The sequence below is a fragment of the Arthrobacter sp. Y3223065 genome (assembly GCF_059090885.1).
In genome coordinates, this window is sequence record NZ_JBNHGC010000003.1 from 618,934 (window position 1) to 676,604 (window position 57,671).

Below are 57,671 nucleotides of genomic sequence, written 5' to 3' on the forward strand. Positions count from 1 at the left end.
GGGACATGGATCTACCCGGGGGTGCGGCGCACGACGTCAAGGTCCCGTTCATCGTGATGGAGTACGTCCGGGGCCGGACGCTGCGTGAATTCATCAAGGCCCGCGAGCTGAGCATCGAGGATTCGGTCCGCTATGCCCTCGGCGTCCTGGCCGCGCTCGAATACAGCCACCGCTCGGGCATCGTGCACCGCGACATAAAGCCGGCCAACGTCATGGTCACGCCGGACGGCAGCGTGAAGGTGATGGACTTCGGCATCGCACGGGCGCTGGCCGATTCGGCAGCGACGATGACGCAGACCCAGGCCGTCCTGGGGACCGCGCAGTACCTTTCCCCCGAGCAGGCCCGGGGCGAAGCCGTGGATGCGCGCAGCGACCTGTACTCGGCCGCCTGCCTGCTCTACGAAATGCTTGCCGGCCGTCCGCCCTTCATCGGTGACAGCCCGGTCTCCGTGGCCTACCAGCATGTCCGCGAACTCCCCGAACCGGCCAGCCGCTTCAACCCGGACGTCACTCCTGCGCTGGATTCCGTGCTGGAACATGCGCTCCAAAAGGACAAAGCCGACCGGTTCCAGACGGCCGCGGCATTCTCGGACGCGCTGCGTGCGGCCCTGGCCGGGACTTCGCACCAGGCGGTCGGGACGGCAACGGAAGCGTTTCCCGCACTGGCTCCCGCCACGGAACTGATCACGCAGCAGGCCCAGGCCGTGTCTGACGAATCCCCGGAACTATCCCGCACCGCCTACCCACCCGACGACGACGCCGGACCGGACACCGCCTCCTATGACCGCGGGCATCTTCCCACAGCCTTGGCCGTGGGCACCGAAGAGGACATCGAACCCGAACGCCGGGCCAAGCGCCGGGCCTGGATTGTCACGCTGATCATTGCCCTGCTGCTGGTGCTGGTGGGCGGGGGCTACTACGTCTACAACATGCTGGTGCAGAACGCCGTCCCGGATACGGTTGCCGTTCCAGCCGTGGCGGGGATGGACCAGAACGCCGCTACCAACGCCGTCTGGGCAGCGGACCTCCAGCCACGGGTTGAACAGGAGTTCAGCGACGACGTCGAAGCGGGCATGGCAACCCGAACCGATCCGGACGTCGGAGAACAGCTGGAACCGGGCAGCCAAGTCGTGGTCTACATCTCCCAAGGCAGCGAATTCGCCACTATTCCCAAGGACCTGGCCGGCCGCACCGAAGCCGAGGTACGGGACAAGCTCCGGAACCTGGGTCTGGAGCCGGGGGAAAACGTTCCGGCGAACAGCGCCACCCTGCCGCGCGGGAATGTGGTGACCACCAAGCCCGCTCCCGGCGAGAAGGTCAAGACCGGCTCCACGGTGGACCTGGTCATCTCGAACGGCATGGTGCGCGTTCCCGACCTGATGAACAAGACTCTCGAAGAAGCCGGCACGATGCTGGAAGACGCGGCCGTCGCCCTGCCCTACCGGGTGCAAGAGGTCGACAACGAGGTGGTCGCGCCCGGCACCGTCGTCGGCCAGAGCGTTAAAGCGGGAACGGATGTCGAACAGGGTACCGAGATTGTCCTGACGGTCACCGTTGAACCGCCTGCACCTGAGCCCTCGGAGACCGCGACGTCCGACCCGGAGAATTCCAACAAAGGAAATGGCTCCGGCAGCGGGAACAACTCGGGCAACGGCAGCGGGAACGGCCGCGGCAATGGGAACGGCAACGGCAACGGCAACGACTGAGCCCAACCGGTAGAGGGGACCGGCCCTCCGGGGCGGTCCCGTCCCGGAGGGCTCAGTGGGTGATGAGTGGGCTGAGCGTGGCAGCGCGTTCGGCCGTGCCCTCCGCACCGAGGGACTCCAGCCAGTTGCCGAGCATCAGGTAGCCGCCTTCGGTCAGCACCGATTCGGGATGGAACTGCACGCCCCATAGGGGCGCGCTCCGGTGCGCCAGCCCCATCACGACTCCGCTGTCGGTCTCCGCGGTAATCTCCAGCTCGGCAGGGATGGTGCTGCGCACGGCTGCCAACGAGTGGTAGCGGGTGGCCGTGAACGGGTTCGGCACACCCACGAAGGCGTTCTGGTCGCCGTGCGTCACGTGGGAGGTCTTCCCGTGCATCAATTCCGGAGCGTGGGTGACGGTGGCACCATAGGCCTCGGCCAGCGCCTGGTGGCCCAGGCACACGCCGAACATGGGCTTCGCTTCCCGGCCGCACCAACGGATCAGCTCGATGCAGATGCCCGCCTCAGCCGGCGTTCCCGGGCCGGGGGAGACCAACACGCCGTCGCGGGCTGCGGCCAGTTCCACCGCCTCCTCGAGGGTGACGTCGTCGTTGCGGACCACAGTCGTTTCCGCGCCGAGTTCCTGGAGGTAACCGACCAGGGTGTAGACGAAGCTGTCATAGTTGTCGACGACGAGGATGCGCGGATTCTTGCTCATGTGACGGTCGTGCCAATCGTGGAGTTGTTCCGGGACAGGAGGCTGCGGGAGCCGGCCGGCGCCCCGTCAGGGGACCAGGAGCCAAGCGGCAATTCAGCAGCACTCACTCCATGATCGGTCCCGCGCGGTGATCCCGGCAAATGCGCGGCGGCGAACGTCACATACATTGGCTAGACTAAACAGCTAGACGGCCGGCGGCGGCGGACTCGCATGGAGATTGCGGCCCCGGTCAGGCAGTGCCAACCACCCCTTGATGCCCCGGAGGATCTGTGCCCGAGTCGAAGCGCCGCAAGAGGACCGAACGGCGTCCCGAGGAATTGACCGCCAAGGGCAATAAGCCCAACGCCGTCTGGTTCAAACCGGTCATGTTCGGCCTCATGATTATTGGCCTGTTGTGGATCATCGTTTTCTACATCACGCAGGGGGCATGGCCGCTGCCGGCAGCAGGGTCGTGGAACATCATGATCGGTTTCGGTATCGCCATCGCCGGCTTCCTGATGACGACCAGGTGGCGCTCGTAGGCAGTCATGCTGGTCGATAACGGCATCTACGTCGACGGCGTCCGTGCCGCCACGCCCAAAACCCTGGAGCAGACGTTCAGCGAACTGCACCGGTACGCGGGCATGGCCTGGATTGGCCTCTACCGGCCGAGCGAGCCGGAGCTGGCCGCTGTGGCAGCGGAGTTCGACCTGCACCACTTGGCGGTGGAGGACGCCTTGCGGGGCCACCAGCGCGCCAAGCTGGAACAATACGGCCGCACGCTCTTCACCGTACTCCGTCCCGCGCGCTACATCGACGAGACGGAGAAAGTGGAGTTCGGCGAACTGCACGTCTTCATGGGGCGGGACTTCCTGATCACCGTCCGGCACGCGGAGTCGCCGGATTTGGCGCACGTCCGGCAACGGATGGAGGCCGTGCCCGATTTGCTGGCAACCGGACCGCAGGCGGCGCTCTACGCGGTCCTGGACCAGGTCGTCGATGAGTACGAACCGGTGGTGTACGGCCTGGAGAACGACATCGACGAGATCGAAAACCAGCTCTTCGGCGGCGATCCAGACGTTTCACGACGGATCTACGAACTGTTGCGCGAGGTCATCGAGTTCCAGCGTGCCCTGCAGCCGCTGCAGGGCATGATCACCGTCCTCGAACGAGGCACCGACGATCCTGCCCTGGACCTTGAGGTGGCCCGCGGCCTGCGTGACGTCGAGGACCATGTGATCCGGCTGAACGAGCGCGTCGACGCCTTCCGGGCCGTCCTGCAGAACGCCCTGAGCCTCAGCTCCACCCTTCAGGCGCAGAAACTTACCGAAACCAGCGTTGCACAGAACGAACAGGTCAAGCGCATCTCGTCGTGGGCCGCCATACTTTTCGCCCCCACTTTGGTGGCCTCGGTCTACGGGATGAACTTCACCGTGATGCCGGAGCTTGACTGGCCGCTGGGCTACCCGATGTCGCTGGTCCTGATGTTCCTGACCGCCCTCGGGCTTTACTGGTTCTTCCGGCGCAACAGGTGGCTCTGAAGCCTGCCCGACGGGGCAGATGGGGCAGGAGCCCGCCCCCTGGACACGGGAACGGGCTCCTGGCAGGACGGCGGCCGCCGGACGGTCAGCCGGCGTCTGCCGCGGCCATCACGGCAGCGGTAACGGCCGGGGCGACCCGGGGGTCCAGCGGGCTGGGAATGATGTAGTCGGCCGCGAGGTCTTCCCCGACGATACCGGCGATTGCCTCCGCCGCCGCGACCTTCATGGCGGAGGTGATGCGGCGGGCACCGGCGTCCAGTGCGCCACGGAAGATTCCCGGGAAAGCCAGGACATTGTTGATCTGGTTGGGGAAATCGCTGCGGCCGGTGGCCACGACCTTCGCGAACTTCGCGGCCGTATCCGGATGTACTTCCGGATCCGGGTTGGACAGCGCGAAAATGATGGCGTCGTCGGACATCTTCTCCAAGGTCTCTTCCGGGATCGTGCCGGAGGAAACCCCGATCAACACGTCTGCCCCGTCGAGCGCCTGCGCGCTGCCGCCGGTCACTCCGCGCGGGTTGGTGCGGGCGGCATAGGCGGCCTTGACCCCGGTCAAATCGCCGCGATCGCTGTGGATGATGCCGCGCGAATCCAGCAGCGTCACGTCGGCAACCCCGGCGGCCAGCAGGATTTCGGCGACGGCGATGCCCGCCGCCCCCGCCCCGGAGATAACCACCTTCAGCGACGCCAGCTCGCGGTTGACCACCTGGGCGGCATTTGTCAGCGCAGCAAGGGCTACGACGGCGGTGCCGTGCTGGTCATCGTGCATGACCGGCATGTCCAGGGCTTCGATGAGACGGGCTTCGAGCTCAAAGCAGCGCGGCGCCGAAATATCTTCGAGGTTGACGGCGCCGAAGCTCGAGCGCAGCCGCACCAGGGTCTCGATGATCTCGTCGACGTCGGTGGTCTCGAGTACCAGCGGAATGGAGTCCAGGCCGGCAAACTGCTTGAAGAGGGCAGCCTTCCCCTCCATCACCGGGAGCGAGGCAGCCGCGCCGATGTTACCCAATCCCAGCACCGCGGTGCCATCGGAGACCACTGCCACCAAGCGCGAGGCCCACGTGTATTTCCCGGCCATTTCCGGATCCGCGTTGATGGCACGGCTGACCTGGGCCACCCCCGGTGTATAGGCGATGGAAAGGTCGCGCTTGGTCTCCAGCGGGGCGGTGAGGCCGATCTGCAGCTTGCCGCCCTCGTGGGCGCTGAAGATCTCCTCGCGGGTGAGGTCGATTCGTGCGGAGTTGCCAGTTTCGGTAGTCACGTAGTTTCCTTCTGTTGTTCCTTCCCTTCACGGGAGGGCGCATGAGTGGCCCGGCCTGGGACAGGCCCGACAGGAAGCAGGTCCTCCGAGAGGCCGCGGCCGGCCGTTCTCGAGGCCATCGGGCGCGGCGCATTCGTTCCGACTATCGCCTGGGTTCCGGGACGGCCGCGCGGGCCCCGTGGCTGGTCGAGCGAGGGGACCGATTTTTAGGCTACCTGACGGTCGGGCCGCAGGGTCTGCATATGTCTTCGGTCGGCCGATTGTTTCGCATTTCCACTGTAGTGCTTGCCTGCCTGCAGGGGCTGCAGCCTTAGTTGTCCACGTTTTCACAGTTGTAGACCGAAGTTATCCACAGACGTGCATAACTTTGGGGATTACTCCCTCCTCAGCCATTTGTCGACTGTCATCGCGTTATCCACACCTGTGGAATTACATGTGTGTAACTTATCCTCACTGTGCATAACTGTTGTGGATAACATCGTTTCACCCGGGATGTGGAATCAGATCTTTCCACAGTTCGCCCACAGGATGGGGACAGCGTGCGGTTGAATCCGTACAGGGGGACAAGAGGAAGGGCGGGCAGGTACTGCGTCCACGTAGGACGCTGTTCCTGCCCGCCCTTGGCGGAAGCCTTCCTGGGTTACGTCAGCGCCCTCAGGGCGGTGACCGCGACCAGCACCAGCAAGATGGCGCCGAGCCCCGTGAACTGGACCATGCTCCGCTTCTTCCCCCTCGGCGCGTAGGCCAGCACCACGGCGGACAAGGCGCCGACCAGCAGTCCACCCAAGTGCGCCTGCCAGGCGATGCCGGAGACAACGAAGCCGAGCACCGCGTTGATGCCGATCAGCACCAACAGCGATTTGACCTCGCCGCCGCGTTGGCGTTGCACGATGAACAGTGCGCCGAACAGACCGAAGATCGCCCCGGAGGCGCCAACCACGGGGATGTTGGGGGCGGAAAGCAGGAGCACGCCGACCGAACCGCCGAAGCCGGAAAGCAGGTACAGCGCCAGGAACCTCAGCCGCCCCAGCAAGGGCTCCAGGTGCCGGCCCAAGATCCACAATGCGTAGAGGTTAAAGGCAATGTGCAGGAGGAAGTTCGGCGAGTGCAGGAAAGCCGAGGTGATCATCCGCCACGGTTCCGGCGCGTAGATCGGGGTCGGAAGGGTGTAGACCGGCGCGTATAGGAACTCTTCGGTAAAGCCGGGAACAACCCACTGCAGCAAATAGGCAGCGGCGCAGATGCCGATCAGGGTCAGCGTGACCATGGGCCGGCCGACCGCCGCGGCTCCGCCATAGACGGTACGGACAGTCGGCAGGCTGCGCGCCGCTTCGTTGACGCAGTCAACGCATTGGACGCCGACCGACGCCGTGCGCTGGCATTCCGGACACGCCGGGCGACCGCAGCGCTGGCAGCGCACATAGGAGACGCGGTCCGGATGCCGCGGACAGACGGGGACATCGGTCTGCGGCGGTTCGGCCGGCATTCCGTAGGACATTAAGGCGCTCCTGCTGGGAAAAAGGTCCCCGCCCGGGTTCCGGGCGGGGACAATAGGCAACTTAGAGCTGCTCGACAGTGATGTTCTTGATGACCACGTCTTCCAGCGGCTTGTCCCGCTGGTCTGTAGCCACCGCGTTGAGGGAGTCGACGACGGCACGCGAGGCTTCGTCGGTGACGTCGCCGAAGATCGTGTGCTTGCCCTGCAGCCAAGTGGTGGGAACGGTCGTAATGAAGAACTGCGATCCGTTGGTGCCGCGGCCCCCCTGGATGCCGGCGTTGGCCATGGCCAGCTTGTAGGGCTCGTTGAAGTTCAGTTCAGGGTTAATCTCGTCGTCGAACTGGTAGCCCGGGCCGCCGATGCCCTGGCCCAGCGGGTCGCCGCCCTGGAGCATGAAGTCCTTGATGATGCGATGGAAGATGACGCCGTCGTAGAGCGGGGCGTTCGTCTCTTCGCCGGTCTGCGGGTGCTTCCAGGTGATCTCGCCGGTGGCCAGCCCGACGAAATTCTTGACGGTTTTCGGGGCGTGGTTGCCGAACAGGTTCACCACGATGTCGCCGTGGTTGGTGTGGATAGTGGCTTTAGCTGTAGCGATAGCAGTCATGGCACCATTCTTCCACGGCGATTCCCGTCGGTTCCCGCCAGCGGCCGGTTCCGCGATGAGTGAAAATCCCGCGCGTTTCACCAACGGCATAGCCGTCTGCAAGTGCAGGAAGTAGGCTGATGAACGACCGTCACCATTTCCGGGAGGTAGTAGTGAAGAAGACCAAACGAATAGCCCACGACGCAGAAGGCAATGTTTTTGTCCTCGTGGGAACAGCCAAGGACTGGGCCTCTCCCAAGATGGCAGCCGCGCGGAACTGGGTTATCCCGCGGATCGAAAAGGGGATTGAGACCACTTCACCGCGCATCCAGGGGGGATTGCAGAAGGCCGCCAAGGATCTTTCCCACTCAGTAGTCACTGTCACGCCGAGGATCCAGGGTGGATTGGACAGCCTCGCGCCGAAGATTTCCCACGTTGTGGATGAGGCGACGCCGCGCATACAGGAAACCTTGGATCGGGCCGCCCCCGCCATCACGCACGCCCGGGACAAAGTGGTCGGCGAGTACATTCCGTCCGTCTCCGCCCGGCTCGGCGCGACCGCGGACCAGGTCGCCAAGACGCTGGATAAGACCGCGCTGCCCGTATCGGTCCAGGCCGCCGTCATCAAGGCAGGCGGATCCAAGCGGGGCCTCAAGAAAGCCCAGAAGGCAGCAGCCGGGCACGCCAGGAAGGCGGCCAAGGAGTTGAAGAGGCAGCAGAAGTCGGGTGGCGGCAAAGGGTGGCTGATCGTGGGCATTCTGGCCGCGGCGGCGACGGCAGGTGTGGCGGCATGGCGCGCTGCCCGGCCGGTCGAGGATCCGTGGAAGACGCCGGTCCAGCCGACGGCTTCGACTCCGGCGCCGGGTCAAACCTCCACGACCACCGCTCCGTCGACCTCGGCCTCGGCCTCAACCACGCCGGGTACCGCCTCGGCTGCCGACACCGCAACAGCCAAGCACGCTGCAGCCCCCGCCGCCTCGGATACCGCAGCGGGAACGCCTGCCGCCGATAAGGGTTCCGAAGCCGCAGCTGCCACGGCCAAGGCGACCGGCAGCGCTCCAACCCGCTCCGCGCGCGCGGCCGGCCAGAAGGCAGCCGAAGCTGCCGACGCTGCCGCCGAGAAGGACACCAAGAAGTAGTTTTCCTTCTGCACACTCAGTAATGGGAGCTCCCCGGTGGGGGAGCTCCCATTCGTTTTTCCTGGCCGATCCCCTCATGACGCGGCTTCCCTGCCTCCCGGTGGGCGGGCTGATAGATTTCATGCCGTGAGAAGTGCTGCGCCCAGCGTGTCGATTGTCATCCCGGCCTTCAATGAAGAGTCGGTCATCCGCCAATGCATCTACGCCGCGGTGTGCCAGTCAGTGGCACCGTGGGAAATCATAGTCGTGGACAATAAATCGACGGACGGGACGGCCGACCTGGTCCGCGCGATGCAGGACGAATACCCGGAGGTTTCGCTGATCCTGCTTGAGCAGGATGCGGAGCAAGGCCTGATCCCCACCCGCAACTTCGGGCTGGACCATGCCACCGGGGAAATCCTTGGCCGGATTGACGCGGATTCCGTCCTGGAACCTGACTGGGTTGAGCGTGTGCAGGCGGCTTTCGCCGACCCGGAAGTGATGGCGTGCACCGGTCCGGTGCTGTACTACGACATGCCGATGCGGCGCTTCGGCCTCCAGGCCGACGACCGCCTGCGCCGCTTCGTCCTGAAACTGGCCAAGAAGCAGTACCACTTCCTCTTCGGTTCCAACATGGCGATCCGTCGCGGGGCCTGGGACATTATCCGCAACGAGGTCTGCCGCGACGAAGCAGACGAGATGCACGAGGACATCGATATCTCCGTGCATCTGGCCGACCACGCGCTCAGGATCCAGTACGTGCCGGAAATGATCAGCGGAATGTCTGCCCGGCGGCTGGAAGACTCGCCCAAGGACTACCGGTACTACGTCACGCGCTTCGACCGGACGTACAACGTCCACAAGATCGACCGCCGCATGGCGCGCGTGCCCATGCTGATTTTCATGAGCGTTTACTACCCTGCAAAGCTCCTGCGCCGGGTCCACCAGGCCCGGACGCAGGTCCGCGTGGCGCGCGGCGGCCTGTAGCCGTTATTCCCTCCCGGGTCTGCTGGCTTCCGGCGCCGGGATGCCTTCTTGCACCCTCGCCCGGTTCTGGGAGAGCACGACGGCGGCCAGGCCCGCCAGGATCAGTGCGAGCCCCGCGTAGGTGCCCCACGGGAGGGACTCGCCGAGGAACACGGCCGCCAGCGCCGCAGCTCCGGGAATTTCCAACAGGATGATCATCGAAACCACCAGCGGGCTCAAGACAGCCAGCAAATGGTTCAACACCGAGTGTCCCAGCAACTGGGCAACCACGGTCACGCCCAGGATCCCGGCCCACGCCTCCGGCGGGAACCCCGCGAGCGGCTGCCCGAAGGCCAGCGCCATGGCCAGCAGGATGAGTGCGCACAACCCGTAGCAGATGGTGGTGTACGGCCCGGTCGAGAGCCGGCGCCGCACCCGGCTGCCAGCCATCGTGTAAATCCCGGCCATGGCCCCGCCGACCAGGCCGAGCAAGTCGCCCAACAGCGCCTCGCTGGAGAGCCGCAGGTCGAACCCGGAGATCACCAGTACGCCGGCGAACGCGAGGCCAACACCCCACAGGATCAGCCGGGACGCCTTAATGCCCCGCAGCCGGTTGAACAGGACGATCCACGCCGACTGCAGGCAGACCAACGCAGTCGCCGCCGCCACCGAGGTCAGTTGCAAGGCGGTGATGAAGCAGGCGAAGTGGAGTGCCAGCGCGACGGCCGCCACCGCGCTATAGCCGATGTCCGACGTCGTCAGGTTCCTGAACTCATGGCGGCGGCCAATGGCTGACGGTACTCCCATCACCACGGCGCCGATGATGTTCCGCCAGAACGCGATGGCCAGGGCGGGGGCGGCAGTGGCAGCCATGATGGGACCGGACGCGGAGATGCCGAGCACAGCCAGCGTGGCCAGGAAGATGATCACACCTTCAGCGTAGGGGCGAAGCCGGTTAAATCCCCACCCCGTCGCGGAGGCGGTGCGGGAGCGAACGCAGCGAGGCCCCGATCCGCAGATCGGGGCCTCGTATTTCCGGTGGAGGCAAGGGGACTCGAACCCCTAACCCCCTGCTTGCAAAGCAGGTGCGCTACCAATTGCGCCATGCCCCCGGAGGGTCCGGCCGGTCAGCCCGGCCGATGTTTGAGTCACTCGACCTTATCGGTCGCGCGGCTCCATGCGGTTTTCTCCGCTTCGGATTCCTGCCACTTCTTGTACACGAAGACACCCGCGGCCGCGGCTGCCATCAGCAGCAACTTCTTCACGGTGTCCTCCCGACATCGGTGGGATCAGTCAATCCGTGGGCGTACCAGGACTTGAACCTGGGACCTCTTCGTTATCAGCGAAGCGCTCTAACCGCCTGAGCTATACGCCCCCTGCCCTTGCGGGCCGAGATACGACTTTACAGTACGCCGGGCCGGAACTTCAAATCGGCTCAGTCGTCCGTCAGCGTGACCCCGATGCCGCCGACCAACGTCGCCGAGATGTTGTAGAGCACCGCGGACAGCATCGCCAGCGCGGTCAACAAGACCACGTTGACGACGGCGATGATGGTGGCGAAGGAGGCGACCTGTCCCAGCGAAGCATAGGACCGCAGATCGAATCCGCCGCCCTCGGTGCCCGCTACTTCCGTCAGGAGCCCGTTGACCCGGTCAAAGATGCCGGTGATGTCCAGCGTAGTCCAGAGGACGATGGAGGCCACCACGGTGACGATGCCCAGGGCAACGGAGAGCAGGAAGGCCATCTTCAGCACCGACCACGGGTCGACCTTGCTGACCAGCAGGCGGGCACGGCGGACCTTGGCCTTCGGGGCTGGTCGCACGAGTCCCGGGCGGGCGGCCTGGCCGGCCGGGCGCTGCCCGCCGTTGGCCGGCCGCTGCCCGCTGCCCGCCGGCCGTTGGGCCGGGCGGGCCGGCGTGCCGCCGTTGCGAGTGGTAGCCCGAGGCGCGTTGGCCGGCTGCGGGCGCGTACCCGGCCGTGGCGTTTTAGGTGTACTCACTCGTTACCTCCGTTTTCCGGCGCCGGCGATTCGGCTGCGGACTGCGTCATGTCTGCGTCCAACGGTACTTCATCGTTTGCCTGCTGCGCAGATTCGGCGTCTGTTGTGGCGCCGGTTTCGGGACCCTGGGGCGTGTCCGACGCCTCGGTGTCTTCCTCGTCGCCGCCCAGGCCGCGTTCGGAGTTCCTGGCCACGGCAATGATGCGGTCCTTCTTATCCGGCTTGGCGAAGATGACGCCCATGGTGTCGCGGCCCCGGACGGGGACACCGGCGACGGAGGAGCGGACCACCTTGCCGCTTTCCATCACCACCAGCACCTCGTCTTCCTCCTGCACAATCAGTGCACCGACCAGATGCCCGCGTTCTTCCTGGTACTTGCCCACCTTGATGCCCAAGCCGCCGCGGCCCTGCACCCGGTATTCGTCGGCCTTGGTCCGCTTGGCGTAACCGCCCGCGGTCACGATGAAGACGTAGGAGTCCTCGCGCAGCACGCCGGCCACCAGCAGTTCGTCGTCCTCGCGGAACTTCATGCCGGTCACGCCGGACGTGGCCCGCCCCATCGGCCGGAGCGCCTCGTCCGTCGCGGTGAACCGCAGGGACTGGCCGCGCCGGGAAACCAGCATCATGTCGTCGGTCTCGGCGACCAGCCGCGCCGAGACGAGCTCGTCGCCGTCGCGCAGGTTGATCGCGATGACGCCGGCGGAACGGTTCGTGTCGTAGTCCTCCAGCCGGGTTTTCTTGATCAGGCCGCGTTTGGTGGCCAGCACCAGGTAGGGTGCCTGCTGGTAATCCTTCAGGTCCATAACCTGGGCAATGTGCTCGTCCGGCTGGAAGGCCAGCAGGTTCGCCACGTGCTGGCCCTTGGCGTCGCGGCTGCCTTCGGCCAGTTCGTACGTCTTGGCCCGGTACACCCGGCCCAGGTTGGTGAAGAACAGCAGCCAGTGGTGCGTCGTGGTGACAAAGAAGTGCTCGACGACGTCGTCGCCCCGGAGCTGGGCGCCGCGTACACCCTTGCCGCCACGCTGCTGGGAGCGGTAATTGTCGCTGCGGGTGCGCTTGACGTACCCGCCGCGGGTGATGGTGACGACCATTTCCTCTTCGGGGATGAGGTCTTCCATGCTCATGTCCCCGCCGTAGCCCATCATGATCTGGGTCCGGCGGTCGTCACCGTACTTGCCGGTGATCTCGGCGAGTTCCTCGCTGACGATGTTGCGCTGGGCTTCTTCGGAGGCGAGGATGCGGTTGAACTCCTGGATCATCCGCTCGAGTTCGGCGTGGCGGTCCTGGATCTTTTGCCGTTCCAACGCGGCCAGCCGGCGCAACTGCATGTTCAGGATGGCCGAGGCCTGGTCGGTGTCGATGTCCAGCAACTGCATCAGGCCGTCGCGGGCTTCTTCCGTCGTGGACGAGGCGCGGATCAGGGCGATGACTTCGTCGAGTGCATCCAGGGCCTTGAGCAGGCCGCGCAGGATATGCGCTTCCTCCTCGGCCTTGCGCAGCCTGAAGCGGGTGCGCCGGACGATGACTTCCAACTGGTGCGTGACCCAGTGGCGGATAAACGCGTCGAGGGTCAGGGTGCGGGGCACCCCGTCGACGATCGCGAGCATGTTGGCCGCGAAGTTCTCCTGCAGCGAGGTGTGCTTGTAGAGGTTGTTCAGCACCACCTTGGCCACGGCGTCGCGCTTGAGCACAATCACCAGGCGCTGGCCCGTACGGCCAGAGGTCTCATCGCGCAGGTCGGCGATGCCGGCGACCCTGCCCTCCTTGGCCAGCTCGGCGATCTTCATGGCCAGGTTGTCCGGGTTCGCCTGGTACGGAAGTTCCGTGACCACCAGGCAGGTGCGGCCCTGGATTTCCTCCACGTTGACCACGGCGCGCATGGTGATCGAGCCCCGGCCGGTGCGGTAGGCGTCCTCTATGCCCTTATGGCCCAGGATCTGCGCGCCGGTGGGGAAGTCGGGACCCTTGATCCGCTGGATCAGCGCTTCGAGGAGTTCTTCACGACTGGCAGTGGGATTGTTCAGGTACCACTGGACGCCGTCGGCGACTTCACGCAGGTTGTGCGGGGGAATATTGGTGGCCATGCCGACGGCGATGCCCGAGGAACCGTTGACCAGCAGGTTCGGGAAGCGGGCGGGCAGGACGGTCGGTTCCTGGTTCTTGCCGTCGTAGTTGTCCTGGAAATCGACGGTGTCCTCGTCGATGTCGCGGACCATTTCCAGCGCCAGCGGCGCCATCTTGGTTTCCGTGTACCGGGGGGCGGCTGCACCGTCGTTGCCGGGCGAGCCGAAGTTGCCCTGCCCCAGCGCCAGCGGGTAACGCATGGTCCAGTCCTGGATCAGGCGGACCAGGGCATCGTAGATGGCCATGTCGCCGTGCGGGTGGTACTGGCCCATGACCTCGCCCACCACACGGGCGCACTTGTTAAAGGAACGCTCGGGGCGGTAGCCGCCGTCGAACATCGCGTACAGCACCCGACGGTGCACCGGCTTGAGGCCGTCGCGGACGTCCGGCAGGGCGCGCCCGACGATGACCGCCATGGCATAGTCCAGGTAGGACCGTTGCATTTCGGTCTGCAGGTCGACCTGCTCCACCCGGTCGGTCAGGATTTCACCCTCGATCGGCTCATCGCCGATGCCTTCGGGCAGGTCGGGCGTCTCTTCGTCGCTCATCGTTTAAGTTTCCTTTGCGTCAAAACCTTGGTGCGGCCCGGTCGGCCGCCGCGTGCCGCCGTTCACCGGCCGGCTGCGGCGGGGGCTAAATGTCGAGGAAGCGGACATCCTTGGCGTTCTGCTGGATGAAGGTGCGCCGGGATTCGACGTCTTCGCCCATCAGGATCGAGAAGGTTTGGTCCGCGGCGGCGGCATCCTCCATCGTCACCTGCAGCAGTGTCCGGTGCTCCGGGTCCATGGTGGTGTCCCACAGCTCCGTGTAGTCCATTTCGCCGAGCCCCTTGTACCGCTGGATGCCGTTCTCCTTGGGCAGCCGCTGGTTGTTCGCCAGGCCGCGGCGGACGGTTTCGTCCCGCTCACGGTCGCTGAAGACATAGTCGTGGGGGTGGTTGGACCACTTGATCCGGTAGAGCGGCGGCTGCGCCAGGTAGACGTAACCGCTCTCGATCAACGGGCGCATGTAACGGAACAGCAGGGTCAGCAGCAGGGTGGTGATGTGCTGGCCGTCCACATCGGCGTCGGCCATCAGCACGATCTTGTGGTACCGGGCCTTCTCCACGTCGAAGTCCTCGCCGATGCCGGCGCCGAACGCGGTGATCATGGCCTGGACCTCGGCGTTGCCCAGCGCGCGGTCCAGCCGGGCCCGCTCCACATTCAGGATCTTGCCCCGCAACGGCAGGATGGCCTGGGTCTCCGGGTTCCGGCCGCGGACGGCTGAGCCGCCTGCGGAGTCGCCCTCCACGATGTAGATTTCCGACTTGGATGGATCGCGGGACGAGCAGTCCTTGAGCTTGCCGGGCATGCCGCCGGATTCGAGCAACCCCTTGCGCCGGGTGGATTCGCGCGCTTTCCGAGCGGCCAGCCGGGCCTGCGAGGCCTGGATCGACTTGCGGATCACGTCGCGGGCCGGTCCGGGATTGCGCTCCAGCCAGTCGCCGAGTTCGTCCGTGACCACGCGCTGCACAAAGCCCTTGGCCTCGGAGTTGCCCAGCTTGGTCTTGGTCTGGCCCTCGAACTGGGGTTCGCCCAGCTTCATGGAGATGACGGCGGTGAGGCCTTCGCGGATGTCGTCGCCGGTGAGGTTTTCTTCCTTCTCCTTGATCAGGTTCTTCTCGCGTGCATAGCGGTTGATCAACGAGGTCATCGCGGCGCGGAAGCCTTCTTCGTGCGTGCCGCCTTCGTGGGTGTTGATGGTGTTCGCGTAGGTGTGGACGCTCTCCGAGTAGGAGGTGGTCCACTGCATCGCAACTTCCACCGAGAGTTTGCGGTCCGTGTCCTCGGTCTCGAACGCGATCACCTCGGGGTGGATGACTTCCACCTTCTTGGAGGAGTTCAAGTGGGTGACGTAGTCCAGCAGGCCGTGATCGTACTTGTAGACGACCTGGCGGTGTTCCGCCGTGGTCTCGACCTCGGTGCCCGGTGTCGTGTCCAGGTCCACGTCCTCGGCGTCCGGTGCGTGGATTTCCGGGTGGCGCTCATCGGTCAGGACGATCTTGAGGCCCTTGTTCAGGAAGGCCATCTGCTGGAACCGGGCGCGCAGTGTTTCGAAGTCGAATTCCGTGGATTCGAAGATCTCCGGGTCTGCCCAGAAGGTCTGCGAGGTCCCGGTCTCGGTGGTCTCCTCGCCGCGGCGCAGGTCGCCCACGGGCAGGCCGCCGTTGGCGAACGACTGGTGCCAGACATAGCCCTGCCGGCGAATCTCGGTCTCCACGCGGGCCGACAACGCGTTGACCACCGAGATGCCCACGCCGTGCAGGCCGCCGGAGACCGCGTAGCCGCCGCCGCCGAACTTGCCGCCTGCGTGCAGGATGGTCATGACGACCTGTACGGTCGGCTTGCCCTCGGTCGGGTGCATGTCCACGGGAATGCCGCGGCCGTTGTCCACCACCCGGACGCCGCCATCGGCCAGCAGCGTCACGTTGATCGTGTCGCAGTAGCCGGCCAGCGCTTCGTCGACGGAGTTGTCCACGACCTCATAAACGAGGTGGTGCAGCCCGCGCGGACCGGTGGAACCGATGTACATGCCCGGGCGCTTGCGGACGGCTTCCAGGCCTTCAAGGACGGTGATGTCGCTGGCGTCGTAGTGCTTGCCGTCGTTGCCCTCTGTCATTTGGGGTTCTGCGCCGGTGTTTTCCAGCTCATTGTCCTCTGCCACAGTTGCCGTTGACTCCTTGTGTTCCGTCCGGGGGACTCGTGTGTCGGCGCCCTTCCGGTAAGAGGACGGGCGCCGCCTAGTCAATTCTACCGTGTCGGGGCGGTGAATCCTGCACGAACATGGCTCTATGCGGCACGGAAACCGGGTTTTGACGCCGCCGCCGGGTGCCCGATGGGACGGTGTATGTCCGCGGACGTCTCCAGCGCCCTACACGCCGTCTAAGCAAGCGCGGGCCCGCTGCTTCCCGCGGGCATCCTGTGAGGGGCGAAATCAGCCGTAGGTGTCCCGCGGTCCGCGGCCGCCGACGGACCTCTTGCCCTTGCGCCAATTGGGCGCTGCCGGCGCCAGGACCTGGATTTTGGTGACGACGCCGGGGCCCAGCTTTTCATCGAAGCGCTTCAGCAGGGCGCTGCTGAGCAAACGCAGCTGCGTGGCCCAGGCCGTTGAGTCGCAGCGGACCTGCACCGTGGTTTCCTCAAAGCTTTCCGGGCGGCAATGGGCGGCGATGTCCGCGCCGACCAATTCATCCCACCGCGAAATGACCGACCCGACCGCCACCGGGGAGTTCCAACCGCGTTCTGCGACGAACCGGTCGAACACGCGCCCCACCCCCTGGGGGTCGCGGCCGAAATCCTGCGACCCCCCGGCAGGCCGTGCCCCCTTGGACGGGCGACGGCGGCTGTTGGCCCGGGTGCGCACGTCGCCGCGGGCCGCTGCCGCGAGGCGCACCCGGTTCAGGACGGCTTTCGCGGCGTCCAGGTCTTCCACAGCGCCTTCGTCCTGTGACGCCTCAGCTCCGGCCCGGCCCGCGGGCAGGGGAGGCACCGCCGGATCGGGCAGGTCCGGCCGACGTCCCACCGGCTCTGCCGGCTCCTGCGGCTGGGCCCGGTCAGGCGGTTTCCTGGCCATTGGCCACGCCTCCCGGCACTACCATGAACTGTTCTCCCGCCAAGGCCTCGGGGATGTCTTCGGCCACCGCAGCCGTGACGATCACCTGTTCGGCGCCGGCCACGATGCCCGCGAGCTTGGTCCGCCGCTGGTTGTCCAGTTCGGCGAAGACATCGTCCAGGATCAGGACAGGAGTCGCGCCCGGAGTCGCATCGTCGTCGCAGAAAACGTAGTACGAAGCCAGCCGGAGGGCCAACGCCAGCGACCAGGTTTCGCCGTGCGAGGCGTAGCCCTTGGCCGGCGCCGGTCCCAGCAACAGTTCCAACTCATCCCGGTGTGGTCCCACCAGCGAGACGCCCCGCTCCGTTTCCCGTTTGCGCTGCTGTTTGAAGGCGGCAAGGTAGAGGTCCGCCAGTTCGGCCGTACCCAGGCTTGCCAACGGCGGAAGCCCCGCCCCGCCGTCGTTCTCCACCTCGCCGTCATCCGATAGCTGGCTGTGGATGGTGGATCGGTAGACGGCGGCCGCATGCTTGGATCCATCGGTGAGGGCGGCATACGCGGCGTCCAGGTGTGGCTGCAGCAGGTCCACCAGTTCCAGCCGTGCTTTCAGCAGGGCGGCCCCGGCCTGTGCCATGTGCTGGTCCCAGACCTCCAAGGTAGCTTCGTGGGCGGCGGTGAACCGTCCGCTGGCGCGGGCCGATTTGAGCAGGGCATTGCGCTGTTTGAGGACGCGTTCAAAATCGCTGCGGGTGGCCGCGTGGTGCGGAACCAGGCTGGCCAGCAGCTCGTCCAGGAAGCGGCGCCGGCTGGACGGGTCGCCTTTGACCAGCGCGAGGTCTTCGGGGGCGAAGAGCACCGTGCGCAGGTGCCCGAGGATCTCCCGGGCGCGCACTGGGTTGGCACGGTTAATCCGCGCCCTGTTGGCCTTGCCCGCGGTGATTTCCAGCTCCAGCGAGGTGCTGCGCCCGCCGCGGTCCACCCGCGCCCGCACCAGCGAACGCTGGCTGTCGAACCGGATGAGCGGTGCGTCATTGCTGACCCGGTGTGATGAGAGCGACGCAAGATAGCCGATGGCCTCGACGATGTTGGTCTTGCCGACTCCGTTGGCTCCGACAAACACCGTAATGCCGGGCTTCAGGGCGATGTCCAGCTGCGGGTAGGTGCGGAAATCGGTGAGGGACAGGTATTCAACAAACAATGCGTTACAGCTACTTCGACTCGTTGCAGGGGCCGGACTGGTCTTGTGCGGGCTTTCTGACTGCGTGTCCGCCAAATTGATTCCGGAGGGCGGCCACCATCTTCATCGCGGGCGCATCATCTTGGCGCGACGCGAACCGTGCGAACAGCGCAGCGGTAATGGCCGGGGCCGGGACGGCGTGCTCGATGGCTTCCTCGACGGTCCACCTGCCTTCGCCGGAATCCTCGACGTAACCGCTGACCTGGCTCAACCCCGGGTCCTCTTCGAGCGCCTTCACCATCAGGTCCAGCAGCCAGGAGCGGACCACCGTCCCCTTCTGCCAGGCCCGGAAAGTGCCCGGAACATCCTTGATGATGTCCTTGGCTTCCAGCAGTTCGTACCCTTCGGCGTACGCCTGCATCAGCCCGTATTCAATCCCGTTGTGCACCATCTTGGCGTAGTGGCCGGCGCCGACGTCACCCACGTGGGCGAAACTTTCCTCCCGCGGGCCCTCCGGCCGCAGTGCGTCGAAGACCGGCATCGCTGCCTGCACGAGCTCGCTGGCTCCGCCCGCCATCAGGCCATAACCGTTCGCCAGGCCCCAGACCCCGCCGGACACGCCGACATCGATAAAACCTATCCGGCTTTCGGCCAGGAGGGCTTCGTGCTTCTGGTCTTCGGTGAACTTCGAGTTGCCGCCGTCGATCACCAGGTCTCCGGCGGAGAGCTTACCGGCCAGCTCCGTGATGACCGTGTCGGTGACCTCGCCGGCGGGCACCATGACCCACACGGTGCGCGGACCGGGCAGCGCCCGGACCATTTCATCAACGGTCGCTGTGTCACTGACCTCCGGGTTCCGGTCATAGCCGGTCACCTCGATGCCGCCGTCCCGGAGCCGCTGCCGCATGTTGAAACCCATCCGGCCCAAGCCGATCAGTCCGATGTGCATCCCAGTCACTCTTTCCTCTCGTCCATGGGTCGGTGGGATCAAATTACTGGTTGGGCAACCTCACTGGCATGAGCAGGTACCGGTAGTCTTCCTTGTCTTCGCCCTCGAGGTCGTCCTGGGCCGATATGACCGCAGGCTTCGGGGGCGTGGTGAAGGAAAACCGGACGTACTTGCTGTCAAAGGCGCTCAAGCCTTCGGACAGGTAGTGCGGGTTGAAGGCGACGGTGATTTCGTCGCCGGAGAGCGACGCTTCGATCGCCTCCGACGCCTGGGCGTCTTCGCCGGTTCCCGCGTCCAAGGTCAAGAGACCATCGGTGAAGGCCAGGCGGACCGGAGTGTTGCGCTCGGCCACCAGCGAAACACGGCGGACGGCTTCGATCAGCGTCGTGGTTTCGACTGTCGCATGGATCGGGGTGTTGTCCGGGAACAACGAACGGATCTTGGGGTAGTCACCATCGACCAGCAGCGACGTGGTGCGGCGTCCGCCGCTTTCGAAGCCGATGAGTTCGCTATTGTCCGAAAGCGCGATGTTCAGGTCGCCCGAACCACCCAACGTTTTGGCTACTTCGCTCAGGGTCTTGGCTTTGACCAGCGCGCTGGTGGAAATGCCCGGCGTCGTCGGGCGCCAGGACAGCTCCCGGAGGGCCAGGCGGTAGCGGTCGGTGGACAGCAGAGTAATCAAATCGTCTTCGATTTCCATCCGGACACCGGTCAAGATGGGCAGGGTGTCGTCACGGCTCGCCGCAATGATGACCTGGCTGACAGCCTGGGCGAACGCCTCTCCGTCCACAACGCCGCTGACATCGGGCAGGGCAGGGAGTTCCGGATAATCGCCTTCGGGCATGGTGGCGAGGTTGAACCGGCTGTTGCGGCAGGAGAGAGCGACCTTTGATCCGTCGGTTTCGATATCGACAGGTGCCGACGGCAAGCTTCGGCAGATGTCGGCCAAAAGGCGTCCGGAGACCAGGATGGTGCCTTCGTCAGTGACGTCCGCCGGAATCTGAAGCCGGGCGGAAATCTCGTAGTCGAAGCTGGCAAGACTCACCATGCCGCCTTCGGCCCGGATGAGCAGGCCCGACAGAACGGGGACAGGCGGACGTGGTGACAGGGAACGGGCTGTCCATGTCACGGCTTCCGCCAGAACATCCCGATCAACTCTGAACTTCACTGAAGTAAGCCACCTTTCACAACGAACATGCCGGGGAAGACCGCCTGCGTCTGGCCGGGTGCAGTGCGTGGGACTGCGAGCACCGGGTTGAAGCAGATGGCAACGATTCTTTGTGCAAGCTTAGCCGCAGCAACCGTCATTGCGCACCGAGAGTGCGACGACGTCCGGGAGAGCCGATTCGGCACGATGCGTGGGAACCGGGACAGGGTCAAATGTTATTTGGAAGAACTTCAAGAAATGGGATTCGTAGTGTTAATAACTGCTGTGGATACTGTGGAAAACCCCGGTTGGCCCTTCCCCTTGGCGGAAGTTGGCTGTTCACAACATGTGCAGGGCGTCCGTAACCGGCACCGGGTGCCTGTGGACGAAGATCCTTCGAATTTCGGGCGTCCACAGGGTGCATGGTGGTTTTCCTCTTAAGACCACCGGTTCTCCACTTAAGAATCCACAGCCTTATCCACACCTGTTAATTTCACCGGTGTAGTTCACGGCAGGAGGCCGCCGGGCCCAGAGAGGCTAGCTTTCGCGCTGTTGCTGCTTGATGCGGTTGGTCAGTTCCGTGACCTGGTTGTAAATCGCCCGACGCTCCGCCATCAACTCGCGGATCTTCCGGTCGGCGTGGATGACGGTCGTGTGGTCGCGGCCGCCGAGTTCCTGGCCGATCTTCGGCAGGGACATGTCGGTCAGTTCCCGGCACAGGTACATGGCGATCTGGCGGGCCGTCACCAGCGTCCGGGTCCGGGACTTGCTGGTCAGCTCCTCCATGCTGAGCTTGAAATACGCGGCGGTCTGTCCAAGGATCGTGGCCGACGTGATCTCCTGGGCACCTTCGTCGGTGATCAGGTCTTTGAGGACTATCTCGGCGAGACCCATGTCGACTGCCTGTTGGTTCAGGCTGGCGAACGCGGTGACGCGGATCAGGGCGCCCTCGAGCTCGCGGATGTTGGTGGAAATCTTCGAGGCGATGTACTCGAGGACCTCGTCGGGGACGGACAGCCCCTCGCTGATGGCCTTCTTGCGCAGAATCGCAATGCGGGTCTCCAGTTCCGGCGGCTGGATATCCGTCAGCAGCCCCCACTCAAACCGGGACCGCATGCGCTCCTCGAAACCGGAGAGCTGTTTCGGCGGCAGGTCGGAAGTAATGACTACTTGCTTGCTGTGGTTGTGGAGGGCGTTGAACGTATGGAAGAACTCTTCCTGCGTCGCATCCTTGTTGGCCAGGAACTGGATGTCGTCGATCAGCAGGATGTCGACGTTGCGGTAGAGCTGCTTGAAGCTGGCGCCCTCATCGTCGCGGATGGAGTTGATGAAGTCATTCGTGAACTCTTCCGAGTTCACGTACCGGACGCGGATGCTGTTGTAGAGATGGCGCGCATAGTGCCCGATGGCGTGCAGCAGGTGGGTTTTCCCGAGGCCCGAGTCGCCATATATGAAGAGGGGATTGTACGCCTTGGCCGGTGCTTCGGCCACCGCGACGGCCGCGGCATGGGCAAAGCGGTTGGATGAACCGATGACGAAGGTGTCGAAAATGTACTTCGGGTTGAGCCTGCCCAGTTCCGGGGAAGCGGCCTGCGCCGCCGGCTGGGGCAGCGACTCGCTCCGCACGACCGCCGGGGCCGGACGGGGCTCTTGTTCGGATTCCGGTTCCGCCTGCGGAGCCATATCCGTGTCGACGCTGAAAGCGCAGAGGATGTCGTCCTTGAAGACTTCGAACAGTGCATCGTGGAGCGGGTCTTTGAGCTGTTGCGACTGGAAGACTTCGCGGGTCAGTTCGTTGGGGACCGCCACCAGCAGCGTTGTGCCGATCAGGCCTTTGGCCTGCGCCAAGACGATGAAGCCGCGCTGCCGGGGTGAGACACGGTCGTCTTGTTCCAGCGTCCGGACCACTTTGCGCCAAGAACTTCCGACGTCATTTATCTGGTCCGTGTCCACGTAGTACCCCTCAGAAATGCTCAGCATGCTTCGGCATTTGCCGACAGCCCGCCCGAAATCCACAGACTTATTCACAGACAGTGGATAAGGGGCTCCTGCCAAGAGTAGAGCATGAATCTGCTGGACGACAGTTGGGATGCAGGGCCCTGTGGACGCCACTTCAGGGAGGCGCCAGGACCACTCAAAGCACCCTGGGCGTAGAGTTGTCCACAGGCGTTATCCACGGAAACGCCCGGGCGCCGAGACAGCCGGTTTGACGGTACTCACCGCCATCGCCTAACGTTGACTAGTCCTTCATGTCTACTTTGTTGTCCTTGTGCGTCCAACGCCCTGGCAATGGAATAGACCCCATATAGAGCGCCGACCTGTTCTTCCCCCTTGTTGCAATGGGTCCAACCGCATCTGTCGATCGTCTTGGAGTAACCACCGTGAGCAAGCGGACTTTTCAGCCGAATAACCGCCGTCGTGCCAAGAAGCACGGCTTCCGCCTTCGCATGCGCACTCGCGCCGGCCGCGCCATTCTGGCCGCACGCCGCAGCAAGGGCCGCACCGAACTGTCGGCCTAAATAGCCAGTTTGTCGACCCGGCTGTGAGGTTCAGTTCCCGCAGCGGTGTTTTTCGGCCGGCTGGGTAGCGCATGCTTCCCAGCCAGCACCGGATGCGCGCATCGGCGGACTTCTCAACAACTGTACGTTCCGGCGCCCGCTCAGGGCGCCGGAACTTAGTGTTATATGCGGCGGCAGCAGACCCGGCCCGCCCGGCATCTTTTGGCTTCATCGTCTCGAAGGCCGTGGGGAACGCCGTCATCCGCAACCGCGTTAAAAGAAGACTGCGGGAACTGGCAGCAGCCGGGTTAAGGGAGAATGAGTATTCCCGAGGGATCACCGTGGTTGTGCGGGCCCTTCCGGCAGCTGCCAACGCAGACTTCACGGCTTTGGAACTGGATTACCGGAAGGCTCTCAAGGCCGCCCTCGGCAAGTTGACCTTAACGCGCACCGCCACAGCAGAAGCTGCGCACGGAGAGAAGGGAAGAGCCGAATGAGTGCCTGCGCCCATGACGTACCTGTTCCCGCTCATTCTTCCGTGCCCAGGAGGACCATGAGTCCTGCGCAGTATGCGTTGATCGGTCTGCTGCGGGTGTACCGCAAACTCGTTTCGCCCCTGTACGGCCAGGTCTGCCGCTTTTTCCCGTCCTGTTCCGCGTACGCATTGGAAGCCGTGACGGTCCATGGCGCCGCCAAGGGCAGTTGGCTGGCCGTCCGCCGCCTGCTCCGGTGCCATCCTTGGAACCCGGGCGGCGTAGACCATGTTCCGGCGTCTGCATCCTTCAACCTGTGGCTGCAGGAGAACCCTTCCAGAATCCCCCGGATCGTGGAGCTTAACCACCCACTCATTCCGGCCGACGATGAAGGCCGCGGCGCGGCCCGAGGAGCAAATCAGTAATGGACTTCTTAAACACCATCCTGACCCCGTTCACGTGGGTCGTCTCCGGGATCCTGTGGGCATTCCACGCCGGCTTCTCCTGGCTTGGGATGGATCCGGCCAACGGCTGGACGTGGACGTTCTCGATCATCGGGTTGGTGCTGGTAATCCGCGCAGCCCTCATTCCGGTCTTCGTCAAGCAGATCAAGGCCCAGCGCGGGATGCAGGCACTGCAGCCTGATCTCCGGAAGCTGCAGCAGAAGTACAAGGGAAAAACCGACCAGCTCTCGCGTCAGGCCATGACGCAGGAGCAAATGGCGCTGTACAAGAAGCACGGCACCAACCCGTTCTCGGCCTGCCTGCCGATGCTGGTACAGATGCCGTTCTTCTTTGCGCTGTTCAGCGTGCTGAACAACGCTTCGCGCGCCAGCGAGAACGGCGAGGGGATTGGCGCCCTATCACCTGACCTCATTCGTCAGTTCGACGATTCGTCCATTTTCGGTGCGCCGCTTTCCGCGTCCCTCCTGCACGGTGGAGGGGGCGCCCAGCAAGTCTCTGTGGTCATCCTGTCGATCATCATGATTCTGGCGATGACTGCGTCGCAGTTCATCACGCAGAAGCAGATCATGGCCAAGAACATGTCCGCCGAAGCAATGCAGTCCCCGTTCATGAAGCAGCAGCAGATGATGCTCTACATCCTGCCTCTCGTGTTCGGCATCGGCGGCATCAACTTCCCCATCGGTGTGCTGATCTACTGGACAACCACCAACGTATGGACCATGGCGCAGCAGTTCTTCGTGATCCGGCGCATGCCCACCCCGGGTTCGCAGGCTGCCCGCGAACTTGCCGAACGCCGTGCGAAGAAGGGCCTGCCGATGGTACCGCTGCTGGGCGAGCGGAAGACCGAGGCGCCCGCGGCCGATTCCCCAGCAGAGGTGAAAGGCCAGCGCCAGCAGCCACAGCGTAAGAACAGGAAGAAAAAATGAGCAGCGAAAGCGTATCCGAAGTGACCGAAGAACTTTCCGACGACGCGGCTGCGGCGGACGAACAGCAGGAGGACGCTGTATCGAATTCCGCCAAGCGCTTGGAGGAAGAAGGAGATGTAGCTGCGGACTACCTTGAAGAACTCCTCGACATCGCGGATATCGACGGGGACATCGACATTGAGGTCCGTAACGGCCGCACCTACATCTCGATCGTCTCCGAAGAGGAAGACAACGACGCGCTCAAGGCTCTGGTGGGCCCTGACGGCGAGGTCCTCGAAGCACTGCAGGAGCTGGCCAGGTTGTCTGTTCTAACCAGCACCGGCAACCGTTCCCGCCTGGTCCTGGACATCACCGGCTACCGCGAAGGCCGTAGCGAAGAACTGCTTAAGATCGCCGAAGACGCCGTCGCCGAAGCCAAGGAGACAGGCCGTGACGTGGCGCTCGAGCCGATGAGTGCGTACGAGCGCAAGATTGTCCATGACGCCGTTGCTGAACTCGGGCTGATCAGTGAATCCGAGGGCGAGGGGTCCAACCGGCACATCGTGGTGTCGGTGGAGTCCTGACCTTGTCCGGCGGATCGGTCTGATAGGCAGAGGTATGTCCGTAGTTGAAATGAGCGTGGCGGAGTCTAGAGCGGCTCACGCCGTTTTTGGTGAACGCCTGGGCCTGGCGGAGCGATACGTTGCGCATTTGGCCACTTCCGGCATCGAACGAGGCTTGCTGGGCCCCCGGGAGGTCCCGAGGTTGTGGAACCGGCACGTCCTGAACTGCGCCGTCGTCGCAAACTTGATCGGGCGCGACGCCGCGGTTGCGGATGTAGGAAGCGGGGCCGGCCTGCCAGGACTGACGTTCGCCTTGGCGCGGCCTGACCTGCGGTTGACGCTGATCGAACCGTTGGAGCGCAGGGTCGTCTGGCTTAATGAAGTCATTGAGGATCTCGCACTCGACAATGTCGCAGTGCTGCGGACGCGAGCCGAACTTGCGGGGGACGAAGTCGCAGCGGATGTCGTGACTTCTCGAGCAGTGTCGGCTCTCGACAAGCTCGCCCGCCTTTCCATTCCACTGCTGCATGGCACCGGCGAGATGCTGGCCATCAAGGGCCGCAGCGCGGCTGATGAAGTCCAGAAGGCTGAAAAGGTCATCAGGAAGCTCGGCGGCCGTGAAACAGAGGTCCTGACCGTAGGAGACGATCTCTTGGAAGAGCCGACGACGGTGGTGCGCATCCGGGTTGCTGCTTGACCTATTGCTCCACACACCCACGGAACACCCGTGAATCCGGCCGCGCAACGATAGGCTAAGAGTGGCCGGTGGCGGACAGAGAAAGCGGGCGGAATCCAAGTGGCGATCAACAACACGGTGTCGGGTTTCACGGGGACCGAAGCCGAAGAATCGTCGCATCACGAAGTAACCAAACAACCGAACCCGGTTGCGCTTGACCCCCATAGCGGTCCTGTTTCACGTGAAACCTCCCCTGGGAACGAGGCTGAAATAGCCAACTCCAACATGAAGATAGAGGCTACGGTTCCAAACGTTATGGATTCGATCGACGAAAGCACACCTCTCGCGCAGGAACTGGCGAGCGAAAACCGCAGGCGCGAGAGGCTGAAGGCCAAGGAGCTTCCCCGGCCCGCTCATACCAGGGTTTTGACTGTCAGCAATCAAAAGGGTGGGGTTGGCAAGACCACGACGACGGTCAACATCGCAGCGGCCCTGGCTACGGCCGGTCTCAACGTACTGGTCATCGATATCGACCCGCAGGGCAACGCTTCAACGGCCCTCGGGGTCGAGCATCACGCTGAAGTCGACAGTATTTACGACGTGCTGATCAACGATATGCCGCTGGGGGACGTTATCGCGCAATGCCCCGATATCGCCCACCTTATCGTCGCACCCGCCACGATTCACTTGGCCGGGGCAGAGATCGAATTGGTCTCGTTGGTGGCCCGTGAACAACGCCTGCGCCGCGCCATCGAGGTCTACGCGCAGGAACGGGAGGCCGCCGGACTGCCCAGGCTGGATTATGTGTTTATCGATTGCCCGCCCAGTCTGGGCCTACTGACCGTTAATGCTTTCGTTGCAGCCCAAGAGGTACTGATTCCCATCCAATGCGAGTACTACGCCTTGGAAGGGCTGAGCCAGCTCCTCAAGAACATCGAGATGATCCAAAAGCACCTAAACGCTGGATTGGTAGTTTCGACCATCTTGCTGACGATGTACGACGGACGCACAAACCTTGCAGCCCAGGTTGCAGCCGAGGTGCGCGAGCACTTCCCGAACGAAGTTTTGAGTGCAGTCGTTCCGCGATCGGTTCGCATCTCGGAGGCTCCGAGTTACCAGCAGACGGTGATCACCTATGATCCGTCGTCCAGCGGGGCCCTGTCATATCAAGAGGCAGCAGCCGAAATCGCCGAGCGCGGCAAGTAACTGTGAAGCCGCACCGCAACGGTAGAATTACGCCTTAAGCGAGCTGGCGCATGCCAGCTCGGCGCATGACGGAAGAGGGTCCAGATGAGTGAGAAACGTCGAGGCTTGGGCAGAGGCCTGGGCGCGTTGATTCCCAGCGCTCCGGCAAGTGAGGAGACCGAGCCAACGGAGGGGCAGGCCGCTTCCGCGAAGCGCCGGACCCAGCGCCCCGTAGACGTTTTCTTTCCCGCTTCCAGCAGGAGGGAAGAGGGGGACACCGCAGTCCTCACGACGACCGACTCCGAGACGGTGACAGGATCGAGCGCCGCACAGGTAGCCGAAGTGCTGCGGGCCCCTCGCAAGGTCGGGACAACCACCGCCAAGAAGCCGGCGGCGAAGAAAACCATAAAGGGCGATTCGGAAGGCGCATCTCTGCGGACGGGCGGCAACGGCGCTGCCGGGCACCCGGACACGTCCGCAAAGGCTAAGAATGTGACAGAGTCGGAGGATAGGCAAGCACTCGAGTCTGACTCAGGCTCGGACGTCGTGTCCGTTTCACGTGAAACGGCCGGAGCAGTCGACCTCGTCGAGGTTCCGGGTGCTACCTTTGCCGAAGTCCTTGTTTCCGCCATTCAGCCGAACCGTAAACAGCCTCGCACCGTCTTCGACGAGGAAGACATGGCGGAGCTGGTGCACTCCATACGCGAGATCGGCGTCCTCCAGCCGATCGTCGTGCGTCCCTCCGATGATGGTGGCGCACAGTACGAGCTGGTGATGGGTGAACGCCGTTGGCGCGCCACCAAAGCCGCCGGCCTGGAAACGATTCCTGCGATCATCAGGTCCACCTCCGACGATGACCTGTTGCGGGACGCGCTGCTCGAGAACCTCCATCGGAGCCAGCTGAATCCGCTCGAAGAGGCCGCGGCCTATCAGCAACTCCTTGATGACTTCGGTTGTACGCATGATGAACTAGCGGACCGCATCGGTCGCTCGAGACCGCAGGTCTCCAACACTTTGCGGTTGATGAAGCTTCCTCCGCTCGTCCAGCGGCGAGTTGCCGCCGGCGTATTGAGCGCTGGCCATGCCCGTGCCCTCCTGGGACTCGTCGATCCCGGAGAAATGGAAAAGCTGGCTCAGCGCATTGTCGCCGAGGGCCTTTCCGTTCGCGCGACCGAGGAAATTGTTTCCCTGAGTGACGGCGTACGCCGGCCCAAACGGGAAAGCAAGCCGCGCGAGGGAGCTCGGCACGAGCGGCTCGATTACCTTGCTACCTCCCTGTCCGACCGCTTGGATACCAGCGTAAAGATCACCTTGGGCGCCAAGAAGGGACGTGTCAGCATCGAGTTCGCCAGCGTCGACGACCTGAACCGCATCATGGACGTACTGAACCCCACGGCGTCATAGCCTGTGTTCCACGTGAAACAATGGGCTCCGTTCCGCAGGACGGGGCCCATTTCTATCGCTCTTAGCGACCGCAAGGCATAGGAACTGTAGGGGAGCGTTGGATTTGGACGAGGGTGGGGGCTCCCTCCCAAACCCACCGCGGCTAACCCCCGTTCAGAGGAGAGTCGGTATCGTCCACGGGTTCGCGCGCGCCGACCGCGTGGAACGTGGCTAGGGAACAGGGGACGACCCTGTCCGTCCGACTATCGCCAGGGCCTTGACTCTCTACGGGGTAAGCCGCTCGACCGCGTCAAACACTTCTTCGGACGAGATCCGACGATGAACCCCTTATGAAGCTTTCGTTCCAGCACATGACTTAGCTCGGGTCCAGTCAGAGAACGTAGAGAACGTGTTCCACGTGAAACCGCTCGCCCTACTTGGCGAGGATCCTCTGCAGACTCGAGGCTTAGCAAGCGCACGGGAGATCGGTACTGTGCCCAGCGTCCAGCCACACGGCGCGCGCGAGTTCACGTGCTGAGCCGTTCGCCGGGGGAGCAGCGGCACTGCACACCTGTAGGGCCCAAACGCGCAGCAAGTGGAACCGCTAGCACCGGCCGTCGGTGAGAAATCCTTCGTAGAGACGGATGCGCTTCGAGTGACTTAGTGCCGGCGCTAATCCTGTTCTACTTGCCGGGGGGATAAAGCGCAGATGGATAGTGTGTTTCACGTGAAACTTGTGGGGCATGGCCACCCTTCGGTTTTGGTTCGCTGGTGGCTTGGGCACGGGGGACGCGGGCCCGGGCACGCCGACCGCGTGGAAGGTGGCTATGGACAAGGGGCCCACCCGTGTCCGTACGGCTATCGCCAGGACTACGCGTTTTTGCTTGCGGCAGCCGCGCGACCACATCGAACACCTCTTCGGACGGGATGCGACGAGATACCCCTTGCTGGCTTTCGTTTGAGCACGCGAATCCGCGCGGCCAGTCAGTGAACACGGTTCGACGTGTTTCACGTGAAACTGCCGGCACCTGCGTGGAGTGCATCCTCTGCAGTCTCGAGGCTTAGCAAGCGCACGGATGATCGCCGCTTTGTCTAGCGTTCGGTCTGCCTGAGGCGTGCCGGAAGTATACCTGCCGAGCCGTCCGCCGGGGGAGCAGCGGCACTGCACTGCCCGTAGGGCACCAACGCTTGGCAATGGAAGCGCCAGCACCTGCCGTCCGTGAGGCACCCTTCCCTAGGATGCGGGGCGGGGCACCCAGTGACCTTGTGCCAGCGCTATTCGTTTCCTGCTTTCGTGTCGACTAAGTGCAAGGGGACGGTGGGTTTCACGGGAAGCTTTACAGAGGTGGCCGGCCTTCGACTATGGACGCCAGCGGGAGGGGAAGGTGGGACCTGCTTACCTGCTCCCAGAACGGCGCGGCGCCGCCCCTTGCTAGCTGAGTCGTTCTGGCAACGGGCTACAATCCTCCATGTCTACCGCCGCCGCGAGTGTCGATGCTGTCACGCACCGGAACCGGTAGCTCTCCAGACCGCGTCGGAGGTGTCGCTACAGGAGGTGCGCTTGCAGTACCCAAGACTCGGGATGTCATCGGAGAGAGCCTGGATCGTGCCCATCCATTTCGACCAAAAGGAGCGGTCAGAGGGTTCGGACCTTCCAACCAACTGGGGACAGTGGGGCGCAGGTACCTCACACTCGCGGTTTTGTGCCGTAGCCGGTAGAAAGATGCGCGCTCCTGTCCTGCCCCAGACCGAGATCATCGCGGCATGGCAGCACGTGCGAGCACATGTTGCGTGGTCGAAGTAGTGTAAACGCGTCCCACAACACCCAACCGCTGCGCATGGCCAATGTTTCACGTGAAACTGGGGATCCTGGTCTCGAGATTGATCGGTGATCTCCTCCAAGCCTCAGGCAAATGACTCGGACCGCCGGACCAAAGGACCAAGGGACTCTTCCAGCACAAAGGACGTTCTCGGATTCAGCTGCTGCGGCCTGGCGATGAGGTACAAGTCATCCGTCGTGCTGTCGTATGAAAGAGGGATGTTTCCCGTGAAACCACCACTGGGCAGAGATGTATCTGTATCAAGGTGGCTGCGACGGCGCCCAGCGGCTGTTTGGTGGATAGTTTCACGTGTAACAAGCGACTCGCCACAGGATCTAGCTGGATCGCGCGCCGGCGGCAGGTCGATTACGATCCGGGCGCGGTTGTATCAGGCCGCACCCTCACAGGTCATGCACATGTCGTATCGGCGGAGGGATTGTGCAGCGGCCGGAAGCCTTTCACAGCAGCGCGGCGGGTGGCGGACGAAGGGGGTGCTCGCCGGGGCCCAAACAGAAGGGGACTGGTGGGACACACCGGCCTTCCAGCTGGCGTCGGATCGTACATAGGTGGTTGGGGAAGGCCGGGCTTCGGGAGCGCCAGGTTCTCTCGGGGGAGGACTTTCCGAAAGGCGGAGCCACTGCTCTGCACCTCTTCGGGGAACGGCCTCGCAGCCGCACACATGACTGGGCCAAGCGTTTCACGTGAAACTTGCCACCATCTGTCGCCGTTCGGCTTGGCTTATCATCAATCCGGTGAGGCTAAGGCTCACTAACGCGTGGCTGGACGCGTGGGCGATGTCGCAGACTCCATGGTGTCGGCCCTCCTGTTGACTCATCTTGAACGCCTGCGCGCAGGATCGAGCCACAAGCAAACGTTCGCGTGCTGCACCGAGCTAAACTGCGAGCCCAGGCCCCGGCTGCAGCTTCGACATCAATCGACCGGTGCCACCATGTGAGTGATTGAGATGCTGCGACTTTGGGTATACCACCACCGGCGCACTTAGTGACAATTTCACGCGGAACAGTGTGACGCATCGGTGTGTGGTTCTGGTTTTCGCCTGTAGATGCGTAACCGGATCGGTGAAGGGGCAGCGCCCTTCTTAGACGAAGTGAGGATTAGCGGCGGCATGACCGCGTGCGCCAGTATCCACTAGGACCGCCCAGCTCTGGGGAGCGGGTGAGCCACGCTCAGTGACCGGATCCGGCGCCCTGACTTCGGTCAAGGAAGATGACGTAGTTCCATGGAGAAGTCGAGACTCATGTGGGCCAGGATCAAGCCCCAATCGGGCCGGTCGGCTGCTCCAAGTATCCGGATATGCCGAATAGGCGTCCCTGATTGATGGTAGCTGGCGCGGCCCCACGCGAGCCCAAAACTTTGGGAACACATGCGGCGGCAGGTGGGCGCGAGTTAAGACGATGCCGCGGCTTGTAGCAATGCTGTTGTTTCACGTGAAACGTGGCCGAGAGGGAGACAGCGCCCGCCCGTGTTCCACATGAAACCCGACCTTGTTCCACGTGAAACAGGGCAACGCAGCCGACCGGGTGTCAGGTGCCCGGGTTAAACCGCAGGACGTCATCGAGCGCCAGGGTGCCCGTCGGCTCGTCGTCCTCTTCCAGCAGATAGAGCCTCTGAATCGCAATGACGATGGAGTCGGCCAAGACTTGCCGATAGATAGGATCAGCCAGGCGAGGGGAGTCGAAAGGGCTGCTTAAGTAACCAAGATCGAGCTGAACGGACGGTGTGCTGGGGAGGCGCAGGATATCCCAGCTTCGACCGTGAATGCCCAGATTCGTAGACCCCGTGCGAGCCACGATCTCCTTCAGGATCAGTTCACCGGCACGGTGCCCAATGGGGGACCGGACTTCACCTGATTCGGGACGGCCCCAAAAGAACGCACTGACGCCGTTGGCTGCCTCTTGCGGCAACCAGTCACAGTGGATGGCAATGCTCAAGCTCGGGGAAGCCCTCTTGATGAGGTCTGTGCGGTCTACGCCGTCTTGTGCTTGTTTTTCAACAATTTCAACACTGGCGCCGAGTTCGGTCAGGATCTTCTTCACGCGGCCGGCGATGTCGCTGGCTACGAGTTTCTCCGTCAGGCGGCGGCCCGAGGCAACGTCGGGGATGTCAGCCCAGTGCTCCACGCCAGAGCCGGGAGCGATCGTAATAGTCCGGCCGCGCAGCGCCGCAGAGGCCTGGTTGAGTCGTTCGTAATCGCGGAGTGAAAACGCCTGGCTTGGACTGATCGTCCGATTAATTCGGTCCATCGAGGCAGCCAGTTGTTGGTCGGCGACGCCGGAAGGTTCGAGCCCCAGATTCAGTTGCAGTTCGCGGACGGCGTGGTAGGTCCGTTCCCCGTACTCGCCATCAATGTGACCATAGTAAAAGCCGAGGAAAGACAACTGGCGCTGCAGCTCGGTGACATCATCGCCCCGAAGAGGCGATGCATCCAACGTGAACGTCAGCGGACGATCCCCGAGCTTGAACTGAGCCTCCGCCAGGGCTCGCTCGGTTTCCTGGCCGACCACCCCGTCGACCATCAGCCCCCGGTGTTGCTGGAAAGTGCGTACGGCCGCATCCACATGGTCGTCAAAGACCGTTGGGTTGTTTACTTGATCCGGAGCCAAATAGGCCATGGAAACGCCAGCGCGTAGTAGCCCTTCACGAAGGGCTACTACGCGTCGACTTATGTCTGAACGGCGCAGGCTCTGGTCCGCAGCGTCGTTTTCCATCTGGCTAGTTAAGGAACTCAGCGAATTCCTGCTCGATGACCTGCTTCGGCTTGGCTCCGATGGAGGTCGCGGCCACCGCGCCGTCCTTGAAGACATAGACAGCAGGGATGGACGTGATGCCGTACTGGGCTGCCGTGGCGGGGTTGTCATCCACGTTGAGCTTGACGACCTCTACCTTGTCGGAATGCTCAGCAGCAATGTCATCGAGGATCGGCGAGAGCATGCGGCACGGGCCGCACCACTCTGCCCAGAAATCGACGATCACGGGCTTGGCGGACTGCAAGACATCCGCGTCGAAAGTAGCGTCAGTGACATCTTTTGCGTTGCTCATGCTGTTTTCTCCTTCTCCAACAAAATCAGACTGTTGCGGGTTCGGCGACGCCGGCCAAGGTGTCTGCGCGCTCGGCCAGATAGTGTTCCACATCGATGGCAGCGGCGCAGCCGCTGCCCGAGGCGGTAATGGCCTGGCGGTAGGTGGGGTCAATAACGTCGCCGGCGGCGAAGACGCCCGGCAGGGAGGTCCGGGACGACCGGCCCTCGACGGCGATGGTTCCCTCGGGGGTCAATTCCAGCTGATCCTTGACCAGGGAAACCCGGGGATCGTTGCCGATGGCGACGAAGACCCCGGTTACAGGCAGCACTGACTCGGAGCCGTCGACGGTGTTCTTAAGGTTCAGGGCGGTGACCTTCGTGTCGCCTTCGAGGCCTACGACTTCCGAGTTCCATACGAACTTGATCTTTTCGTGTGCCAGGGCACGGTCCTGCATGATCTTAGAGGCACGCAGGGTGTCCCGCCGGTGCACCACCGTGACGGACTCGGCGAATTTGGTCAGGAAGAGGGCCTCTTCCATGGCCGAGTCGCCACCGCCGATCACCGCGATGTTCTGGCCCTTGAAAAAGAAACCGTCGCAGGTTGCGCACCAGCTGACACCGTGGCCGGCGAGGCGCTTTTCGTCCGGTAGTCCTAGCTCACGGTACGCGGAACCGGTGGAGATAATCACCGACCGTGCCAGAAAGGTTTCGCCCGTACCGATGGTGACCTTCTTCACCGGACCTTCGAGTTCAAGGCTTGTGACGTCTTCAAACAGGATCTCGGTGCCGAAGCGCTCGGCCTGCTTTTGGAAGTTCTCCATCAGCTCCGGACCCAAAATGCCGCCAGGAAACCCGGGATAGTTTTCCACGTCGGTGGTGTTCATCAGCTCGCCGCCTGCCTCCACGGAGCTGGCGATGAGCAGCGGCTTGAGGTTGGCACGCGCGGTGTAAACAGCTGCCGTGTAGCCGGCCGGACCGGACCCAACGATGATGACGTCGCGGACGGACGGTGTGGTATCTGTGCTCACTGCCTGCGAACCTCTTCCTCTGATGTTGATGTAAACCTAAGGGCCGGCCACCCCAGGGGGCGGTTAGCCCGGCACTTGTGTCAACGGCGCGTGCCCCCGGCTTATTCCGCACGCTGGCGGCGCAGCCGCCTCCCGGACGGGCTAGGAGACCTCGATCTCCGCCATGCGGATGCCGAACGGCATGCCGCCCATGGGGTTGGACAGCCTCGGCAACTGCGTAAAGTTGATCAGGACGTACTGCGCCTTGGGGGCAGCGCCATCCTGTTCAGGGACCGGAATCGTGGTCTTCTGTGCCGTGAAGCTTCCCTGCGCGACCTGGTCGGCCCCATCCAACGTCGGTTCATCGTTCAGGAGCACTGAGAAGTTTCCTCCGGTGCCGCTCAGTTGCGTCAACACCACCGAACTGATGTTTGAGGACTCTTCCAACTCGACAACCAGCGCCATGTTTCCGGCGTAACCGCCGAACTGGTCTGACGCGTACTGGTAACTTGCCCAGTAAGTGGCGGGGTTGCCGTCGATGGCTTCGGGCAGCTTTCCGTCGTTCTCCACGTCCAGTTCCGGCAGGTCCGGTACTTGGCGCGTGAGTCCAGCGATGACCGGCTCGACGGCTTCGGCGGCCGGAGCCGCAGTTTCTTCTGCCGCGCCGGTCTCAGCCGGGCCGGACGCGGCCGCGGTTTCGTTTCCGGCCTGCGAGCCGCCGGCGACCGGGCCGCCGCGGAACAGATTCAGCTGGCTCACCGCCACCACGATCGCGATCACCAACAAGACGGCGAGCAATCCGCCCACCAACAACCGGGACGACCGCGGGCTGTTGCGTTCCTCGTCGTCATATTCGTCGTACTCGTAGTCGTCCGCCGCAGGTTCGCTGCCGGTGCGGGCAGCAGACGGGAACATGCCGGCTGACCGCACACCGGTCTCGTCGTCGTCCCCCGGCCACAAGCTGACTTTGGGCTTGTCTGCCGGAGCCGGGGCGGCAGCCGGCCGGCTAGCCGCCGGAGCCTGCCGCGAGACCGGAGCCGTGGAGGGGCTCGCGACCCGTGGGGCCGGGGGCGCCGAGGGAGGCGGCGGCACGTTGGCGCCGGCAGCTGCCGCGGCGGCCGCAGCTCCGGCAGCGGACCCGGCGCCGGGGGCCGCTGCTTCGGGACGGGCGCCGAACCGGGTCTTGATCCCTTCGGCCCCGTTCCTGCCCAACTTGGGCAGGTCGAGCTTATTCAGCCTCTCGCGCAGGCTTTGCCGCGGCTCGTCGTCGTAGTCCTCATATTCGTCCTCGTACGGCTCCGGCTCGGTGGAGCGCGCCTGGCCGAAGATCTCGGAACCGAGTGTGTCGGTGAAGAAAGGCTCCACATACGGTGCGTCCTGCTGAATGACCAAGTCCAGCAGGTCGGCGGCCTGGGCCTCGTTGGTCACCAGGTAGGTGAACCCGTCGGCATTGCCGAGGTCCAGCACCTGGACGTTACCCAACCGCTCGCCGGTGGCGATTTCGCGGGCGCTCATGGCGACCTGGCTGGCATTCTCCGGTGCTGCCACCAGGATGCTGACGGGCCGGTTGAGCACCTGGTCCACGCCGTCGAGGACCAAATCGTTTTCTGCGGAGGCAAGCACTTGGGCAGTGACCTTGTAACGGCCACCAAGCAGCATGCCCACATCAACTGGCTGCGGCACTAGTTCCTCCCGGCGAATGTCCTGGGCAGGTGCCCGTGACTAGATAATTTGGTTTCCATGCTAGCCGGTGCCGGAGTCGATACCCGCTTCTGTCAGGCGCGTCCGGGCAACCGTTTAAGTATCGGCCGCAGGAACTCCTGCAGCTCGTCGACCCGAAGCGCGCGCAGGAGCAGCAGGTAAACCGCGGCCATGACCATTCCGACGACGGCGATGGTCACCATGGCGGCGACGATGGACTGCCACGCGAATCCGCCGGTAGCGTAACCGCCGAACAGCCACAGCACTGCTGCACCCGCTAAACCGGAGCCCAGTCCGGCATAACCGAGGCGGATGTAGGTATCCACGACGCGGCCGGCGCCGTAGTCGCCCAGCCGGCGGCGGGCGAAGTAGTGGGCAAGGACCGCCGAGACCACGTGGAACACCGTGAACAGCAGCGCCAGCGCGTAGACCACCCAGGTGGGATCAATCAACCAGGCGATCAGCACGGCCAGCACCACCGACGCGCCGGAGCAGATCGCCTGCATGATCAACGGCGTCCTGGCGTCTTCCTCCGCATAGAACACGCGGCCCAGGAAGAAATAGATGCTCATGAAGGGCATGCCCGCCGCCAGGATGGCGAGGACTTGACCCATCGACGCCGCGGAGGCCGCCGCTGTCGGGCCCGATCCGGCAAACAGCCGGGCCAGCGGCCCGGCCAGCACAACCACAGCGGCAGACCCGAAGACGCTGGCGACACCGATGGTGCGCAGCCCCGAGTTCACGGTGTGCCGGACGTCGTCCACCGCACCGATGGATTGCTGGCGGGACAACTGGTTGAACAGCACCGTGGCCACCGAGAGGACGAAGACCGAATGCGGCAGCATGGCGATCAGCTGGGCGGTATTCAGGGCGTACTCGCCGGGGACCGAGGCGCCGGGCCCGGCCAGCTCGACGCGCGCGGCCGTGGCGCCGGAGGCGATCGACCCGTAGAAGAGGTACGCGGAGTTGGCGATGACCATGGTGGCCAGGCTCCACAGCGCGACCTTTCCGGTGGCTGCGAAGCCCATGCCGCGCCAGCCAAGCTTGAGCTTCAGGCCCAGCCCCAGCCGTCCTAGTGGCCACAACAGGATGAGTGCCTGCAGCACGATGCCCAGCGTGGTGCCGCCGGCCAGCACCATCGTCTGGTCACTGGTCCAAAGCTCCGGGTCGTCCTTGGCGGGCAGGTAGCGGCCGTACAGGGCTATGTACAGCCCCAGCGTGCCGATGGCGACGACGTTGTTCAGGGCAGGGGCCCACATGTACCAGCCGAACCGGCCGTGGGCGTTGAGCACCTGGCCCACCACGGCGTACAGCCCGTAGAAGAAGATCTGCGGCAGGCACCAGATGGCGAAGACGGTGCCCAGTTCCAGCATCACCGGGGTCCAGCCCCGGGTCAGGGCGGTGATGATCGGCGCGGCCAGCAGCGTCGCCAGCAGCGCGATCCCGGCCAGCACCAGCAGCGTCAGGCTCAGCAGGCGGCTGACGAAGTCCGCGCCGCCGTCGCTCTTCTGGCTGGCCTTGATGATCTGCGGCACCAGCACCACGTTGAACACCCCGCCCGCCAGCAGCAGGTAGATGATGTTCGGGATGGTGTTGGCCTTCTCGAAGATGTCGCCCATCGTCGTGTTGGCGCCGATCGCGACCGCCAGCAGGGCGGTGCGGACGAATCCCAGGACGCGGGACACCATGGTCCCGGCCGCCATGATGGCACTGGACTTGGCTGTGCTGTGCTGCGCGGGCGCGCTGGGGGAGGGGGTCTGGGTCTCGGACATCGTCCTCTATGTTCTCACCTGAAACCGGGCGGATCGCCGGACCCGGCGCACGGGCTTACAGGTGCCCGGGCAGGACTTCCCGGGCCAGGTCCACGATCCGCCGCTCGTTGGGGAAGGACAGCTTTCGGCCCAGCTCCGCCAGTGGAACCCATGCCACGTCTACGGCCTCATGGTCCGGATCATTCTCGATGGTCAGCAGGCCGCCGGTGGCCTCGAGCAGGAAGTGGTGCACGGTCTTGTGGACCCGGTGGCCGCTGACGGTGAACCAGTAGTCGATGCTGCCCAGTGTGGCCAGCACGCGCCCCTTGATCCCTGTTTCTTCCTCGACTTCCCGCACTGCGGCCTCTTCGTTGGTCTCCCGGCCCTCGGGGTGGCCCTTCGGGAGGCACCACTCAAGCCGGCCGCCGCGGTTGAAGCGGGCGATGATCGCCACGTTCAGGTCCGGGGTCGACGTATCGACCACCACGCCGCCGGCCGATATCTCCTCCACGGTGGGCAGCGAATGGTGTCCGGGCGCGGCGCTGCCCACTGACGCTGTCAGCGGGGTGCGCTTCGGGGCGCTCGGAACCGGGTGTGCCATGCAGTCCACTCTAACGATTTTTGTAACGGCCCGATGATGCCGGGGCCGAGCCGCCGGGACTTTGTTAAACATCGCGCCCGGCATCTGGCACGCTTAAGTCACTATGGTTCACCTTTTTGGTTCGCAATTCGCATCAGCACCCGGTTCCAGCGTCCCGTCCCTGCCGTTGCCGGACGTTGTGATCGAACTGGGAGAACTGTTCGCAGCAGCGGGCCACGAACTCTCGCTGGTCGGCGGCCCGGTGCGCGACCTGTTCCTGGGCCGGATCTCCCCGGACCTCGACTTCACGACCGACGCCGATCCCGATGCCACCATCGCCGTCGTCAAGAAGTGGGCGGACAAGTTCTGGGAGATCGGCCGCGACTTCGGAACCATCGGCCTGCGCAAGGGCCAGCACATGATCGAAGTGACCACCTACCGGGCCGAGGCCTACGACCCGGATTCCCGCAAGCCCGTGGTGGCGTTCGGAACGTCCCTGGAGGACGACCTGTTCCGCCGCGACTTCACGATGAATGCCATGGCCCTGCGGCTGCCGTCGCTGGAACTGGTGGATCCGTATGGCGGCGTCAAGGACCTCCACGCTGGCCTGCTGCGCACCCCGGGCGCGCCGTCGGCGTCGTTCTCCGATGATCCCCTCCGGATGATGCGTGCGGCACGGTTTGCCGCCCAGCTCAACGTCACCGTGGCACCCGAGGTGGCGGCCGCGATGACGGACATGGCCGGGCGGATCGAGATCATCTCCGCCGAACGCGTCCGCGACGAACTGACCAAGCTGATCAACGGCAAGGACCCGCGCACCGGTGTGGACCTGCTGGTGGACACCGGCCTGGCGGATTACGTGCTGCCGGAGGTCGCGGCGCTGCGGCTGGAGATCGATGAACACCACCGGCACAAGGACGTCTACCAGCATTCGCTCACCGTGTTGGAGCAGGCCTGCACCTTGGAGACGGACGACGACGGCGCGGTGCCGGGTCCGGACTTCGTCCTGCGGTTCGCCGCCCTGATGCACGACGTCGGTAAGCCGGCTACCCGCCGGTTCGAACCCTCCGGTGCGGTCAGCTTCCGCCACCACGATGTCGTGGGCTCCAAACTCACCGCCAAGCGGATGAAGAAGCTGCGCTTCGACAACGAGACCATCAAGGCGGTGTCCCGGCTGGTCGAACTGCACATGCGTTTCTACGGCTACGGGGAGGCGGGGTGGACGGATTCGGCCGTCCGCCGCTACGTCAACGACGCCGGACCACTGCTGGAACGGCTGCACCGGCTGACCCGCTCGGACGTGACCACGCGGAACAAGCGCAAGGCGGAGCGGCTCGCCTTTGCCTATGACGACCTGGAGCAGCGGATTGCCACGCTGAAGGAGCAGGAGGAACTGGAATCCGTTCGTCCCGACCTGGACGGAGCCCAGATCATGGCGCTGCTCGGGATCAAGCCCGGCCCGCTGGTCGGCCGCGCCTACAAGTTCCTGCTGGAAGAGCGGCTGGAGAACGGTCCGGCGGCGCAGGAAGAGGCAGAAGCAAAACTGCTGGCCTGGTGGCGCGGGCAGCCGGAATACACGGAGCAGGCTTAGCCATGACTGTGGATGGTCCGCACGATTTTCCGGTGTTGTGGCTGATGCGCCACGGCGAAACCGAGTGGTCGCGCGACCACCGGTACACCGGGTTGGCCGACCTGGAGCTGACTCCGGCCGGGGTCCAGCAGGCCCGCGACGCCGCGGCGAAGCTGGCGGGAGTCCGTTTCCACACCGTTTTGACCTCCCCCTTGGTGCGTGCCCGCCGGACGGCCGAACTTGCCGGCTACCCGGATGCGGAGGTGGTGGCCGAGGCGCATGAATGGGATTACGGAGACTATGAAGGTCTTCAGAGCGCCGCCATCCGGGCCAAGGATCCCTCGTACCTGATCTGGACCCACGGCGTCCGCGGCGGCGAGTCCCTGCAAGAGGTGGCAGACCGCGCCGACCATGTGATCGCCAAGGTGCTGGACAGCACGGCCGGGTCTCCCTTCGACGGCCAGACTCCGGGGGGCGGCACCGCTCCCGCCGCTCCGCTTCCCACCCCTTCGTCCGAACCGCCAGGGCCCCGGCAGGTCTTGCTGGTGGCACACGGACATTTCCTCCGTGTGCTTGCCGCCCGCTGGCTTGGCCTGGAACCCGTCGCGGGCCGGCACTTTGTCCTGGAAACCGCTGCCGTCTGCCGGTTGGGCTGGGACAAGAAGACGCCCGCGATCGCAGGCTGGAACCTCTAACGGAGCATGGCCGGACGCCGCCAGTAGGTGAGGCAGCGCAGCAGCCACTCCAGCGGCCCGTACCGAAACCTCTTGACCCACCAGGCACTGGCCAGCAGTTGGGCCATGAAGAAGAGCGCCGCCACGCCGAGCACCGCGGGCGGTGCCAACCGGCCGGTCAATGCCAGCCCGAAGCCCGTGAAGACCAGGCCCATCAGCACGGACTGTCCCACATAGTTGGTCAGCGCCAGGCGGCCGGCGGGGGCCAGCACGGTGCACAGGGCACGTCCGGCCGCAGTGCGGAAGGACAGCAGCAGCGCACCGACGTAACCGGCCGTTAGCAGCGGCGCCGTCAGCGTGGAAATGCCGAAGGCCACCACGGTCATGGCAGCACCGCCGACATAATGCTGTAGCCACGCCTGCAACGCAGAAGCCGCCAGCCCGGCCGGCAACGCCACCAAAGCCATGCGGCGGAGTGTGCGTTCTGCGATGCCGTGCTCAAAGAGCCGTGCTTTGGCACACGACATGCCGAGGTAGAACGCGCCGAGGGCAATCGGGCCCTGGAGGAGCACGGCAGTGGGCTGCGACAGCGGGTACAGCGACGCGTTCTGGGCCAGAACGTCGGCGGGAGAGCCGGCCAGCCCGAACGCCGGGGCGGCCCCCGCCGCGGCACTGCCGCCGGATGGGCCCGCGGCTGCCGAGACCAGTCCCAGCAGCACGATGAACACTCCCATGCAGCCGATGACTGTCGCGCCGGCCGCGGCTGCGGCCGGCGCGGGAAGCGTCCGGGTACAGAGCAGCACCAGGCCCAGCAGGCCATAGGCGAGCAGGATGTCCCCGTGGAACAGGAGCAGGCCGTGTAGCAGCCCGAGCACCACGAGGCCGGCTGCCCGGCGCACGGTCCTGGTGACAACCGACTGGCCGTCCGCCACGGCGGAAGCCCACTGCAGGACGAAGCTGTAGCCGAACAGGAAGGAGAACAGGATGTAGAACTTGGCCTCGAACAGGAGGCTGACCGCAAAGCGCACCGCGGTGTCCGCAGCGGATTGGAACTCCGGGCTCGAGCCGCCCGTGACGGCGTACGGGTCGGCGAAGTACCAGATGTTCACGCACAGGATGCCCAGCAGCGCGAAGGCCCGCAGGGCATCAAGTTCGTTGATGCGGGCCGGGGCCTTTGGGGCTGCAGGTCCGTTAACAGGTCCTGGCGGAACTCCATTTTCCATGCCGTTGTCCCGTCGGGGGTGGGTGCTCGCATCCGGGTCCAGTCTAGGAACCCTGCCCGGCTTCCGGAACGGGCGATAATCCGGGGGCGCAGCCGGCCAAGGCGAGAACCAGTGGGTCGTTGACAGGGGCAGCCCACCGTCTCAAAGGGGGGGCGCCGCCGTCGTTGTACGGCGTGTTGCGGGCGACACGCCGGTGCAGCGGGAAAAGCGCAATAAGTTCCCTGGCGTGGCTAGGCAGAAGCAGCAGCAATCGGGTACGTTAGACGAGTCCGATTGAACTTTCTCAATCAGGGGCTTCAACTCGGACACATCTATTGGCGCTATGAGGAAAGGGAGGTGGGAATCGTGAATATAACCAAGACGCCGGGCGGAGTGTATAACTCCTTCGCCGCGCTCCGACGACCCGCCTCCGCCATTTCTGCGCATTAGAACTTCGCTGATTGGGCCGGTTCACGTTTTGAACCGCTGCCGAATGTCGATCACCGCTCTTCTCTAGCTCTCCCGCGCGGAGGCCTCACCTTCTGCCTTGAGGACTTCGCTATAGCACTCTTACCGCATTACCCGCTGCCCCTGTGGCGACCCCCGCTGCCGCTTCGAGCACGGCCATGGGCCCCGCGCCGGCAACGGAAATCCCGACGGATACCGCCATGCGTCCTGCCCGAAATCCAACCCAATCCGAAGAAAATTCCGCCGATCCCAGAGAGGAACCCCTCATGAAACCGCTGGATGCAGCCGTATTGCCTGCACCGGAACGATCCATCCGCCCACCCGAGCCAACGCAGGCCCGGGAAGGGGAGCAGCGCGGCCACGGCGAGGTGATCACCGCCGGAAGCCTGGGCGACCTGGACACCCGCGGCGACAGTCCCGGCGATGCCGGTGCCGATGCCGGGAGCCCGGGTTCGGCCGGGCCGGCGCAGGACAGCCGGAAGCGCTCCGCAGAAGAAGCGGGCATGCCGAACTACTTGGCCAGACAAGAGGTGAATGCCATGATCCGCAAGCTCCGCCAGAGCGTCTCGCTGTGGAAACGAATACAGAACGTGTGTGTTGACGAACAGCGCTTGGAACAGGTGCGCGACGAATTGCTGTCGCACCGGCAGCTCATCCGCTGAGTTCCGGCCGGCACGTGCAAAATAAAATACACCGTCCTGAAGGGGACACATCCGCGAGGAGGATCCGATGAGTCGCATTGGACCCGATGTAGCTTCAGGCCCGCGCCCGGGTTGCTCCCAGGCGCGGGCCTCGGCCTTTAATCACCTCCGCCCTAAGCATTTGTCGACGACTCAGTGCAGCGGTGTTTCATTGATGACCACCGTCCCGGAGGCAGCGCGGCAGCGCCATCTGAGCGACGCCTGACCGATGCCGATCAGATGAAACGTTTTGCAACCGATCACTAAGTATGCTTATTGTGGTTTCATCGCAACCTGAGGAGGCAACATGATCGGTTTCATCATTGCAGGGCTGGTAATCGGCGCACTTGCCCGCCTTATCAAGCCCGGAAAGCAGAACCTAGGGCTCCTGGCCACGCTGCTGCTTGGCATAGTCGGAGCAATCATTGGTGGTGTCATCGCGAACCTGCTGGGCACCGGCGACATCTTCGAACTGAACGTGATTGGATTCATCGTCGCCGTCATTGCTGCGGTACTTCTGATCGGTGTAGCAGAAAGCCTGTCCGGTCGTCGGGCTGTCCGCCGCTAACGGCTGCAAATAAAAACGGAAATGGCCTGCCGCGCGATCATCGCGCGGCAGGCCATTTTTGTTGGCGACCGAAGAGTTGGAAGATCCAAGGTGCGGCGATTCGCATCATTGCTTCCTGCCAGCTCACCAGGCTTCGTTCTGCGGCTTCGCTTCTCCCCCGACGAGACCGGTGACGACGGCCTTCTTGGCTGATACGTTGGCTGTGGCGGCGCTGCCGCCTGTTTGGCTTATGCGAAGGAAGAAGGACGACGATGTCTGAACCGGCTCCGCTGACCGACCTGGAGATTGCCCGGCGCGCCACCTTGCGGCCCATTACCGACATAGCCGACGCCGCGGGCATCCCGGCGGACGCTCTCGAGTTCTACGGCAGCTACAAGGCGAAGGTTGATCCCGCCAAACTGGGGGAGGGCCACAAGGAACCGCGCGGCCAGGTGGTCCTGGTGACCGCTATGTCGCCCACCCCGGCCGGTGAAGGCAAATCCACGCTCACGGTGGGCCTGGCGGACGCCCTGGCCAGGGCCGGGCACAAGACCATGGTGGCCATCCGTGAACCTTCCCTCGGCCCGATCCTGGGCATGAAGGGCGGGGCAACCGGCGGCGGCTATTCGCAGGTGCTCCCGATGGATGACATCAACCTGCACTTCACCGGAGACTTCCACGCCATCACCTCGGCGAACAACGCGTTGATGGCGCTGGTGGACAACCATATCTACCAGGGCAACGCGCTGGGCATCGACCCCCGCCGGCTGACGTTCCGGCGGGTGCTGGACATGAACGACCGCGCGCTGCGCCAGGTAGTGATCGGACTGGGCGGGCCGACGCAGGGGGTGCCCCGGGAAGCGGGCTTCGATATCACTGTCGCCTCCGAGGTCATGGCGGTCTTTTGCCTCTCGTCCGACCTCGCCGACCTGAAGGCCCGGCTGTCACGGATCACCGTCGGCTACACCTACGACCGCAAGCCCGTCACCGTGGCAGACCTGGGTGTGCAGGGCGCGCTTGCCATGCTGCTCAAAGACGCGATCAAGCCGAACCTGGTCCAGACCATCGCCGGCACGCCCGCCTTCGTGCACGGCGGCCCGTTCGCCAACATCGCCCACGGCTGCAACTCGCTGCTGGCCACGCAGACCGCCCGCCGGCTCGCCGACGTCGTGGTGACCGAAGCCGGGTTCGGGTCCGATCTTGGCGCCGAGAAGTTCATGGACATCAAGGCGCGCGCCGGCGGTTTCGCGCCGTCCGCCATCGTGGTGCTGGCCACCATCCGGGCGCTGAAAATGCACGGCGGCATCCCCAAGGAGCAGCTGAAGGAACCGAACCTGGACGCCGTGCAGGCCGGCATCGCCAATCTTGAGCGCCACGTGGACAACGCGCTCAAATTCGGACTCACGCCCGTGGTGGGCATCAACAAGTTCACCACCGACAGCCCGGAAGAACTCGACTGGGTGCTGGGCTGGTGCCGGCAGAAGGGCGTTGAAGCAGCTATTGCCGATGTCTGGGGCCAGGGCGGCGGCGGCCCCGGCGGCGATGCGCTGGCCGCGAAGGTGGCCCACGTCCTGCAGCAGCCGCAGTCGTTCTCCCCGTTGTACGACCTGGACCTGACCGTGGAGAAAAAGATCGAGACGATCGCCCAGCAAATCTACGGGGCGGACCACGTGGAGTTCACCAGCCCGGCCCGCAAGCGGCTGGCCGAAATCGAGGCGAACGGGTGGGGCAAGCTTCCGGTGTGCATGGCCAAGACGCAGTATTCCTTCACCGACAACCCCTCGGTCCTGGGGGCGCCGAGCGGCTTCAGCATCACCGTGCGGGACCTGATCCCAAAGACCGGGGCGGGTTTCATCGTGGCGCTGACCGGCGACGTCATGACCATGCCGGGCCTGCCGAAGGAACCGGCGGCCGGCCGGATGGACGTGGACGACGACGGCGTCATCACCGGACTCTTCTAGCCCCTGCGCGGCTTCGGCCGGGCACTGCACCTCGGCCTGGAACGGCCGCCTCGGCTTGCTACCGCCGCATCGGCCTAGAACAACCGCCGCAGCACGGGCGTCCGCAACGCAACCAGGGTCAGGGCGAAGGAGCAGGCCGTGGCCACGGAGAACTTCAGGAACAAGAGCGGCAGCGTCGGCTCGCGGTCCGGGAAGACGTGGAAGCTCAGCCACGTCAGGAACAGGTAGTGGCACAGGAACACGCCGAAGGAGGCGTTGGACAGCTGGACGAGCATCCGGCCCAGCCAGCCCGGCGGCTGCCACCCGGCCAGCAGGTGGTATACCGAGGCAAAGATGCACAACGCTGCCGCGGTGACACCGAGCCCCACGTAGCTGGACGGCGTGATGATGTTGAGCAGCGGCGTGGAATCCTGGTTGATCCAGTGCCAGATGTTGAAAACGGACAGCACGACGGCGGCGCCCCCCGCCGCTGCGACCGCACCGCGCGGGAGGCGCACCTGGGTGAGCACCCAGCCGGCCATGAAGTATCCCAGGTAGGGAAACCACTGGGTCAGGATGTTCCAGGGGTACTGCCAGCCCCACTCGTACTGGATGCTGGCGGCCTGGAGGCTGAACAGCGCCAGCGTCAGGACCAGCACGCCGCCGGTCGCGGCGGCCGCCCGTCGTAACGTCACCCGCTGCAGGTAGCGGGCAAGCGGCGGTGCCACCAGGTACAGGCCCAGGATCAGCCACAGGAAGTACAGGTGCGGGTACACGTGGGTGTCGAAGACGGACACCAGCACGGCGACCGGTTCGAGTTCGCGCCCGAGCATCAGGTGGCTGCCGAGGAAGATGTAGGCCAGGTGCCAGGCCACGAGGGCGGGCAGCAGCCGCAGGGCGCGTTTGCGGTAGAACGCCATGGCGCCTTCCGCGTGCGTCCGCGGCGCCAGCACCAGCGCGCCGGAGATGACGACGAAGACCGGCACCACCCAGATGAAGGCAATGTCGATGATCGCCGCCCAGACCCAGTCCGGTTGATGGCGGCGGTCATCGTCGCCGGCCAGTTCACCGAACGAGTGAATGGCCACCACGCCGACGATGCTGACAATGCGCAGGATGTCCAGCGCGTAGTTGCGGCGGGGGAGGGGGGTCGGTCCTCCGAGCTTCCCGGCGGGGGACAGGGAGGGGACGGCCATGAGCCCAATCTACCCGGAAGCCGCCGCCGGCTGGCAAAAAGAAGAACCGGGGCCGGCCTCAGGCCGGCCCCGGTTCTTACGGTGTCTTAGCGGTCGGAGTCGCCGCGGATGAAGGCTTCGACCTTCGCGCGGGCGGTGTCGTCGTCGTACTGTTCCGGCGGGGATTTCATGAAGTAGCTGGAAGCCGAGAGGATCGGCCCGCCGACGCCGCGGTCCAGGGCGATCTTGGCGGCACGGATGGCGTCGATGATCACGCCGGCCGAGTTGGGGGAGTCCCAGACCTCGAGCTTGTATTCAAGCGAGACCGGGGCGTCCCCGAAGTTGCGGCCTTCGAGGCGGACGAACGCCCACTTGCGGTCATCCAGCCAGGACACGTAGTCCGAGGGGCCGATGTGCACGTCGTCGTCGCCGAGCACGGCCGAAGTGTTGGAGGTGACGGCCTGGGTCTTGGAGATCTTCTTGGACTCCAGGCGCTCGCGCTCGAGCATGTTCTTGAAGTCCATGTTGCCGCCGACGTTCAGCTGGTAGGTCCGGTCCAGCACCACGCCGCGGTCTTCGAACAGCTTGGCCATCACGCGGTGGGTGATGGTGGCACCGATCTGGCTCTTGATGTCGTCGCCGACGATGGGAACCCCGGCCGCGGTGAATTTGTCGGCCCATTCCTGGGTGCCGGCGATGAAGACCGGAAGGGCGTTAACGAAGGCGACGCCGGAGTCGATGGCGCACTGTGCGTAGAACTTGGCGGCCTTCTCGGAGCCGACCGGCAGGTAGCAGACCATGACGTCTACCTTGGCCTTGCGCAAAGCAGCGACCACGTCCACGGGCTCGTAGTCGGACTCCACGATGGTCTCGCGGTAGTACTTGCCCAGGCCGTCCAGGGTGTGGCCGCGCTGGACCTTGACGCCCGTGGCCGGAACATCGGCGATCTTGATGGTGTTGTTCTCGCTGGCGCCGATCGCGTCAGCCAGATCCAGGCCCACTTTCTTGCCGTCGACGTCGAATGCGGCGACGAACTCCACGTCGTCGACGTGGTAGGCGCCGAACTTGACGTGCATCAGGCCGGGGATCGTTGCGCTCGGGTCGGCGCCACGATAGTAGTGGACGCCCTGGACCAGCGAGGCCGCACAGTTTCCAACACCGACGATCGCTACCCGGATGGGGTTCTCTGCCACGGTTCTCCTTCGAAACACTTCTGTATGGCCGCCGCGCCGATGGCGGGCAGCCTATCCAGTCTACGCCGTGTTTCAACACATCAGCGGGTTTGTCCATTCCCGGGCAGGTGCGCGGAGTGGTTTGGGCGCTCAGGCGGGCTGCCGCCGGGCGTTGCGCAGCCGGCGCACCAGCCTCAGTGCCGGCGCGGGCAGGACGGTGCGCAGCCTGGCGCGCAGCTTGCGGCGTTGCACCGCGGCCAGGCGCTCCGGATCGGTCGCCAGCTTTCCGGCCCGGGCGCGCGCCGCGAAGCTGGCCAGCAATTCATCCAGCCGCACCGACTGGGCGTGGAAGTAGTTGTCCCGCAGCCAGCGCGGGTCGGGGTGCCCGAACCGGCCGGCCACCAGGTCCTGCAGGTTGCCGACCAGCCCGGAACCGTCGAACACCTTGTTCAACATCTGCTCGGAGAGTCCGAAGTCGTCCAGGATGAGCACCGGCAGGCCGGCGTCGAGCGCTTCCAGGGCGGCGGTGGAGCTGACGGTCACCATGGCCGCTCCCGGGGTGAGCTGTTCCGACATGGGGCCGGTGCAGAACTGCAGTTCGTGCCCGCCCACCGCCCGCGCCGCGACCAGGTCCGCCCACAACTGGTCGAACGGGTACTGCTCCGTGTGCGTCTGCGGCTCGCCCGCCCAGGCCCGCAGCTTCACCCGCACGGACAGCTCCGGCCGCCGCCTGGCCAACGCCGCGAGGGCCTGCAGGATGGCGACGCGCTGCTCGCGCTCCACCGGGACTTTGGCCTGGGGCGCGAACACCACCGAGTCCAGCGGCTTCTGCTGCGGCTCCGGACGGCCGGGCGAGGCCAGGAACGGCAGCCGTGAAACCAGGATCCGTTGGGACAGCCCCATGGCGTCGGCCAAGTCGCTGAACGCCCGGCATTCGGCGTGGCTGTGGGTGATGAACGCGTCGCCGAGCGCCCGGTAGTTCAGCGCCTTGCGGGTCGCGGGGAAGGCGACGCCGGGCAGCGCGGACACCAGTGCCGGCCGCTGCGGCATCCGGGACGCCTGGGTGAAGATTTCTTCCACGATGGGTCCGGTGGCTGCTGCCAGCACGACGTCGGCGCCGGCCAGCGCGGCCCGCAAGCCGGAGGCGGGGATCACCCGCGGCGCCTTGCCGGCCAGGAACGTCCCGGCCGTAGCAGCCTGGGTCTGCTCCAGTGTCGGAAGGATGGGGGAGCGCACCAGCAGCACCTCTCGCTCCCACCCGGCACCGACGGTCTCCAGCGTGGCGCAGGCGAACTTCAGGTAGGAGTCGCTGTCGGCAATTGCCAGCAGACGGAACGGCTGGACCGGGTGGTGCCCGTCGGCCGCGGGTACGGCGGCTTGCCGAGGATCCGCGGTCATCGCTTGCCTCCGTCACACAGGGAGCTGCTCAGGTGCCGGCGCAGTTCCTCCGTTGTCTCGGGCAGCCACCAGTCGTGCGGTACCGGCTGCCCCTTCAGCGGTACGCCGGAAGGGGCAAGGATCAGGCGCAGCGAGGCCAGTACCGTAGAGGGCAGGGCGCGGACTGCCTGCCCGGGCCGCAGGCCGCGCAGGCGCATTTCCACCGGGATCGTGTGTTGCTTGACGTGGATCAGCGGATGCTCCGCCAGGACGCTGAGCAGTTCCGGTTGTTCCCGGCGGTGCGGGAAATACGCAACCGGGCCGTCGTCGGTCAGTGACCGTACCCAGTCCAGGTATGGCTCCGCCCGGATCAGTCCGTCGGCGGGCATGGCCGAACCGACCACGATGGTCGGTTCGCTGATGTTCTCGGTGACAGGCTGGGTGCCCAGCCACTCGAAACGGTGCCGTTCCAAGTGCCCGCCGAGGGCCCGGAACTTCTTCTCCACTGCCGGCTGCACGGCCAAGGCCGTGAACACCAGCAGCCGGCCCTGGCTGGCCATCCGGCGCAGGGTCCACCAGGTGGCCAGGCCCAGCGCCTTGCGGCGGGTGGTCGGCACGGCCCGCGGCCGGATCAGCGGGACGGGTCGCGCGCTGACCAGCATGTGCAGCAGGCTCAGCGTCGCCAGGCCGTCGTCCACGATGACCAGTTCGTCCGCGCCGACGCCGCGCAACAGTTCCGCCTGGACCTTGCCGGAGTAGGCGTCGCCGGTGACCCAGCGGTCGAGCTTTTTGTTGCGCACGGCGGGGAGGGCGGCCGACGGCGGCGCGAACCGGACGCCGCTCGGCACCTGTTCCATCAACGATTGCAGTGTGCTGTCCATGCCTACGGCATCGCTGCGGGGGTAGATGAGCGTTTCCTGGCCCAGCAGGCCGGCACCGTGTGCCTCGACGGCGCTGAGCAACTGCAAGGGGGACTCGGCCCAGACGGCAGCCCGACCGAAGCGCGGGCGCACCAGTTCGCTCCGGCGCCCCCGCTGCGTCTTGGACCTGGCGGGCGGACGGGTTGGACGGCCGTCCGCCGCCGGCGCGAGCTGGGGAAGGAACGCCGCGGTGATCGCTGTTTCGGTCATGGCGCCAGCCTCACGGGGCGTCCCGTGGCCGGAGTTTGCGGACCACACGCCGGCCCAGCCGCCCGACTTTGGCCAGCGGGTGGGCGGCCACGGCCGGCGGCAATCCGCCCGGCAGCTGAAGCTTGGTCAGCCGCCGCCGCTTGAAGTAGCGCATATGGGGTCCGTCCTGGATGTGGTGCAGATAAGTCTCCGCACTCCGGCGGCCTGCTGCCAGCGTATCGGCCTGCATGCAGTAGGAGACGGCCTCGACCAGTTGCTGCAGGCGGCCGGCCGGGGGAGTGTCTGCCGCCTCCTGGTCCGGGGCTTGGACGTTTTGTTCCAGGATCGCGTCGATGATGGTGACCGGCACGCGGTTGCTGTTTTCGTACGGAGTCAGCCGCTCCAGCAGCAGCTCGGTTCCTACGGCCGCCGCATCGATGTTGAACAGGTACTTGGCGGTCATGAGGGCGGTGGAGAAACAGCTGACCACCAACTGCGGCTGCAGACGCTGCATGACTACTTCCGCGGGAACGGAGGACTCCAGGATATCCAGCTGTACACCGAGGTCCCCGGCCGCCGACTGGACAGAGCGCACGGCTCCCGGGCCGGCGCTGGGATGGGGTTTGAAGATGCAGTGCCGCAGCCCCCGCTCCATGGCCTTTTCGATCATCCGGCGGTGCAGCGCCACTTCTTCCTCGGCCGACAGGATTCCGAGCTCGGACAGGTACTGGCCCAGCAGCAGCGCGCTTCCGGCGGCCTCCGGTTGGGACACCGGAAGCACCATGGGCGGCACCGACCGGTTCAACTCCTCCATGGCGCGGCGCAGGGAGGCCGGATCCACCGGCAGCAGCTTGGGATCGTGCTCCCGCAACAACTGCGGGCGCAGCCCCGGAACAAGGTCCACATACAGCAGGGAATCGAGCCGCTGGGCCACGGCCAGCGGGACGGGGTTGCGCGTGGGGCCGTAGCTCATCAGGCCGTCCGAATGTACTGAGACGGCGGCCCGGGCGAAGGTCCGGGCCAGGGCAACCGCAGGGTTGACCTGGATGGACTCGACATAAAGGTGGACCGGATCGTCGCCCAGTTCCCATTCCGAGCGCAGCAGCTTTTGCCATAGATCCAGGTCTTGCTCGCGGGGATTGAACTGCCCCGGCCGCCGGGGCCAGAGCAGCTTGCTGAGGTCCACCATGCGGTCGAACCTGCGGGCGGCTTCGGTGAAGCCCGGCGACTCGTGGAACGGGACAGTGATCTCCGGAATCATGGCGTTGTTGGTCAACACGAGGATGCGTTCGGCGCCGGTCTCGGGCACGGTCCCGTCGTCCACGGCCGCGGCCAGCGAGACGACCTGGTAGAGGGTTGATACGACGAAGAGTTCTTTCACTTCACTGTTCCGATCGCTGTTGCCAGCTTCTGACGCCGGTTCTTGTCCAGGGCCGCCAGACAGGCGCTGACGGCGGGAGCCGGAAGGCTGGCCACGGCAGCGCGGATCCCGGACGTCAGTTCCCGGCGGACAGCTTTGGACATCGAGTCCGACCGGTCGAGATGATGGCAGGCGATGGCCAGGAATTGCCGGATCGCTTTCGGCCGAAAACGGTCTGCCTCGCGGTCTGCGGCCACCAGCCGGAAGACCTCGGCGTAGCTGCGCAGGAAATCCAACTGCCTGCGGTCGAATATCTGGCTCAAGGACGTGGCGACGCCCCGGCGGTAGAAAGCACCCAACTGGTCCGAAACCGCGTAGGAGGTTGCCTGCAGATGCAGGCGCCAGATCCAGGGACGGTCCTCGGCGGTATGCAGGCCGTCCACAAAGTGCAGCAGCCCGGCCTCCTTGAGCGCGCCGTCGAAGATGCCGAAGGGCGCGAACGGATAGTCCACCATGCTCGAGGCGTCGATGGGACCAATATCCTGGCGGGGATCGAGGGCAACGCCGCGCACAGCCTGCGGCGCACGATGAATGGTCCGGATTCCATTGGCGTGCCGGATGTGGTCCACGCGCAGGAAGTCCACCCCCAGCTCCCTGATCTCGGCGGTGATGCGCGACAGGTGGCCGGGCGCGTACCAGTCATCCGGGTCGAAGAAGGCGATGTAGCGTCCGGTGGCGGCGTCCAGCCCCTTGTTGCGGGCCGCGGCCAGGCCGGTTGCGGCGTCGTTGCGGAGGATGCGCAGGCCGGGGAGCCGGCCGGTGAAGGCGGCGGCCAGCTCCCCGGTCCCGTCGGTGGAACCGTCATCGACGACGATGATTTCCATGACCGAGGGATCATCGAACTGGCGGGTCAGGCTGGTCATCGCGTCGCGGATGAAAGGGGCCTGGTCTTTCGCCGGGATGATGACGCTCAGTAATGGCTGGTTCATGACGTGTGGTTAGCCGTCCACCCGGCGCAGGCGGGACAGCGGTGCCAGTTCGCCCGGGAAGACGCGCTTGACGCCGTCGCCCATGGCTTCTTCCAGGATCCGGATGTCGCGGATCAGCGCCTCGAAGCCCTTGGGCTCCAGCGAGGACGCCTGGTCCGATCCCCACATGGTCCGGTCCAGGGTGATGTGCCGTTCCACCGTCACCGCGCCCAGGGCCACGGCGGCCAGCGAGATCTGCAGGCCGCGTTCGTGCCCGGAGTAGCCGACCGGCACCTGGTAACGCTCCTGCAGCGTGGTGATCATCCGCAGGTTCGCCTCTTCCGGCGGCAGCGGGTAGGTGGAGGTGGCGTGCATCAGGATCAGCTTGTCCGTGCCCAGAACCTCCACGGCCTTGTCGATCTGCTCGATCGTGGACATGCCGGTGGACAGGATCACCGGCTTGCCGGTCTCGCGCAGCGCGGTGAGCAGTTCAAGGTCGGTCACGGAGGCGGAAGCGACCTTGTGGGTCAGCGCGCCGGCTTCCTCCATGAACGCGACGGAGGGCACGTCCCACGGCGAGGCGAAGCAGTGCAGGCCCCGGTCGGCGGCGTGGGAGATCAGCTTCTGGTAGATCGGCATGTCGAACTCGACCCGGTACCGGTAGTCCAGGTAGGTCATCTCGCCCCACGGGGTGGAGCGCATCTTGTCCCGCATGTCCGCGGGGGTGGAGATTTCCGGGGTGCGCTTCTGGAACTTCACCGCGTTCGCGCCGGCCTCGGCGGCGACGTCGATCAGCTGCTTGGCGATCTCGATGTCACCGTTGTGGTTGATGCCGATCTCGCCGATCACGTAAACCGGCTGTCCGGCACCGACCTGCACGTCGCCGATCGCGACGGGCGCCGGGGAACCGGCGGGAACATTGGCGGAAACGGTAGCTTCGGTAGTCATCAGTGCACTCTCTCTGTTGTTGCTGCTGTGGTGGCTTGTTGCCGGCGGCGCTCGTCGGCGGCACCGCTGTGGGCGGCGAGGATGAGTTCGCAGATTTCGCGGACCGCACCTTCGCCGCCGTGATGCTGCAGCACGGTCCGTGCCGCAGCCTTGACCTCGGCGCGGGCGTCGCCCACAGCCACGGGCCAACCAACGACGCCCATGGCGGGCAGGTCGTTGACGTCGTTGCCCACGTAGGCAACCCGGTCGGGATCCAGCCGGTTGGCGGCCATCCACTGGCGGACCGCTCCGGCCTTGTCAGAGACGTCCTGGAGGACGTCGATGCCGAGCTTTCCGGCCCGGGCGCTGACCACCTTGTTGCGTTCGGTGGACAAAATCAGTTGCGGAATGCCGGTGCTGCGCAGCCGGGAAATTCCCATGCCGTCCTCGCGGCTGACGCGGACAAACTCTTCGCCTTCGGCATTCACGAAGGCGTGGTCGTCGGTGTGGACGCCGTCGAAGTCCATGACCAGGGCGTCCACGTCGACCGCGCCGGCCACCGGGGCGCCCGCCCGGCCGGCCAGTGCCCGGACCACGTCGAGGTCTTCCAACGAGTCGATTTCGACGGCCTGCCCGGCGGGCACTTCCTGCAGCTTCAGCCGGCCGAAGAAGCGGTGCCCGCGTTCGAGGAAACCCTCGGTGCGCATGGCGTAGAACGCCCCTGTTTCGCGGTACTGCGGCCGGCGGTCCTGGCGGCGGGGCCGCACGTCGGCGCTGTGCCCGACGGCGGTGACGGCACCGTCGTCGTCAAGCGACCAATGGAACGCGTGGCTCTCGGTGACGGAGAAGGCGACGTCGGCGCGGTCCTCCAGCACGTCCAGGACGGCCCGGTCCACGTGCTCCGGCTCGATGAACGGCGAAGTGCACTGCAGCAGGACGGTGACCGCCGGCGGCCGGGGCAGCGTAGCGAGCACATGGAGTACGGCGGATTCGCTGGTGGCGGTGTCTCCGGAAAGCTCCGCGGGGCGGATGACGACGCGGGCGCCGCAGCGTTCGGCTTCGGCCGCGATGTCCGGATGTTCGGTGCTGACGACGACGTCGGTCACCGACGGGGCCGCCAACGCACTGTCGATGGCGCGGGCCACGAGGCTTCGCCCTGCCACGGGCATCAGGTTCTTGAACGGGATCCCTTTGGAACCGCCGCGGGCCGGGATGACGACCAGGACTTCCTGCGGATCGTTGTAACTCATTGGAGTCACGGTAGGAAGCACCGGTAACGGCCGGGGGTGGACCAGGTTACGGGAAGGCGTGCAACAGCGGACGAAAGGGTAACCTGCCGCACGGACCCGGATCTGTGGCCGATGGTGCCGCCGACAGTAGTCTTGGACCATGCCCGGGTCCCGCTCTTCGCGCCGCATGCCGCTGCGCATAGTGGTGCCCAGCCGTAACGACCCGCTCCTGAGGCAATTCACCGAAATGGTGGGCGGACCGTTGGGCCGGCACAGCGCCCCGGGCCTGGTCTCGCCCGGATTTTTCACCGTGGAGCGGGTGCTGATCATCTTGACCACGCTCGCCGCGCTGCTTTCCGTCCTGGTCAAAACGCCGTGCCGGGTGGCCGGGTGGGAGTTGCCGGACTATTTCTACATGGGCTGCTATTCGGACTGGCCGGTGCTGTTCGAGTCCCGCGGCCTCGCCGAAGGTGTGATGCCGTTCGTCACGGCGGGAAGTTCCTTCGAATACCCCGTGTTGCTGGGGCTGGTGGCCGGGGCGACGGCGTGGCTGGTTCCCGGCGAGGGCGCGTCCCCGGAACGGGCCCTGGCCTATTTCGATATCAACGCCACCTTGGTGGCCGTGGTCTGGCTGGTCACCGTCATCGCGACGGCGCGGATGAGCCACCGGCGGCCCTGGGACGCGGCGATGGTGGCGCTGGCACCGGGCATTGTGCTCGCCGGGACGATCAACTGGGACCTCTGGGCCGCAATGCTGGCCGCCCTGGCGATGCTCGCCTTCGCGCGGCGCCGCCCGGTCCTGGCCGGGGTGTTCATCGCCCTCGGCGCCGCGCTCAAGTTGTATCCGGTGCTGATCTTCGGACCCATCCTGCTGCTGGCGGTGCGGACCGGCAGGTACCGCCCCCTGGCCCGGTCCGCCCTGGCGGCGGCCGCGACCTGGCTGGCGGTCAATCTTCCGTTCATGCTGCGGGACTTCGGCGGCTGGTTCCACTTCCTCGACTACAGCCGGCAACGCGAAGCCGGTCATTCGTCGATCTGGTACGCCTACAACCTGACGGCGCAACGGCAGCAACTGCCCGTCCTCAGCCCCGAATTCATCAACACCGCCTCCCTCCTCCTGTTTGCGGCCGCCTGCGCGGGCATCGCGCTCCTGGCCTTGGCGGCGCCGAGGCGCCCCCGGGTGGCGTCCCTGGTTTTCCTGGTGGTGGCCGCCTTCGTGCTCACCAACAAGGTCTACTCGCCGCAATTCGTGGTGTGGCTGGTCCCGCTGGCCGTACTCGCGCATCCCCGGTGGCGCGACTTCCTGATCTGGCAGTTCTTCGAGGCCATGCACTGGTGGGCCGTCTGGATGCATCTGGGCCAGGTGACGAGCGGCGGCGAAGCGGCGCGCAACCTGGACGCCCCGTACTACGTGCTGGCCGTCATCGCTCATATTGCAGCAACGGCATACATAGCGGGGAAGGTGGTGCGGGCCATCTGGTCGCCGGAGCATGATCCGGTCCGCCGCGTGGGCACCGACGACCCGCAGGGCGGGGGTTACAACGGGGCGCTGGACAGGTTCACGCTGCCGCTGCCGGGCGGTACAAGAGGCCGCGGTGCCGGTCCGCCGGCCGCCAAGACGAGCGGGCAGGGCGAATATGCGCCGCCAGGCATAAAAGCGTGGCGGCGGCCTTCGATCTGGCCTGGCATTGCCGGTGAGGCCGCGCAGGCCACAAGGTGGAAGCCACAGCGTGAAGGAGATCCAACGTGACGGACGTAGCGGTAGTCGGCGCCGGGCCGAACGGGTTGGCGGCGGCCGTCATCATGGCGCGCGCGGGCCTCGGAGTCACGGTCTTCGAAGCGGCAGCCACGCCCGGCGGCGGCTCGCGCACGCTGGAACTGATGGAGCCGGGCCACTGGCACGACGTCTGCTCCGCGGTACATCCGATGGCCGCGGCTTCGCCGTTTTTCCGGGACTTCGGGCTGGACCAGCGGATCGAACTGCTGGTGCCGGACGTCTCCTACGGCCAAGTGATCGACGGGGCAGCCGCGGCGGTGGCCCATCGCGACCTTAACCGGACCGTGGACGGGCTGGGGGCCGACGGCGGCGCGTACCGGCAGCTGATGGAGCCGCTCGTCGCCCGGACCGACGCGCTGCTCGAGTTCACCATGGACCAGCTCCTCCAGGTGCCCGCGAGCCCGGTCACGGCCTTCCGGTACGGGCTCCGCGCCCTGGAGCAGGGCTCACCCGCCTGGAACCTGCGCTTCAAGGAACAGTTCGCACCGGCGCTGCTGACCGGCGTCGCCGCACACACGACCGGCGGGGTGCGCCGCCTCTCGTCCGCTGGTGCGGGGCTGATGCTGGGCGCGCTCGCCCATGCCGTGGGCTTCCCCCTGCCCGCCCGGGGATCACAGGCCATCATCGACGCCATGGTCGAGGACCTGCGGGCCCACGGCGGCCGGCTGGAGACCGGGCACCGGGTCGCGTCGCTCGCCGAGCTGACCGGCGCCGAGGCAGTGATGCTGGATACCTCACCCACCGAGCTGCTGCGGCTGGCCGGCGGCCGGCTCCCGTCCCGCTATGCGCGCGCCCTGCGGCGCTTCCGCTACGGACCCGGGGCGGCCAAGGTGGACTACATCCTGTCCGGGCCGGTTCCGTGGACCCATCCGGACCTGCGCCGGGCCGGCACCGTGCATCTGGGCGGGACACGGGAACAGATGGCAGCCTCCGAGCGGGAGATTGCCCGGGGCCGGCACTCGGAGGACCCGGTGATCCTGACGGCGCAGCCCGCCGTGGTCGATCCGTCCCGGGCACCCGCGGGGCGCCACGTGCTCTGGACCTATTGCCACGTTCCGGGCGGTTCCACCCGGGACATGGAGCCGGTCATCACCGCTGCGCTGGAGCGCGCCG

Annotated in this window: 49 protein-coding genes and 2 tRNA genes (2 of these 51 only partly in view); 20 read left to right on the forward strand and 31 right to left on the reverse strand. The window is 65.2% G+C overall.

The window, feature by feature from the left end; all coding sequences use genetic code 11:
- Positions 1–1,706, forward strand: the 3' portion of a protein-coding gene (gene pknB, locus AC5RUK_RS11485; RefSeq protein WP_494152236.1) for a Stk1 family PASTA domain-containing Ser/Thr kinase. 232 nt of this gene lie to the left of the window's left edge; the window shows 1,706 of its 1,938 coding nt (coding positions 233–1,938); the start codon falls outside the window, past its left edge; it ends in the stop codon at positions 1,704–1,706.
- 52 nt (positions 1,707–1,758) lie between these two features.
- Here pknB and AC5RUK_RS11490 read toward each other — a convergent pair whose 3' ends face one another.
- Positions 1,759–2,403 (reverse strand): aminodeoxychorismate/anthranilate synthase component II, encoded by a 645-nt coding sequence (locus tag AC5RUK_RS11490; protein WP_494152237.1) that lies wholly within the window; start codon positions 2,401–2,403, stop codon positions 1,759–1,761.
- Positions 2,404–2,672: 269 nt separating this feature from the next.
- On the opposite strand from AC5RUK_RS11490, the gene AC5RUK_RS11495 reads away from it, so the two are divergent.
- Together AC5RUK_RS11495 and AC5RUK_RS11500 are read left to right on the forward strand one after the other, a co-directional pair.
- On the forward strand, positions 2,673–2,924 hold the full coding sequence (locus AC5RUK_RS11495; RefSeq protein WP_493988404.1) for a cell division protein CrgA: 252 nt from the start codon (positions 2,673–2,675) through the stop codon (positions 2,922–2,924).
- Between the two features lie 6 nt (positions 2,925–2,930).
- Positions 2,931–3,923 (forward strand): magnesium and cobalt transport protein CorA, encoded by a 993-nt coding sequence (locus AC5RUK_RS11500; protein ID WP_494152238.1) that lies wholly within the window; start codon positions 2,931–2,933, stop codon positions 3,921–3,923.
- 85 nt (positions 3,924–4,008) lie between these two features.
- On the opposite strand, the gene AC5RUK_RS11505 is transcribed toward AC5RUK_RS11500, so the two are convergent.
- The 3 genes from AC5RUK_RS11505 to AC5RUK_RS11515 form a co-directional block, all read right to left on the reverse strand.
- Positions 4,009–5,184, reverse strand: a complete 1,176-nt coding sequence (locus AC5RUK_RS11505; protein ID WP_494152239.1) for an NAD(P)-dependent malic enzyme — start codon at positions 5,182–5,184, stop codon at positions 4,009–4,011.
- A 640-nt stretch (positions 5,185–5,824) separates the two neighbouring features.
- Positions 5,825–6,682, reverse strand: coding sequence for a rhomboid family intramembrane serine protease (locus AC5RUK_RS11510; RefSeq protein WP_494152240.1), 858 nt, complete (start codon positions 6,680–6,682; stop codon positions 5,825–5,827).
- 61 nt (positions 6,683–6,743) lie between these two features.
- Positions 6,744–7,286, reverse strand: a complete 543-nt coding sequence (locus AC5RUK_RS11515; protein WP_493988400.1) for a peptidylprolyl isomerase — start codon at positions 7,284–7,286, stop codon at positions 6,744–6,746.
- Between the two features lie 119 nt (positions 7,287–7,405).
- Between AC5RUK_RS11515 and AC5RUK_RS11520 the strand changes: the two genes are divergently transcribed.
- Both AC5RUK_RS11520 and AC5RUK_RS11525 read left to right on the forward strand, forming a co-directional pair.
- Positions 7,406–8,404, forward strand: a complete 999-nt coding sequence (locus AC5RUK_RS11520; protein ID WP_493988399.1) for a hypothetical protein — start codon at positions 7,406–7,408, stop codon at positions 8,402–8,404.
- A gap of 126 nt (positions 8,405–8,530) precedes the next feature.
- Positions 8,531–9,370 (forward strand): glycosyltransferase family 2 protein, encoded by an 840-nt coding sequence (locus tag AC5RUK_RS11525; protein ID WP_494152241.1) that lies wholly within the window; start codon positions 8,531–8,533, stop codon positions 9,368–9,370.
- Positions 9,371–9,373: 3 nt separating this feature from the next.
- Here the strand turns inward: AC5RUK_RS11525 and AC5RUK_RS11530 are convergent, their stop codons facing one another.
- From AC5RUK_RS11530 to dnaA, 12 genes are all read right to left on the reverse strand, one after another.
- Positions 9,374–10,279, reverse strand: coding sequence for a DMT family transporter (locus AC5RUK_RS11530; RefSeq protein WP_494152242.1), 906 nt, complete (start codon positions 10,277–10,279; stop codon positions 9,374–9,376).
- A gap of 109 nt (positions 10,280–10,388) precedes the next feature.
- Positions 10,389–10,461 (reverse strand) — tRNA-Ala (locus AC5RUK_RS11535).
- A 36-nt stretch (positions 10,462–10,497) separates the two neighbouring features.
- Positions 10,498–10,614, reverse strand: coding sequence for a DLW-39 family protein (locus tag AC5RUK_RS11540; protein ID WP_494107038.1), 117 nt, complete (start codon positions 10,612–10,614; stop codon positions 10,498–10,500).
- A gap of 36 nt (positions 10,615–10,650) precedes the next feature.
- Positions 10,651–10,724 (reverse strand) — tRNA-Ile (locus AC5RUK_RS11545).
- A gap of 60 nt (positions 10,725–10,784) precedes the next feature.
- Positions 10,785–11,348, reverse strand: a complete 564-nt coding sequence (locus tag AC5RUK_RS11550) for a DUF3566 domain-containing protein (RefSeq protein WP_493988372.1) — start codon at positions 11,346–11,348, stop codon at positions 10,785–10,787.
- Entirely contained in the window at positions 11,345–14,020 is a 2,676-nt protein-coding gene (gyrA, locus tag AC5RUK_RS11555; protein ID WP_494152243.1) for a DNA gyrase subunit A, read from the reverse strand. Before gyrA ends, AC5RUK_RS11550 begins: the two co-directional genes overlap by 4 nt.
- 85 nt (positions 14,021–14,105) lie before the next feature.
- Positions 14,106–16,130, reverse strand: coding sequence for a DNA topoisomerase (ATP-hydrolyzing) subunit B (gene gyrB, locus AC5RUK_RS11560; protein WP_493988895.1), 2,025 nt, complete (start codon positions 16,128–16,130; stop codon positions 14,106–14,108).
- 315 nt (positions 16,131–16,445) lie between these two features.
- On the reverse strand, positions 16,446–17,084 hold the full coding sequence (locus tag AC5RUK_RS11565; RefSeq protein WP_494152244.1) for a DciA family protein: 639 nt from the start codon (positions 17,082–17,084) through the stop codon (positions 16,446–16,448).
- Entirely contained in the window at positions 17,065–18,261 is a 1,197-nt protein-coding gene (gene recF, locus AC5RUK_RS11570; protein WP_494152245.1) for a DNA replication/repair protein RecF, read from the reverse strand. Before recF ends, AC5RUK_RS11565 begins: the two co-directional genes overlap by 20 nt.
- Before the next feature lie 10 nt (positions 18,262–18,271).
- On the reverse strand, positions 18,272–19,198 hold the full coding sequence (gnd, locus tag AC5RUK_RS11575; protein WP_494152246.1) for a phosphogluconate dehydrogenase (NAD(+)-dependent, decarboxylating): 927 nt from the start codon (positions 19,196–19,198) through the stop codon (positions 18,272–18,274).
- A 34-nt stretch (positions 19,199–19,232) separates the two neighbouring features.
- On the reverse strand, positions 19,233–20,357 hold the full coding sequence (gene dnaN, locus AC5RUK_RS11580; RefSeq protein ID WP_493988367.1) for a DNA polymerase III subunit beta: 1,125 nt from the start codon (positions 20,355–20,357) through the stop codon (positions 19,233–19,235).
- Between the two features lie 516 nt (positions 20,358–20,873).
- Positions 20,874–22,316, reverse strand: coding sequence for a chromosomal replication initiator protein DnaA (dnaA, locus tag AC5RUK_RS11585; RefSeq protein ID WP_493988366.1), 1,443 nt, complete (start codon positions 22,314–22,316; stop codon positions 20,874–20,876).
- 401 nt (positions 22,317–22,717) lie between these two features.
- Between dnaA and rpmH the strand changes: the two genes are divergently transcribed.
- From rpmH to AC5RUK_RS11625, 8 genes are all read left to right on the forward strand, one after another.
- On the forward strand, positions 22,718–22,855 hold the full coding sequence (rpmH, locus tag AC5RUK_RS11590) for a 50S ribosomal protein L34 (protein ID WP_127513203.1): 138 nt from the start codon (positions 22,718–22,720) through the stop codon (positions 22,853–22,855).
- Between the two features lie 71 nt (positions 22,856–22,926).
- Positions 22,927–23,331, forward strand: coding sequence for a ribonuclease P protein component (gene rnpA / locus AC5RUK_RS11595; protein ID WP_493988365.1), 405 nt, complete (start codon positions 22,927–22,929; stop codon positions 23,329–23,331).
- A gap of 56 nt (positions 23,332–23,387) precedes the next feature.
- Positions 23,388–23,732 carry a membrane protein insertion efficiency factor YidD gene (yidD, locus tag AC5RUK_RS11600; protein ID WP_494107043.1) on the forward strand — a complete coding sequence of 115 codons (345 nt, stop codon included), beginning with the start codon at positions 23,388–23,390 and terminating at the stop codon, positions 23,730–23,732.
- Positions 23,732–24,697: a membrane protein insertase YidC gene (gene yidC / locus AC5RUK_RS11605; protein ID WP_493988363.1), complete on the forward strand. Its 966-nt coding sequence runs from the start codon at positions 23,732–23,734 to the stop codon at positions 24,695–24,697. Before yidD ends, yidC begins: the two co-directional genes overlap by 1 nt.
- Positions 24,694–25,260 carry a Jag family protein gene (locus AC5RUK_RS11610; RefSeq protein WP_493988362.1) on the forward strand — a complete coding sequence of 189 codons (567 nt, stop codon included), beginning with the start codon at positions 24,694–24,696 and terminating at the stop codon, positions 25,258–25,260. The genes yidC and AC5RUK_RS11610 overlap by 4 nt, the downstream gene beginning before the upstream one ends.
- Before the next feature lie 34 nt (positions 25,261–25,294).
- Complete coding sequence (gene rsmG / locus AC5RUK_RS11615) at positions 25,295–25,936, forward strand: 16S rRNA (guanine(527)-N(7))-methyltransferase RsmG (protein ID WP_494152247.1); 642 nt, start codon at positions 25,295–25,297, stop codon at positions 25,934–25,936.
- A 249-nt stretch (positions 25,937–26,185) separates the two neighbouring features.
- Complete coding sequence (locus AC5RUK_RS11620; RefSeq protein WP_493988894.1) at positions 26,186–27,121, forward strand: ParA family protein; 936 nt, start codon at positions 26,186–26,188, stop codon at positions 27,119–27,121.
- An 84-nt stretch (positions 27,122–27,205) separates the two neighbouring features.
- Entirely contained in the window at positions 27,206–28,504 is a 1,299-nt protein-coding gene (locus AC5RUK_RS11625) for a ParB/RepB/Spo0J family partition protein (protein WP_494152248.1), read from the forward strand.
- A 3,343-nt stretch (positions 28,505–31,847) separates the two neighbouring features.
- Here AC5RUK_RS11625 and AC5RUK_RS11630 read toward each other — a convergent pair.
- From AC5RUK_RS11630 to AC5RUK_RS11655, 6 genes are all read right to left on the reverse strand, one after another.
- Positions 31,848–33,032 (reverse strand): N-acetylmuramoyl-L-alanine amidase, encoded by a 1,185-nt coding sequence (locus AC5RUK_RS11630; protein ID WP_493988359.1) that lies wholly within the window; start codon positions 33,030–33,032, stop codon positions 31,848–31,850.
- A gap of 4 nt (positions 33,033–33,036) precedes the next feature.
- A complete protein-coding gene (gene trxA / locus AC5RUK_RS11635; RefSeq protein WP_493978232.1) occupies positions 33,037–33,363 on the reverse strand; it encodes a thioredoxin in 327 nt (108 codons plus the stop codon).
- Between the two features lie 25 nt (positions 33,364–33,388).
- Positions 33,389–34,372 carry a thioredoxin-disulfide reductase gene (trxB, locus tag AC5RUK_RS11640; protein ID WP_493988358.1) on the reverse strand — a complete coding sequence of 328 codons (984 nt, stop codon included), beginning with the start codon at positions 34,370–34,372 and terminating at the stop codon, positions 33,389–33,391.
- Between the two features lie 141 nt (positions 34,373–34,513).
- Complete coding sequence (locus AC5RUK_RS11645) at positions 34,514–36,034, reverse strand: ABC transporter substrate-binding protein (protein ID WP_494152249.1); 1,521 nt, start codon at positions 36,032–36,034, stop codon at positions 34,514–34,516.
- 92 nt (positions 36,035–36,126) lie between these two features.
- Complete coding sequence (gene murJ / locus AC5RUK_RS11650; RefSeq protein ID WP_494152250.1) at positions 36,127–37,824, reverse strand: murein biosynthesis integral membrane protein MurJ; 1,698 nt, start codon at positions 37,822–37,824, stop codon at positions 36,127–36,129.
- A 55-nt stretch (positions 37,825–37,879) separates the two neighbouring features.
- Positions 37,880–38,404, reverse strand: coding sequence for an NUDIX hydrolase (locus AC5RUK_RS11655; protein WP_493978228.1), 525 nt, complete (start codon positions 38,402–38,404; stop codon positions 37,880–37,882).
- Positions 38,405–38,507: 103 nt separating this feature from the next.
- Between AC5RUK_RS11655 and AC5RUK_RS11660 the strand changes: the two genes are divergently transcribed.
- Positions 38,508–39,974, forward strand: coding sequence for a CCA tRNA nucleotidyltransferase (locus AC5RUK_RS11660; protein WP_493988355.1), 1,467 nt, complete (start codon positions 38,508–38,510; stop codon positions 39,972–39,974).
- 2 nt (positions 39,975–39,976) lie between these two features.
- The gene (locus AC5RUK_RS11665) at positions 39,977–40,648 is read left to right on the forward strand and encodes a histidine phosphatase family protein (protein ID WP_494152251.1); all 672 of its coding nucleotides are present in this window, start codon (positions 39,977–39,979) and stop codon (positions 40,646–40,648) included.
- On the opposite strand, the gene AC5RUK_RS11670 is transcribed toward AC5RUK_RS11665, so the two are convergent.
- Entirely contained in the window at positions 40,645–41,850 is a 1,206-nt protein-coding gene (locus tag AC5RUK_RS11670; protein ID WP_494152252.1) for a DUF418 domain-containing protein, read from the reverse strand. The two genes, AC5RUK_RS11665 and AC5RUK_RS11670, sit on opposite strands and share 4 nt — an antisense overlap.
- 713 nt (positions 41,851–42,563) lie before the next feature.
- On the opposite strand from AC5RUK_RS11670, the gene AC5RUK_RS11675 reads away from it, so the two are divergent.
- From AC5RUK_RS11675 to AC5RUK_RS11685, 3 genes are all read left to right on the forward strand, one after another.
- Positions 42,564–42,959: a hypothetical protein gene (locus AC5RUK_RS11675; protein WP_494152253.1), complete on the forward strand. Its 396-nt coding sequence runs from the start codon at positions 42,564–42,566 to the stop codon at positions 42,957–42,959.
- A gap of 325 nt (positions 42,960–43,284) precedes the next feature.
- Entirely contained in the window at positions 43,285–43,545 is a 261-nt protein-coding gene (locus tag AC5RUK_RS11680) for a GlsB/YeaQ/YmgE family stress response membrane protein (RefSeq protein ID WP_493988351.1), read from the forward strand.
- Between the two features lie 251 nt (positions 43,546–43,796).
- Positions 43,797–45,485 carry a formate--tetrahydrofolate ligase gene (locus AC5RUK_RS11685; protein WP_494152254.1) on the forward strand — a complete coding sequence of 563 codons (1,689 nt, stop codon included), beginning with the start codon at positions 43,797–43,799 and terminating at the stop codon, positions 45,483–45,485.
- A gap of 74 nt (positions 45,486–45,559) precedes the next feature.
- On the opposite strand, the gene AC5RUK_RS11690 is transcribed toward AC5RUK_RS11685, so the two are convergent.
- From AC5RUK_RS11690 to AC5RUK_RS11725, 8 genes are all read right to left on the reverse strand, one after another.
- Complete coding sequence (locus AC5RUK_RS11690) at positions 45,560–46,660, reverse strand: acyltransferase (protein WP_494152255.1); 1,101 nt, start codon at positions 46,658–46,660, stop codon at positions 45,560–45,562.
- A gap of 86 nt (positions 46,661–46,746) precedes the next feature.
- Positions 46,747–47,832, reverse strand: a complete 1,086-nt coding sequence (locus AC5RUK_RS11695) for an inositol-3-phosphate synthase (protein ID WP_494152256.1) — start codon at positions 47,830–47,832, stop codon at positions 46,747–46,749.
- Between the two features lie 129 nt (positions 47,833–47,961).
- The gene (locus AC5RUK_RS11700; RefSeq protein WP_494152257.1) at positions 47,962–49,209 is read right to left on the reverse strand and encodes a DUF6716 putative glycosyltransferase; all 1,248 of its coding nucleotides are present in this window, start codon (positions 49,207–49,209) and stop codon (positions 47,962–47,964) included.
- Complete coding sequence (locus AC5RUK_RS11705; protein WP_494152258.1) at positions 49,206–50,318, reverse strand: hypothetical protein; 1,113 nt, start codon at positions 50,316–50,318, stop codon at positions 49,206–49,208. Before AC5RUK_RS11705 ends, AC5RUK_RS11700 begins: the two co-directional genes overlap by 4 nt.
- A 10-nt stretch (positions 50,319–50,328) precedes the next feature.
- Positions 50,329–51,678 (reverse strand): polysialyltransferase family glycosyltransferase, encoded by a 1,350-nt coding sequence (locus AC5RUK_RS11710; protein WP_494152259.1) that lies wholly within the window; start codon positions 51,676–51,678, stop codon positions 50,329–50,331.
- Positions 51,675–52,646, reverse strand: a complete 972-nt coding sequence (locus tag AC5RUK_RS11715; RefSeq protein ID WP_494152260.1) for a glycosyltransferase — start codon at positions 52,644–52,646, stop codon at positions 51,675–51,677. Before AC5RUK_RS11715 ends, AC5RUK_RS11710 begins: the two co-directional genes overlap by 4 nt.
- A gap of 9 nt (positions 52,647–52,655) precedes the next feature.
- On the reverse strand, positions 52,656–53,573 hold the full coding sequence (locus tag AC5RUK_RS11720) for an N-acetylneuraminate synthase family protein (RefSeq protein ID WP_494107057.1): 918 nt from the start codon (positions 53,571–53,573) through the stop codon (positions 52,656–52,658).
- Positions 53,573–54,802 (reverse strand): cytidylyltransferase domain-containing protein, encoded by a 1,230-nt coding sequence (locus AC5RUK_RS11725; RefSeq protein WP_494152261.1) that lies wholly within the window; start codon positions 54,800–54,802, stop codon positions 53,573–53,575. The genes AC5RUK_RS11720 and AC5RUK_RS11725 overlap by 1 nt, the downstream gene beginning before the upstream one ends.
- A gap of 139 nt (positions 54,803–54,941) precedes the next feature.
- Here AC5RUK_RS11725 and AC5RUK_RS11730 point away from each other — a divergent pair, with 139 nt between their 5' ends.
- Both AC5RUK_RS11730 and AC5RUK_RS11735 read left to right on the forward strand, forming a co-directional pair.
- Positions 54,942–56,531 (forward strand): glycosyltransferase family 87 protein, encoded by a 1,590-nt coding sequence (locus tag AC5RUK_RS11730; protein WP_494152262.1) that lies wholly within the window; start codon positions 54,942–54,944, stop codon positions 56,529–56,531.
- Positions 56,528–57,671, forward strand: the 5' portion of a protein-coding gene (locus AC5RUK_RS11735) for a phytoene desaturase family protein (RefSeq protein WP_494152263.1). 296 nt of this gene lie beyond the right edge of the window; only the first 1,144 of its 1,440 coding nucleotides appear in the window; its start codon is at positions 56,528–56,530; the stop codon falls past the right edge of the window. Before AC5RUK_RS11730 ends, AC5RUK_RS11735 begins: the two co-directional genes overlap by 4 nt.

Coding starts and splice junctions, on each gene's coding strand:
- AC5RUK_RS11490 (WP_494152237.1), bottom strand. CDS start 2,403: ATGAGCAAGAATCCGCGCATCCTCGTCGTCGACAACTATGACAGCTTC.
- AC5RUK_RS11500 (WP_494152238.1), top strand. CDS start 2,931: ATGCTGGTCGATAACGGCATCTACGTCGACGGCGTCCGTGCCGCCACG.
- AC5RUK_RS11510 (WP_494152240.1), bottom strand. CDS start 6,682: ATGTCCTACGGAATGCCGGCCGAACCGCCGCAGACCGATGTCCCCGTC.
- AC5RUK_RS11515 (WP_493988400.1), bottom strand. CDS start 7,286: ATGACTGCTATCGCTACAGCTAAAGCCACTATCCACACCAACCACGGC.
- AC5RUK_RS11520 (WP_493988399.1), top strand. CDS start 7,406: ATGAACGACCGTCACCATTTCCGGGAGGTAGTAGTGAAGAAGACCAAA.
- gyrA (WP_494152243.1), bottom strand. CDS start 14,020: ATGAGCGACGAAGAGACGCCCGACCTGCCCGAAGGCATCGGCGATGAG.
- gyrB (WP_493988895.1), bottom strand. CDS start 16,130: ATGACAGAGGGCAACGACGGCAAGCACTACGACGCCAGCGACATCACC.
- AC5RUK_RS11565 (WP_494152244.1), bottom strand. CDS start 17,084: ATGGCCAGGAAACCGCCTGACCGGGCCCAGCCGCAGGAGCCGGCAGAG.
- dnaA (WP_493988366.1), bottom strand. CDS start 22,316: ATGCTGAGCATTTCTGAGGGGTACTACGTGGACACGGACCAGATAAAT.
- rnpA (WP_493988365.1), top strand. CDS start 22,927: ATGCTTCCCAGCCAGCACCGGATGCGCGCATCGGCGGACTTCTCAACA.
- yidD (WP_494107043.1), top strand. CDS start 23,388: ATGAGTCCTGCGCAGTATGCGTTGATCGGTCTGCTGCGGGTGTACCGC.
- yidC (WP_493988363.1), top strand. CDS start 23,732: ATGGACTTCTTAAACACCATCCTGACCCCGTTCACGTGGGTCGTCTCC.
- AC5RUK_RS11610 (WP_493988362.1), top strand. CDS start 24,694: ATGAGCAGCGAAAGCGTATCCGAAGTGACCGAAGAACTTTCCGACGAC.
- rsmG (WP_494152247.1), top strand. CDS start 25,295: ATGTCCGTAGTTGAAATGAGCGTGGCGGAGTCTAGAGCGGCTCACGCC.
- AC5RUK_RS11625 (WP_494152248.1), top strand. CDS start 27,206: ATGAGTGAGAAACGTCGAGGCTTGGGCAGAGGCCTGGGCGCGTTGATT.
- AC5RUK_RS11630 (WP_493988359.1), bottom strand. CDS start 33,032: ATGGAAAACGACGCTGCGGACCAGAGCCTGCGCCGTTCAGACATAAGT.
- trxA (WP_493978232.1), bottom strand. CDS start 33,363: ATGAGCAACGCAAAAGATGTCACTGACGCTACTTTCGACGCGGATGTC.
- murJ (WP_494152250.1), bottom strand. CDS start 37,824: ATGTCCGAGACCCAGACCCCCTCCCCCAGCGCGCCCGCGCAGCACAGC.
- AC5RUK_RS11655 (WP_493978228.1), bottom strand. CDS start 38,404: ATGGCACACCCGGTTCCGAGCGCCCCGAAGCGCACCCCGCTGACAGCG.
- AC5RUK_RS11660 (WP_493988355.1), top strand. CDS start 38,508: ATGGTTCACCTTTTTGGTTCGCAATTCGCATCAGCACCCGGTTCCAGC.
- AC5RUK_RS11665 (WP_494152251.1), top strand. CDS start 39,977: ATGACTGTGGATGGTCCGCACGATTTTCCGGTGTTGTGGCTGATGCGC.
- AC5RUK_RS11670 (WP_494152252.1), bottom strand. CDS start 41,850: ATGGAAAATGGAGTTCCGCCAGGACCTGTTAACGGACCTGCAGCCCCA.
- AC5RUK_RS11675 (WP_494152253.1), top strand. CDS start 42,564: ATGAAACCGCTGGATGCAGCCGTATTGCCTGCACCGGAACGATCCATC.
- AC5RUK_RS11680 (WP_493988351.1), top strand. CDS start 43,285: ATGATCGGTTTCATCATTGCAGGGCTGGTAATCGGCGCACTTGCCCGC.
- AC5RUK_RS11685 (WP_494152254.1), top strand. CDS start 43,797: ATGTCTGAACCGGCTCCGCTGACCGACCTGGAGATTGCCCGGCGCGCC.
- AC5RUK_RS11690 (WP_494152255.1), bottom strand. CDS start 46,660: ATGGCCGTCCCCTCCCTGTCCCCCGCCGGGAAGCTCGGAGGACCGACC.
- AC5RUK_RS11700 (WP_494152257.1), bottom strand. CDS start 49,209: ATGACCGCGGATCCTCGGCAAGCCGCCGTACCCGCGGCCGACGGGCAC.
- AC5RUK_RS11705 (WP_494152258.1), bottom strand. CDS start 50,318: ATGACCGAAACAGCGATCACCGCGGCGTTCCTTCCCCAGCTCGCGCCG.
- AC5RUK_RS11715 (WP_494152260.1), bottom strand. CDS start 52,646: ATGAACCAGCCATTACTGAGCGTCATCATCCCGGCGAAAGACCAGGCC.
- AC5RUK_RS11720 (WP_494107057.1), bottom strand. CDS start 53,573: ATGACTACCGAAGCTACCGTTTCCGCCAATGTTCCCGCCGGTTCCCCG.
- AC5RUK_RS11725 (WP_494152261.1), bottom strand. CDS start 54,802: ATGAGTTACAACGATCCGCAGGAAGTCCTGGTCGTCATCCCGGCCCGC.
- AC5RUK_RS11730 (WP_494152262.1), top strand. CDS start 54,942: ATGCCCGGGTCCCGCTCTTCGCGCCGCATGCCGCTGCGCATAGTGGTG.